At 64.0% G+C, this 57,366-nt stretch carries 51 protein-coding genes, 1 tRNA gene and 1 pseudogene (2 of these 53 running past the window's edge); 26 read left to right on the top strand and 27 right to left on the bottom strand.

What is annotated here, in order from left to right:
* Positions 1–147: the 5' portion of a LacI family DNA-binding transcriptional regulator gene (locus tag AC6CH3_RS03485; RefSeq protein ID WP_498131144.1), read on the bottom strand. Its footprint begins 849 nt before the window's first position; only the first 147 of its 996 coding nucleotides appear in the window; its start codon is at positions 145–147; its stop codon lies off the left edge, out of view.
* Positions 148–311: 164 nt separating this feature from the next.
* On the opposite strand from AC6CH3_RS03485, the gene AC6CH3_RS03480 reads away from it, so the two are divergent.
* The 4 genes from AC6CH3_RS03480 (at position 312) to AC6CH3_RS03465 (ending at position 4,396) form a co-directional block, all read left to right on the top strand.
* Entirely contained in the window at positions 312–1,427 is a 1,116-nt protein-coding gene (locus tag AC6CH3_RS03480) for a substrate-binding domain-containing protein (protein ID WP_498131126.1), read from the top strand.
* A gap of 88 nt (positions 1,428–1,515) precedes the next feature.
* The gene (locus AC6CH3_RS03475) at positions 1,516–2,562 is read left to right on the top strand and encodes an ABC transporter permease (RefSeq protein WP_400577452.1); all 1,047 of its coding nucleotides are present in this window, start codon (positions 1,516–1,518) and stop codon (positions 2,560–2,562) included.
* Positions 2,559–3,353, top strand: a complete 795-nt coding sequence (locus AC6CH3_RS03470; protein WP_498131125.1) for an ATP-binding cassette domain-containing protein — start codon at positions 2,559–2,561, stop codon at positions 3,351–3,353. The genes AC6CH3_RS03475 and AC6CH3_RS03470 overlap by 4 nt, the downstream gene beginning before the upstream one ends.
* A gap of 86 nt (positions 3,354–3,439) precedes the next feature.
* On the top strand, positions 3,440–4,396 hold the full coding sequence (locus AC6CH3_RS03465) for a carbohydrate kinase family protein (protein ID WP_498131124.1): 957 nt from the start codon (positions 3,440–3,442) through the stop codon (positions 4,394–4,396).
* A gap of 387 nt (positions 4,397–4,783) precedes the next feature.
* On the opposite strand, the gene AC6CH3_RS03460 is transcribed toward AC6CH3_RS03465, so the two are convergent.
* The 11 genes from AC6CH3_RS03460 to AC6CH3_RS03410 form a co-directional block, all read right to left on the bottom strand.
* Positions 4,784–5,368, bottom strand: a complete 585-nt coding sequence (locus tag AC6CH3_RS03460; RefSeq protein WP_498131123.1) for an HhH-GPD-type base excision DNA repair protein — start codon at positions 5,366–5,368, stop codon at positions 4,784–4,786.
* Between the two features lie 58 nt (positions 5,369–5,426).
* A complete protein-coding gene (locus AC6CH3_RS03455; RefSeq protein ID WP_498131122.1) occupies positions 5,427–6,491 on the bottom strand; it encodes a HoxN/HupN/NixA family nickel/cobalt transporter in 1,065 nt (354 codons plus the stop codon).
* Positions 6,491–7,321, bottom strand: a complete 831-nt coding sequence (locus AC6CH3_RS03450; protein ID WP_498131143.1) for an urease accessory protein UreD — start codon at positions 7,319–7,321, stop codon at positions 6,491–6,493. The genes AC6CH3_RS03455 and AC6CH3_RS03450 overlap by 1 nt, the downstream gene beginning before the upstream one ends.
* A 68-nt stretch (positions 7,322–7,389) precedes the next feature.
* Positions 7,390–8,007 (bottom strand): urease accessory protein UreG, encoded by a 618-nt coding sequence (gene ureG, locus AC6CH3_RS03445; RefSeq protein ID WP_498131121.1) that lies wholly within the window; start codon positions 8,005–8,007, stop codon positions 7,390–7,392.
* Between the two features lie 12 nt (positions 8,008–8,019).
* The gene (locus AC6CH3_RS03440; RefSeq protein ID WP_498131120.1) at positions 8,020–8,685 is read right to left on the bottom strand and encodes an urease accessory protein UreF; all 666 of its coding nucleotides are present in this window, start codon (positions 8,683–8,685) and stop codon (positions 8,020–8,022) included.
* Positions 8,686–8,814: 129 nt separating this feature from the next.
* Positions 8,815–9,300, bottom strand: a complete 486-nt coding sequence (gene ureE, locus AC6CH3_RS03435; protein ID WP_498131119.1) for an urease accessory protein UreE — start codon at positions 9,298–9,300, stop codon at positions 8,815–8,817.
* A 24-nt stretch (positions 9,301–9,324) separates the two neighbouring features.
* The gene (gene ureC, locus AC6CH3_RS03430) at positions 9,325–11,070 is read right to left on the bottom strand and encodes an urease subunit alpha (RefSeq protein WP_498131118.1); all 1,746 of its coding nucleotides are present in this window, start codon (positions 11,068–11,070) and stop codon (positions 9,325–9,327) included.
* Positions 11,067–11,414: an urease subunit beta gene (locus AC6CH3_RS03425; protein ID WP_498131117.1), complete on the bottom strand. Its 348-nt coding sequence runs from the start codon at positions 11,412–11,414 to the stop codon at positions 11,067–11,069. Before AC6CH3_RS03425 ends, ureC begins: the two co-directional genes overlap by 4 nt.
* Before the next feature lie 8 nt (positions 11,415–11,422).
* On the bottom strand, positions 11,423–11,725 hold the full coding sequence (locus tag AC6CH3_RS03420) for an urease subunit gamma (protein WP_494033414.1): 303 nt from the start codon (positions 11,723–11,725) through the stop codon (positions 11,423–11,425).
* A 104-nt stretch (positions 11,726–11,829) separates the two neighbouring features.
* Positions 11,830–12,384 (bottom strand): cysteine hydrolase family protein, encoded by a 555-nt coding sequence (locus tag AC6CH3_RS03415; protein ID WP_498131116.1) that lies wholly within the window; start codon positions 12,382–12,384, stop codon positions 11,830–11,832.
* A gap of 85 nt (positions 12,385–12,469) precedes the next feature.
* Complete coding sequence (locus AC6CH3_RS03410) at positions 12,470–13,474, bottom strand: LacI family DNA-binding transcriptional regulator (RefSeq protein WP_498131115.1); 1,005 nt, start codon at positions 13,472–13,474, stop codon at positions 12,470–12,472.
* A 271-nt stretch (positions 13,475–13,745) separates the two neighbouring features.
* On the opposite strand from AC6CH3_RS03410, the pseudogene AC6CH3_RS03405 reads away from it, so the two are divergent.
* Positions 13,746–15,047: pseudogene (locus AC6CH3_RS03405) on the top strand (glutamyl-tRNA reductase); the annotation flags it as partial.
* A gap of 42 nt (positions 15,048–15,089) precedes the next feature.
* Here AC6CH3_RS03405 and AC6CH3_RS03400 read toward each other — a convergent pair.
* Complete coding sequence (locus AC6CH3_RS03400) at positions 15,090–15,968, bottom strand: LysR substrate-binding domain-containing protein (protein ID WP_498131114.1); 879 nt, start codon at positions 15,966–15,968, stop codon at positions 15,090–15,092.
* A 93-nt stretch (positions 15,969–16,061) separates the two neighbouring features.
* Between AC6CH3_RS03400 and AC6CH3_RS03395 the strand changes: the two genes are divergently transcribed.
* The 12 genes from AC6CH3_RS03395 to AC6CH3_RS03340 all read left to right on the top strand — a co-directional run bounded on the left by AC6CH3_RS03395 (position 16,062) and on the right by AC6CH3_RS03340 (position 28,435).
* Positions 16,062–17,291, top strand: a complete 1,230-nt coding sequence (locus AC6CH3_RS03395) for a four-carbon acid sugar kinase family protein (RefSeq protein WP_498131113.1) — start codon at positions 16,062–16,064, stop codon at positions 17,289–17,291.
* Complete coding sequence (pdxA, locus tag AC6CH3_RS03390) at positions 17,288–18,262, top strand: 4-hydroxythreonine-4-phosphate dehydrogenase PdxA (RefSeq protein ID WP_498131112.1); 975 nt, start codon at positions 17,288–17,290, stop codon at positions 18,260–18,262. Before AC6CH3_RS03395 ends, pdxA begins: the two co-directional genes overlap by 4 nt.
* A gap of 73 nt (positions 18,263–18,335) precedes the next feature.
* Positions 18,336–19,028, top strand: a complete 693-nt coding sequence (locus tag AC6CH3_RS03385; protein WP_498131111.1) for a hypothetical protein — start codon at positions 18,336–18,338, stop codon at positions 19,026–19,028.
* A gap of 210 nt (positions 19,029–19,238) precedes the next feature.
* Positions 19,239–20,201, top strand: coding sequence for an amino acid ABC transporter permease (locus tag AC6CH3_RS03380; RefSeq protein ID WP_498131110.1), 963 nt, complete (start codon positions 19,239–19,241; stop codon positions 20,199–20,201).
* A complete protein-coding gene (locus AC6CH3_RS03375; protein ID WP_498131109.1) occupies positions 20,201–20,968 on the top strand; it encodes an amino acid ABC transporter ATP-binding protein in 768 nt (255 codons plus the stop codon). Before AC6CH3_RS03380 ends, AC6CH3_RS03375 begins: the two co-directional genes overlap by 1 nt.
* A 100-nt stretch (positions 20,969–21,068) precedes the next feature.
* Positions 21,069–22,085: an ABC transporter substrate-binding protein gene (locus AC6CH3_RS03370; RefSeq protein WP_498131108.1), complete on the top strand. Its 1,017-nt coding sequence runs from the start codon at positions 21,069–21,071 to the stop codon at positions 22,083–22,085.
* A gap of 249 nt (positions 22,086–22,334) precedes the next feature.
* Entirely contained in the window at positions 22,335–22,817 is a 483-nt protein-coding gene (locus tag AC6CH3_RS03365) for a RidA family protein (protein WP_498131107.1), read from the top strand.
* 126 nt (positions 22,818–22,943) lie between these two features.
* Positions 22,944–24,050, top strand: a complete 1,107-nt coding sequence (locus tag AC6CH3_RS03360; RefSeq protein ID WP_498131106.1) for an alanine racemase — start codon at positions 22,944–22,946, stop codon at positions 24,048–24,050.
* A gap of 67 nt (positions 24,051–24,117) precedes the next feature.
* The gene (locus tag AC6CH3_RS03355; protein WP_498131105.1) at positions 24,118–24,852 is read left to right on the top strand and encodes an SDR family NAD(P)-dependent oxidoreductase; all 735 of its coding nucleotides are present in this window, start codon (positions 24,118–24,120) and stop codon (positions 24,850–24,852) included.
* A gap of 88 nt (positions 24,853–24,940) precedes the next feature.
* A complete protein-coding gene (gene solA, locus AC6CH3_RS03350; protein WP_498131104.1) occupies positions 24,941–26,122 on the top strand; it encodes an N-methyl-L-tryptophan oxidase in 1,182 nt (393 codons plus the stop codon).
* Positions 26,123–26,486: 364 nt separating this feature from the next.
* Entirely contained in the window at positions 26,487–27,875 is a 1,389-nt protein-coding gene (locus AC6CH3_RS03345) for an aldehyde dehydrogenase family protein (RefSeq protein WP_498131103.1), read from the top strand.
* 215 nt (positions 27,876–28,090) lie between these two features.
* Positions 28,091–28,435, top strand: coding sequence for a cupin domain-containing protein (locus AC6CH3_RS03340; RefSeq protein ID WP_498131102.1), 345 nt, complete (start codon positions 28,091–28,093; stop codon positions 28,433–28,435).
* A gap of 238 nt (positions 28,436–28,673) precedes the next feature.
* Here AC6CH3_RS03340 and AC6CH3_RS03335 read toward each other — a convergent pair whose 3' ends face one another.
* On the bottom strand, positions 28,674–29,600 hold the full coding sequence (locus AC6CH3_RS03335) for an ABC transporter substrate-binding protein (RefSeq protein ID WP_498131101.1): 927 nt from the start codon (positions 29,598–29,600) through the stop codon (positions 28,674–28,676).
* 315 nt (positions 29,601–29,915) lie between these two features.
* On the opposite strand from AC6CH3_RS03335, the gene AC6CH3_RS03330 reads away from it, so the two are divergent.
* Positions 29,916–31,013 carry a S1C family serine protease gene (locus tag AC6CH3_RS03330; protein WP_498131100.1) on the top strand — a complete coding sequence of 366 codons (1,098 nt, stop codon included), beginning with the start codon at positions 29,916–29,918 and terminating at the stop codon, positions 31,011–31,013.
* Positions 31,014–31,072: 59 nt separating this feature from the next.
* On the opposite strand, the gene AC6CH3_RS03325 is transcribed toward AC6CH3_RS03330, so the two are convergent.
* The 6 genes from AC6CH3_RS03325 to AC6CH3_RS03300 form a co-directional block, all read right to left on the bottom strand.
* A complete protein-coding gene (locus AC6CH3_RS03325; RefSeq protein WP_498131099.1) occupies positions 31,073–31,990 on the bottom strand; it encodes an aldose 1-epimerase family protein in 918 nt (305 codons plus the stop codon).
* Positions 31,987–33,507 carry an L-arabinose isomerase gene (araA, locus tag AC6CH3_RS03320; RefSeq protein ID WP_498131098.1) on the bottom strand — a complete coding sequence of 507 codons (1,521 nt, stop codon included), beginning with the start codon at positions 33,505–33,507 and terminating at the stop codon, positions 31,987–31,989. Before araA ends, AC6CH3_RS03325 begins: the two co-directional genes overlap by 4 nt.
* Before the next feature lie 65 nt (positions 33,508–33,572).
* Positions 33,573–34,283 (bottom strand): L-ribulose-5-phosphate 4-epimerase, encoded by a 711-nt coding sequence (locus AC6CH3_RS03315; protein WP_498131097.1) that lies wholly within the window; start codon positions 34,281–34,283, stop codon positions 33,573–33,575.
* Positions 34,280–36,073: a ribulokinase gene (araB, locus tag AC6CH3_RS03310; protein ID WP_498131096.1), complete on the bottom strand. Its 1,794-nt coding sequence runs from the start codon at positions 36,071–36,073 to the stop codon at positions 34,280–34,282. Before araB ends, AC6CH3_RS03315 begins: the two co-directional genes overlap by 4 nt.
* Positions 36,074–36,323: 250 nt before the next feature.
* Positions 36,324–38,564 carry an immunoglobulin-like domain-containing protein gene (locus tag AC6CH3_RS03305; protein WP_498131095.1) on the bottom strand — a complete coding sequence of 747 codons (2,241 nt, stop codon included), beginning with the start codon at positions 38,562–38,564 and terminating at the stop codon, positions 36,324–36,326.
* A gap of 61 nt (positions 38,565–38,625) precedes the next feature.
* The gene (locus AC6CH3_RS03300; protein ID WP_498131094.1) at positions 38,626–41,169 is read right to left on the bottom strand and encodes an alpha-L-arabinofuranosidase family protein; all 2,544 of its coding nucleotides are present in this window, start codon (positions 41,167–41,169) and stop codon (positions 38,626–38,628) included.
* A 368-nt stretch (positions 41,170–41,537) separates the two neighbouring features.
* Between AC6CH3_RS03300 and AC6CH3_RS03295 the strand changes: the two genes are divergently transcribed.
* The 5 genes from AC6CH3_RS03295 to AC6CH3_RS03275 all read left to right on the top strand — a co-directional run bounded on the left by AC6CH3_RS03295 (position 41,538) and on the right by AC6CH3_RS03275 (position 47,708).
* Positions 41,538–42,512, top strand: a complete 975-nt coding sequence (locus AC6CH3_RS03295; protein WP_498131093.1) for an ABC transporter substrate-binding protein — start codon at positions 41,538–41,540, stop codon at positions 42,510–42,512.
* Between the two features lie 117 nt (positions 42,513–42,629).
* On the top strand, positions 42,630–44,156 hold the full coding sequence (locus AC6CH3_RS03290) for a sugar ABC transporter ATP-binding protein (protein ID WP_498131092.1): 1,527 nt from the start codon (positions 42,630–42,632) through the stop codon (positions 44,154–44,156).
* Complete coding sequence (locus tag AC6CH3_RS03285; protein ID WP_498131091.1) at positions 44,153–45,184, top strand: ABC transporter permease; 1,032 nt, start codon at positions 44,153–44,155, stop codon at positions 45,182–45,184. The genes AC6CH3_RS03290 and AC6CH3_RS03285 overlap by 4 nt, the downstream gene beginning before the upstream one ends.
* Positions 45,184–46,200 (top strand): galactofuranose ABC transporter, permease protein YjfF, encoded by a 1,017-nt coding sequence (gene yjfF / locus AC6CH3_RS03280; RefSeq protein WP_498131090.1) that lies wholly within the window; start codon positions 45,184–45,186, stop codon positions 46,198–46,200. Before AC6CH3_RS03285 ends, yjfF begins: the two co-directional genes overlap by 1 nt.
* A 158-nt stretch (positions 46,201–46,358) precedes the next feature.
* Positions 46,359–47,708: a family 43 glycosylhydrolase gene (locus tag AC6CH3_RS03275; protein ID WP_498131089.1), complete on the top strand. Its 1,350-nt coding sequence runs from the start codon at positions 46,359–46,361 to the stop codon at positions 47,706–47,708.
* Between the two features lie 90 nt (positions 47,709–47,798).
* Here the strand turns inward: AC6CH3_RS03275 and AC6CH3_RS03270 are convergent, their stop codons facing one another.
* From AC6CH3_RS03270 to AC6CH3_RS03260, 3 genes are all read right to left on the bottom strand, one after another.
* On the bottom strand, positions 47,799–48,821 hold the full coding sequence (locus AC6CH3_RS03270) for a LacI family DNA-binding transcriptional regulator (RefSeq protein WP_498131088.1): 1,023 nt from the start codon (positions 48,819–48,821) through the stop codon (positions 47,799–47,801).
* Positions 48,822–48,884: 63 nt separating this feature from the next.
* A complete protein-coding gene (locus AC6CH3_RS03265; RefSeq protein WP_498131087.1) occupies positions 48,885–49,892 on the bottom strand; it encodes a LacI family DNA-binding transcriptional regulator in 1,008 nt (335 codons plus the stop codon).
* Between the two features lie 436 nt (positions 49,893–50,328).
* Positions 50,329–50,401 (bottom strand) — tRNA-Lys (locus tag AC6CH3_RS03260).
* Positions 50,402–50,623: 222 nt separating this feature from the next.
* On the opposite strand from AC6CH3_RS03260, the gene AC6CH3_RS03255 reads away from it, so the two are divergent.
* The 3 genes from AC6CH3_RS03255 to AC6CH3_RS03245 all read left to right on the top strand — a co-directional run bounded on the left by AC6CH3_RS03255 (position 50,624) and on the right by AC6CH3_RS03245 (position 53,169).
* Complete coding sequence (locus tag AC6CH3_RS03255) at positions 50,624–51,283, top strand: hypothetical protein (RefSeq protein ID WP_494033433.1); 660 nt, start codon at positions 50,624–50,626, stop codon at positions 51,281–51,283.
* A gap of 250 nt (positions 51,284–51,533) precedes the next feature.
* A complete protein-coding gene (locus AC6CH3_RS03250) occupies positions 51,534–52,151 on the top strand; it encodes a DUF47 domain-containing protein (protein WP_498131086.1) in 618 nt (205 codons plus the stop codon).
* Position 52,152: 1 nt separating this feature from the next.
* On the top strand, positions 52,153–53,169 hold the full coding sequence (locus AC6CH3_RS03245; protein WP_498131085.1) for an inorganic phosphate transporter: 1,017 nt from the start codon (positions 52,153–52,155) through the stop codon (positions 53,167–53,169).
* A 98-nt stretch (positions 53,170–53,267) separates the two neighbouring features.
* Here AC6CH3_RS03245 and pstB read toward each other — a convergent pair whose 3' ends face one another.
* The 4 genes from pstB to pstS form a co-directional block, all read right to left on the bottom strand.
* The gene (gene pstB, locus AC6CH3_RS03240) at positions 53,268–54,047 is read right to left on the bottom strand and encodes a phosphate ABC transporter ATP-binding protein PstB (protein WP_498131084.1); all 780 of its coding nucleotides are present in this window, start codon (positions 54,045–54,047) and stop codon (positions 53,268–53,270) included.
* A gap of 97 nt (positions 54,048–54,144) precedes the next feature.
* Positions 54,145–55,254: a phosphate ABC transporter permease PstA gene (gene pstA, locus AC6CH3_RS03235; RefSeq protein ID WP_498131083.1), complete on the bottom strand. Its 1,110-nt coding sequence runs from the start codon at positions 55,252–55,254 to the stop codon at positions 54,145–54,147.
* Entirely contained in the window at positions 55,255–56,187 is a 933-nt protein-coding gene (gene pstC / locus AC6CH3_RS03230) for a phosphate ABC transporter permease subunit PstC (protein WP_494033437.1), read from the bottom strand.
* 120 nt (positions 56,188–56,307) lie between these two features.
* Positions 56,308–57,366 carry the 3' portion of a phosphate ABC transporter substrate-binding protein PstS gene (gene pstS, locus AC6CH3_RS03225; RefSeq protein ID WP_498131082.1) on the bottom strand. The gene runs 60 nt beyond the window's last position, so 1,059 of the gene's 1,119 nt are visible here — the last part of the coding sequence; its start codon lies off the right edge, out of view; it ends in the stop codon at positions 56,308–56,310.

Raw genomic sequence — 57,366 nt, 5'->3', positions numbered from 1 at the left:
GCCGGCCGCCATGTCCAGCTGGTAATTGAGCTGCTGGGAGGCGCTGAGGACCCGCTGGCGGGTAGCCTCCGAAACGCCGGCCTCATCGTTCATCACCCGCGAGACGGTCTTGATGCCAACTCCAGCGAGCGCCGCAACGTGGCGCATAGTGGGCCGATTCTTCGCTCCATCGGCCTGGTAACGATTGGACATCGTTGTCATGATTTCGTCCTTCATCATCGAATTTATGTTGACTCTACCCTGTGACGCTGGTTACATGACTAATGACATCGTTGTCAGGCACAGGAAGTGCCACGAAACCAGGAGATTCAATGTTGAGTTCCAAAGCCCCGCGGACAGTCACCACCCGCTTGCTTGCCGTCGGTGCAGTCCTGACCCTCGGCACGCTTAGCCTCACTGCCTGCGGCGGAAGTCCCGCAGCCTCCTCAACGGAAGGCTCGTCCTCTGAGAAGGTCGGCGTGTCCCTGATCGTGAAGACCACTGCAAACCCGTTCTTCGTTTCGATGCAGGACGGCGCGAAGAAGGCCGCCGAGACAGACGGCGTGGACCTCAAGCTCGCAGCCGGTAAGGCTGACGGCGATGAAGAAACCCAGATCCAGGCCATCGAGAACGCTATCTCCAAGGGCGACAAGGGCATCCTCATCACGCCTAACGGCCCCTCTGTCGTTGACGCCCTGAAGAAGGCGAAGGACGCCGGCCTGTTCGTCATCGCCCTGGACACTCCCCCGGACCCGGCAGACGCCGCCGACATCACGTTCGCGACCGATAACTTCGCCGCCGGTGAGCTGATCGGCAAGTGGACCGCCGCGCAGCTTGGCGGGAAGAAGGCCACCATTGCGCTGCTGGACCTGTTTGACGACAAGGTCGTCTCCGTGGACTACAACCGCGACCAGGGCTTCCTGACCGGGCTGGGCATCGACACCGCGGATGCGAAGAAGAACGGCGACGAAGCCAAGACCGGAAAGTACACCGGTGGCAAGGGCGGCGACTACGAAATCGTGGGCAGCCAGGCAACCCAGGGTGCTGAGGACGGCGGCCGGACCGCGATGGAAACCCTGCTCGCCAAGAACCCGAACGTCAACGTGGTCTACACAATCAACGAGCCTGCCGCGGCCGGCGCCTTCGAGGCGCTGAAGTCAGCCGGCAAGGAGAAGGACGTGCTGGTGGTCTCGGTCGACGGCGGCTGCTCGGGCGTGAACAACGTCAAGGCCGGCGTCATCGGTGCCACTGCCCAGCAGTACCCGGTGAAGATGGCGGAACTGGGCGTCAAGGCCATCGTTGAGCTGGCCAAGACCGGCAAGAAGCCGGCCAACTCACCGGGACTGGACTTCTACAACACCGGCGTGGAGCTCGTCACGGATAACGCCGCCGAGGGCGTCAAGAGCATCACCACCTCCGAGGCCGCCAAGATCTGCTGGGGCAAGTAACCAGCGTTGAACCCTACGCCGCGGGAAGTGCTGACGTTGCACTTCCCGCGGCACCACACCACCAGAACCTTGACGTTCAGGAGCAACCGTGACCCAGCAACAGACCGCAGGCCCGCCCGCCGCAGGGCATGCAGACCCGGCCGAGGAATTTCTCGACCGGCAGACCCCGCTCAGCCGTATCCGCAACATTCTCCACCGCTATCCCGCCCTCAGCCCCGCCATTGTCCTGCTCGTTGCAGTGGTGGTCTTCGGGCTCCTCAACGAGAGGTTCCTGCGGGTCGAGAACCTGTCCCTGATCACCCAGCAGGTCTCGGTGGTGGGAACCCTTGCCATCGCCCAGACGCTCATCATCCTCACCGCCGGCATCGATCTTTCGGTGGGCGCCGTGATGATCCTGTCCTCCATGGTGGTGGCGCAGCTGGCCACCGGCAACGGGGCGCCCGCGCCGCTGGCGCTGCTCCTCGGACTCGCCGTGGGGCTCGCGGCCGGGGCGCTGAACGGTTTCCTGGTCACCAGGTTCCGGCTCCCACCGTTCATCGTCACGCTCGGAACACTGAACATCTTCATCGCCCTGACCCTGCTCTACTCCGGCGGCTCGACCGTCCGCGGCTCGAGCATGCCGGATCTGCTCACCTGGACCGGAAGCACCTTCCCCGTCGGGCCGGTCCGCATCTCCACCGGCGTAGTCATGATGCTCCTGCTCTACATCGCGGTCGCGTTCATCCTCGGCAAGACCGCCTGGGGCCGGCACGTCTACGCGGTGGGCGATGACAAGGAAGCCGCCCGTCTGGCCGGTATCCCGGTGAACCGGGTCCTGATGAGCGTTTACCTCGCAGCCGGGGCCGTATTGGCCATCGGTGCATGGATCCAGATCGGCCGCACGAACGCAGCCAGCCCCAACGCCGGTGTGGACCTGAACCTCGACTCCATCACCGCCGTCGTCATCGGCGGAACCAGCCTCTTCGGCGGACGCGGCTCCATCTGGGGCTCCCTCCTCGGAGCGCTGATCGTCGGAGTGTTCCGCAACGGCCTCTCGCTGGCCGGCCTCGACGTGCTCTACCAGACCCTCGCAGTGGGCGTCCTCATCATCGTCGCTGTCTCCATCGACCAGTGGATCCGAAAGGTGAAATCATGACCGCCACAGAATTCCAGCCGGCCAAGACCGAGGTCCGCCAGCCGATCCTGCAGGCCAGGAACCTCGTGAAGACCTTCGGCCGCGTCGTGGGCCTGGACGGCGTCAGCCTCGACCTGTACCCGGGCGAAGTCCTGGCGATCATCGGCGATAACGGCGCCGGAAAATCCACCCTCATCAAGTGCCTCACCGGAGCCGAGATCCCGGACTCCGGCGAGCTGAAAGTCTCCGGCCAGCCGGTCCACTTCAAGCGCCCGCAGGACGCCCGCGTCCACGGCATCGAGACGGTGTACCAGAACCTTGCGGTATCGCCGGCACTGGACGTGGCATCAAACCTGTTCCTCGGCAGGGAGGAACGCCTTCCGGGACCCCTGGGGAAGATCTTCCGCGTCCTGGACACCAAGGGCATGCGCCGCAAAGCCAAGGAAGAGCTGACCCGGCTTGGAATCTCCACCCTCCAGGACGTGACCGTGGCAGTCGAAAACCTCTCCGGCGGCCAGCGCCAGGCCGTCGCCGTCGCCCGCGCCGCGGCGTTCGGCTCCAAAGTGGTCGTGCTGGACGAGCCGACGGCGGCCCTCGGCGTGCGGGAATCGAACCAGGTCCTGCAGCTGGTCCGGGACCTCCGCGACAGGGGCCTGCCGGTGATCCTGATCAGCCACAACATGCCCCACGTGTTCGACGTGGCCGACCGGATCCACATCCAACGCCTCGGCAAGTGCGCCGCCACCATCACCCCGCAGTCCCACTCCATGACCGACGCCGTGGCCATCATGACCGGTGCCGCCACCGCCTGACCCGGCGAAAAGCCGCCGCTTTCCCCAACACCCCGTCCGCGGGCCTGCAGCAGCGGGTCCGCGGACGGCCCCATGAAAGGCCCTCCATGCTCAAGAACCACTCCAGCACTCCCGCGGCCCAGCCCGACGTCATCGTCATCGGCGAAGCCCTGGTCGACGTCGTGACCTCACCCGAAGGCACAGTCGAGCATCCGGGGGGCTCGCCCGCGAACGTCGCCTACGGGCTGGGACGCCTCGGCATCAGCGCTGCCCTCCTGACCTCAATCGGCGACGACGACCGCGGCGCCGCAATCGCGGCGCACCTGGCCAGCGCCGGCGTCGAACTCCTGCCCGGCTCGACATCACAGGGCCGCACAGCCTCCGCAACGGCCACCCTGGCCACCGACGGCTCCGCACGGTACGACTTCGACATCACCTGGGAACTCCCGCCGGTGGCCCCTGCGTTCCTCCCCAAAGTGCTCCACACCGGCTCGATCGCCACGTTCCTGGCCCCCGGCGCCGCCGCGGTCAAGCAGCTTCTGGAACAGTCACACCGCGAGTGCATGGTCACCTACGACCCCAACATCCGGCCCGCGCTCCTGGGCAGCCAGGCCGAGGCACGATCAATCTTCGAGGACCTGGTCCCGCTGACCGACGTGGTCAAACTCAGCGATGAGGATGCCCGCTGGCTCTACCCGGGTCTTGAACTCGAGGCCACTGCGGCCCGGATCCTGGAGCTCGGCGCCGGGCTCGCGGTAGTCACCTGCGGCTCCGAGGGCTCCCTGCTGGCCACCCCGGCCACACAACTGCCGATCCCCGCCATCACCTCCGTGGTGGCCGACACCATCGGCGCCGGCGACTCCTACATGGCCGCACTGATTTACGGCCTGCTGGCCCGCGGAACGGACGGCCTCGCTCCCGCGGTGCTGGAGACGCTTGGGCGCACGGCCTCGAAGGCGGCAGCCATTACGGTCCGCCGGCCCGGCGCCAACCCGCCCACGGCTGACGAACTGCTCGCTGACCTGCCCGAACAGGCATCCGCTCCCGCAGCCGTCGTCGCCTGATTCCGTCGGCCGTTCGGCCGTGCAGGGGCCCGGCCGAACGGCCGGGCCCCTGCACTTGATGGGTCCAGCTGAAGGGGTTCGTGTTTAGGTGGCACCCTTACATGCGGTCCCGGATCCACTGCCGGATCACGGCCTCCAAAGCCGGCTTCTTCGCCTCGAAATCCGCAACGTCCAGGAAGCGGGCCACCCGGGAGACCTCGCCCTCGCCTTCCAGCAGCCCGAACTCCAGTCATCGACATCCGGATTCCTGTTGTCCATGGCAGCAACCCTACAAGGCAGACCCATCTCCACAATCGACAGCTTCGCCCTCGGAGCAGCCATGGACCTGGCGGCTCCGGACGTTGTCTGGGACCAGCCGGCGGAGGGATACCGGTTAAGGACCTGGCGTCAGCTCCCGGCCGCTTTCGCGGACTTGGCCGCGGCTTTCGCGGCCTGCTTGCTCGCGCGCACCTTGCTCAGCGACTCCTGGTCAACAATGTCGGCGACGGACAGGAAGGCGTCCTCCTGGCCGTAGTGGCCGGCGGCCTCGCGCCAGCCTTCTGCCTGGAGCCCGCGCTGCTTCCCGAGAAGCGCCAGGAAGATCTTCGCCTTTTGCTCGCCGAATCCGGGCAGGGCCTTGAGCCTGCGCAGCACTTCCTTGCCGTCGGGGTCACCCTGGGTCCAGATGGCGGTGGCGTCCCCGTTCCACTCGCTGTGCACGGTCTCGGCCAGGGCCTGTACACGTGCGGCCATGGAGCCCGGGAAACGGTGCACGGCCGGCCGCTCCTTGAACACGTCGACGAAGCCCTGGGGATCGTACCCGGCGATCGCCGCGGGTTCGATCGACCCGATGCGCGTGCGGATCTTTTCGGGGCCGGCAAAGGCCGACTCCATGGTCACCTGCTGGTCAAGCAGCATGCCGGTGAGCAGCGCAAACGCGTCATCGCTGAGCAGTTTGTCGGCAGCGGGATCCCCCGTGATGTGCAGTTCCATGCGTCCTATCCTGCCATTCGCTCCGGTCCGCGTCATAAGTTGTGCTTCTATGTCACGGCTAGGCGGCCTGCGAAGAGCCCTTCGACCGCGCCCGCAGCGCGGCAACACCCCACACGGCCAGCAGCACAGCGACCAGGAGCAGCCCGGCCTCGCCGAGGTCCACCCCGCCCAGCCAGGTTGTCAGGGGGTCTTCGAGCCCAAAGGCCGTATGGAAGAAGCCGCCCAGGGTAATGGCTGAAACGAACAGGGCGGACAGGGCGGAGATGCCCGTGATCAGGGCGTTGAAGCCCAGCTTCCGTTGCGGCTTGTGGAGTGCCGATCTGTACATGCGCATCATGGCGACGCCGTTCGTGGTGTCGAAGAGCGTCATGGCCGCAGTGAACGACAGAGGAAGCGCCAGGAGGGCCAGCGGGGAGACTCCGGCGAGGGACGCCGCCGTCGTCATCACCAGGAGCCCGATGGTGGTGGCCGTATCGAAACCCAGCCCAAACAGGAATCCGATCACGTAAATATTCCGCGGACGCTGCACCCTTGACAGCGGCCTGGCCAGCAGGCGGGCAACAAATCCCTTGGCCTCAAGGTCCCCGTCGCGCACCTCTCCGCCGCCCTGCACGTTCCGGTACGCCTGCGCAGCCTGCAGGAATGCCGATCCGTTGAACAGGCCCATGACCAGCAGGAACAGCCCGGAGACGCCGCTGCCGATCAGTCCCAGCACCAGATTTCCGGTGGTGCCGTCCTCCATGAACTGGCCCACCATGGCAGCGCCGCCCACCACCAGGACGCCGGCCAGGATCACGACGGAGCTGTGGCCCAGGCTGAAGGCGAATCCGACGCTCACGGGGTCCTTCCGCTGGGCCACGAACCTGCGCGTCGAATTATCGATCGCGGCGATGTGGTCCCAGTCGTAGCTGTGTTTGACGCCCGCGAGGTAGGCGGTGAGCACCAGCCCCAGGGCAACGGACTGGCCTGCACCGGCGGCACCGTCTCCAGTAGTTCCGGTGAAAAGAAATACGACGGCGGCAAGATGCAGCGCGGCCACGGCACCAAATGCAAACAGCATGCGGGTCCGCAGGGGCAGTTCCTCGCGCTGCCGGTACATTGCGGCCAATCCTGTCGGCGACATCAGTACTTCCTCAAATTCAGGGGCGCCTGCCCGTACCATTGTCCGCGCAGCACGGCAGTACAGACATCCAGCAGCCGGTTAAGTTCTTCCGTGGAGTCGGACAGGGACCGCAGCACCAGGCCGGTGGTTCCCCCGACCGACGCGGTGAGGGACACCCCGGTGTAGGCGTCGTGGCCGGCAGCGAGCGCATGGAGCTCATCGGCGAGCGCCTGGTCCACTCTCTGGTCCACCACAATGAGCGACCCCAGATGGCTGAAGCCCTCCATGAACGCCATGCCGGTGACGTCGCTGAGCGACGGCCGGATCAGCACGTTGTCCAGGGCCAGCAGTGCCGTGCGGCCGCCGGTCTCCACATGGATCTCGTTGCGGAGCCGCAGTTCTTCATACCGGAATGAGGCCCCGTCGGGAGACCACCCCGGCGTAATCACCTCAGCCATCATCAGGCTCGACGACGGCTGCACGGTGATGCGCGTGTTCTGCCGGTAGCTGGCCTCCCGGTAGGCGATCAGCTGGTCCGGAGCCAGTTCCAGCTGCGCCCCCTCCCCCAGCCGCAATGTCATCCGCTGCTCAGCAAACGAGCCCGGCGTCCGGTAAATCTTCGTCGCAGATTGAGTGGTCAGCAGCAGCCTCGCCCCATCCGCCACCTCCACGTCAATGACGTAAAGGTCAGCCCCAAGATAGGCCCCGCCAGGATTGACGAGGACATAACAAACCTGCCCGGAAGCATCCAAGAAATGCGGGCGCAATACCCGCAAGGCGCCCCGGTGGTACTGATGCGCGGCCACGGACCTGCCCCCGCGCACCTCGACCCGCAACTCAAGCTCCCCCATTGGCGCCGGGGTGCTCGGGTTGAGTCGAGCGGCTAGGTCGCCTTGAGGTACCGCCAACGGGGTTGTGCTCATTGGGCCAGGTCGAGCATCAGGACATCGCGCCGCACCCAGTCGATGACGGCGTCGAGCCCTTCGTCGGTTTTGAGGTTGGTGAAGCAGAAGGGCTTGTCGCCGCGGAAGTCCTTGGAGTCCCGCTCCATAACCGCGAGGTCGGCGCCGACGTGGGGTGCGAGGTCCGTTTTGTTGATGATGAACAGGTCGGACTTGATCATGCCCTGCCCTGCTTTTCGGGGGATCTTCTCGCCCTGGGCCACGTCGATGATGTAGATCGAGAAGTCAACGAGCTCGGGGCTGAAGGTGGCAGAGAGGTTGTCGCCGCCGGATTCCACGAAGATGACCTGCAGGTCAGGGTGGCGTTTCTTGAGCTCCTCGATGGCGGCCGTGTTCATCGACGTGTCTTCGCGGATGGCGGTGTGCGGGCAGCCGCCGGTTTCGACGCCGATGATCCTGTCCTCGGGGAGGATGCCGTTCGCTGCAAGGATTTTGGCGTCCTCGATGGTGTAGATGTCGTTGGTGATGGCGGCCATGGAGATTTCCCGGCTCATGTGGCGGGTGAGCCGCTCCACGAGCTGGGTCTTGCCGGCGCCAACCGGTCCGCCGATGCCGATCTTGATGGGTTCAGACATGCTGTCCTCCTGCTAGCTCATGAACATGCGGGCACGTTGGCGTTCGTGCCGCATCTGTGAGATTTCCAGTCCGGGGCTGACGGCCCCGAAGTCGTCCGGCGTAAGGTGGCCAACCCGTTCGACGGCGGCAGCAACGCCGTCGGACGCTGCCCGCAGCAGCCGCTGGCCGGCGTTCTGCCCCAGCGGAACGGCACGGACGGCGTTCTGCGTGAGCGAGGTGACCGTCGCAAAGAGGTAGGCCGCGAGCGCCTCCGGCAGGGGCACACCCAGGGAACGGGCGACGACGGCGAACGCCAGCGGCTGATGGCCGGCGGCGCGGCCCGCACCCACCAGCTCCCGGTACTCCGTCAGCTCCGGAGAAGGAAACACCTCGGATCCGATCTCCAGCAGCCGGGCACCCATCTTGGTGCTGGCTTCACGCAGCTGCCGCGGCAAAAGCTGGGCCGACAGTAGCGAATCCAGCTCCGTCACAGATACCCCTTCATAGAGGAACCGAATGGCCAGCCCGTCGGAGTAAGTGAGCTGCTGGGAAATAAATGCGCCCAGCCAAACGCCAAAAGAAGCCTCATCGACCACGACGCCACGATCGATATACGTCTCAAACCCGAGCGAGTGCGCGAAAGCCCCAGTAGGCAGCGCGGAGTCGGTGAGCTGCTGCAGCGCCAGCTGATAGCTCACCGAAGTGCCGCCCAAGGTGAGGAAGCAAAGCGACGCGAGGGATATGGGGCCGCGGCGTGGCGGGCACCGCGAAGCGGGCACGGCCCCATATCCCTCGCGGCGTCCCCAGCCGCACCCGCGGCGGGAATGTTAGTGGCTGTGTTCGGCATGGCGGAAAGGCACGGGCAGAACGCGTTCCTGGCGGTCGTAGGGCACTCCCACGTGGCGAAGGTAGTCCTCGACAGTATGGTCGTAGGCGCACACCATGACCTCGGCGCCGTACTCGGAGGAAGCGTCGAAGAACTGGGCCTGCAGATGGCGGTTGCCGAGGGAGTGGGCCACGAGGCCCATCTCGTGGATGGTCCGGGGCGCCACCACCAGGACGTCGGTGGGCAGCACGGACACCACGATCATGCTGGTTTCGGCCACGTGCAGGATGTCGCCGTCGCGGAGGTCCCCGGAGCCGGACGGCAGCCGGATGCCGATTTCCGTGCCGTGGTCCGTGGTGACGCGCTGGATACGCTTGACCAGCTCGGCGCTGGGAAGCACCACTTTTTCCGTGTGCAGCCCGGCGAAGACCGCGGTCTCCGCCTCAGGGAGGTCGCGCAGGTTGCCGAGGATTTTTTCGATGATCACATGGGGCTCCGGATGGTTGGGGACTCAGAAGAGGAAATAGCGCTGTGCCATGGGCAGCACGTCCGCCGGTTCGCAGGTGACGTCCTCGCCGTCCACGGAAACCTTGTACGTTTCCGGGTCCACCTGGATGTCCGGGGTGGCGTCGTTGTACTTGAGGTCGGCCTTGGACAGCGACCGGATCCCGGAGACGGGCCGGATGATCTTCTGCAGGCCCAGCTCCTCCGGCACCCCCGCATCGATGGCGGCCTGGGACAGGAACGTGATGGAGCACTGCTGCACGGCCTTGCCGAAAGCGGCGAACATCGGGCGCATGGTCCGCGGCTGGGGCGTGGGAATGGAGGCGTTGGCGTCGCCCATCAGTGCATAGGCGATCTGCCCTCCCTTGAGCACCAGCTCGGGCTTGACCCCGAAGAACGCCGGGTCCCAGAGGACGAGGTCCGCGAACTTGCCCTCTTCCACCGAGCCGATGGAATCCGCCATGCCCTGCGCGATGGCCGCGTTGATGGTGTACTTGGCCACATAGCGTTTGAGGCGGAAGTTGTCGCTTCCGGGTCCCAGACCAGCAGCGGAACCGTGCTCCTCACCCGAGGGGTCCTTCAGTACGCCCCGCTGTTTCTTCATCTTGTCCGCCACCTGCCAGGTCCGGGTGATCACCTCGCCCACCCGGCCCATGGCCTGGGAGTCGGAGGAGGTGATGGCGAAGATTCCCAGGTCCTGGAGTACGTCCTCGGCGGCGATGGTCTCCGCGCGGATGCGGGAGTCTGCGAAGGCCACATCCTCCGGGATGTCCGGGTTGAGGTGGTGGCACACCATGAGCATGTCCAGGTGCTCTTCGATGGTGTTCCGCGTGTACGGCAGCGTGGGGTTGGTGGAGGCTGGCAGGACGTTCGGCAGTCCGGCGATCCTGATGATGTCCGGGGCGTGCCCGCCGCCGGCGCCCTCCGTGTGGAACGTGTGGATGACCCGGCCCGCGATGGCCCGGATGGTGTCCTCCACGAAGCCGCACTCGTTAAGGGTGTCGGTATGGATGGCCACCTGGACGTCGTATTCGTCGGCCACTTTCAGGGAGTTGTCGATCGAGGAGGTGGTGGATCCCCAGTCCTCATGGATCTTGAGCCCGACGGCTCCGGCCCGGATCTGTTCGGCCAGCGGTTCGACGGCGGAGGCGTGCCCCTTGCCGAACAGCCCGATGTTGATGGGCATCCCTTCGGCGGCCTGCAGCATCCGCTGGATGTGCCACTTGCCGGGGGTAACAGTGGTGGCTTTCGTGCCTTCCGCCGGACCCGTGCCGCCGCCCACCATGGTGGTGACGCCGCTGGCGAGGGCCGTGGGCACCTGGTCCGGGGAAATGAAGTGGATATGGGTGTCCACGCCGCCGGCCGTGAGGATCTTCCGTTCCCCGGCGATGATTTCGGTGCTTGCGCCGATCACGATGTCCACACCGTCGGTGATCTGCGGGTTACCGGCCTTGCCGATCTTAAAGATGTGGCCGTCCTTGAGTGCGACATCCGCCTTGTAGATGCCGGTGTAGTCGAGGATGACCACGTTGGTAATCACGGTGTCCGGGACGTCTTCATCCCGCACCACCTGGCCGTTCTGGCCCATGCCGTCGCGGATCACCTTGCCGCCGCCGAACACCACTTCCTCGCCATAAGCGGTGAGATCCTTCTCGATCTCGAGGAACAGATCGGTGTCCGCGAGGCGGATGGCGTCGCCCGTCGTCGGGCCGTAAAGGTCCGCGTACTGCCTGCGTGAAAGCTCGAAACTCATTGCGTTCCCCCTGCCGTCGCCTGTGCTATCCCTGCCGCCCCAAGGCTGCCGTTGACCGCGTTGCTCAGCCCGAACACCTCGCGGCTGCCCGCGAGCTCGATGAGGCGCACCGTCCTGCTGTCTCCGGGCTCAAACCGCGCAGCGGTTCCCGCCGGGATGTCGAGCCGGCGCCCGTACGCGGCCTGGCGGTCGAATGTCAGCGCGCTGTTCGCCTCGGCGAAGTGGTAGTGCGAGCCCACCTGCACGGGGCGGTCGCCGGTATTGACGACGACGACGTCGATCGCCTCGCGTCCCGCATTGACCGTCAGCGGTTCGTTCCGCAGGACGTATTCTCCCGGAATCATGGTGCCCCCTATCGGATCGGATCGTGGACGGTGACGAGCTTGGTGCCGTCGGGGAAAGTCGCCTCGACCTGGACATCGTGGATCATCTCCGGGACGCCTTCCATGACGTCGTCGCGGCTCAGGAGGGTGGTGCCGTAGCTCATGAGCTCGGCAACCGTCCGCCCGTCCCGTGCCCCTTCGATCAGTTCGTAGCTGATGATGGCCACAGCCTCCGGAAAGTTCAGCTTAAGCCCGCGCGCTTGGCGGCGGCGTGCGAGGTCGGCTGCGACCACGATCATGAGCTTTTCCTGCTCGCGGGGCATCAGATGCATACCGGGATCCCTTCTAGGACGGACACCCCCGCAGCATGCGGGTGCACGCGCCCGGCGGTGTGTGACCAGCGTAATCCGCGGACGTTTCAGCAAGATTTCCTGGGCTAGCTGCCCTTCATCCGTGTTGCGATGTCGTCTGTGGACAGCACCGGCTGGCGGTATTCGTCGGACAGGATCCGCAGCATGTCTGCCGCGGCCCGCTCGTTCCCGGATGCCATGGCCTCCTCGGCGTAGACGACGCGGAAGTTGTGGGCGAAGGCGTCGGCCGCCGTCTGGGCAATGCAGTTGTGCGTGGCGACGCCCGCGAGCACCAGTTCCTCGACGCCCCAGTTCCGCAGCCGGGACAGCAGGTCGGTTCCGGCGAAGGCGCTGTCGCGCGTTTTAACCAGGCGGGGCAGTCCGTCGGTCTGAAGTCCGGGAACGTAGTCGGCCTGGCCGGAACCGCGGAAGATGAATCCCTGGTCGTCGTCCAGCATATTCAGGGACCAGGTGGACTTGTCCCGCTCGTGCTCGGTTCCGACCAGCAGAACCTTGGCGCCGCTTGCGGCCGACTCCCCGATGAGACGGTTACAGGCCTGAACCAGGGCGTCCTGCCGCGGAGCGAGGGCAGGATCCTCGAAGTAGGCGTTCTGCATATCGATGACCAGCAGGGCAATCATTGCGGTTCCTTTCCGTTGTTAGGGAGACGGAGGCCACAGGTTTCATGTACCCACGAAAGCGCCGGGATAACCCGAAGGGGCGGCTCTACGGTGCCGAGGCCCGGATCTTGAGCTCGAAACCCGCTTCGACGTGCACGCCGTCGTCGGACTTCTCCTTGCCTTCGATCCGGTCGATCAGGAGGCCGACAGAGCGCTCCGCGATTTCCTGCATGCCCGGCGCCACGGTGGTGAGCGCCGGGGAGGCGAAGCGGGCCTCATCAATATCGTCAAAGCCTGCCACGGCAACGTCCTGCGGAACCTTGACGCCGCGGATGAGGAGTTCATGCAGGGCTCCCAGTGCGAGGGCGTCGTTCAATCCGAAGACGGCGTCGAACGGCACTGCACTGTCCAACAGTGCAGCCACCGCGGAGGCTCCGGCATCCCGGCGCCACTCGGACGGGACGATGAGTGCCGGTTCAAAGTCCACCCCGGCGTCCTTGAGCGCCTGCCGGTAGCCGGTGAGCCGCAGCCCCGGACTTCCCGCGCTGTCCTCCGGTGATGCTCCGATCACTGCTATGCGGCGCCGTCCTCCGGCCAGCAGGTGGGCTGTCATCGCCTGGGCCGCCCGGACATTTTTCATGGTGACGGTATCGAACCGCGGGTCCTGGATATGCTCTCCCAGCATCACGAGCGGCTTGCCTCCGCGCCGGTCCGCCACGATGTCCGGATCCAGCCTCAGCGGGGTGAACAGGAGCCCGTCCGTCAGCTGGCGGAACGGACCATGCAACGCACTGAGCTCGTTCTCCTCGAGTGCGGCGGACTGCTCCACGAGCACACGGTAACCGCGGGCGGAGGCAACAGTCATGAGGCGCGAGGCCAGCTCTGCGTAATACGGGGCTGAAAGGTCGGCCAAAACCAGGCCGAGCATGCGCGACTTGCCGGAGCGGAGGCTCCGGGCCGTCAGGTTGGCCTCGTAGCCGAGCTCGTTAATGGCGTCCAGCACCTTCTGCTTTGTGGCCGGCCTGATGAACTCATAGTCGTTGAGGACATTGGACACGGTTTTCAGGGACACCCCTGCCACGCGGGCAACATCATTCATGGTCACAGCCATCCGAGGCTCCTTCTCACGGCAACATCTCGGTACATCGTTGCAGAATGCTAAACGCGCCGCCCCGGCCGCAAGAATTTTCCAAGGTGGCGAGCCCACGCTGTCTCCAGGTCCAAGCTCTGTGGCCAGGCAAAGGCGCCTGGCCACAGGGTGCCGGGGGGCCCCGTCGTCGTAAAGGAAGTTAGGGAACCAGGGGGTTGCAGTGCCAGAAGGTCTCGAGATACCGGTCGAATCGGAGGGCTATGCAGCCGGGCACCCGGCCCCGGATGCCCAGCTGTTTGCCGTGGTCGGCTCGCACCGCGGCACCGGCCTGGACTTCCTTGCGCGGCTGGGGGCAGGCCCGCGCCGGATCACACCCGCAGCCTTGGCCGCATCCCCAGGCATAGCCGGCACTGTGGTGCTGTCGACGTGCAACCGGTTCGAGGTCTACTTCGAGATTGCTGCCGGCACGGAGCCCTCCGCAGCCCGGAGCCGCGTGCTGTCGATTATCGGTGAGTGCTCCGGCGTTGGCGGCGAAGAACTCCGCGGGTCCTTGGACTTTCTGTCCGGTGAGGCGATGACGGCGCACCTCTTCTCCGTAGGTGCCGGCCTGGATTCGGCGGTGATCGGCGAACGCGAAATTGCGGGGCAGCTCCGACGGGCCCTGGCAGCAGCACAGGAATCGGGGGCGGCCAGCGGCGCTTTGATCCGCCTGTTCCAGGCAGCCTCACGCGCCGCACGCGACGTCGGATCCCTGACCGCGCTCGGCGACGCCGGGCGCTCCATGGTCTCTGTCGCCCTGGATCTGGCCGCCGCTAAGCTGGGGCGCGACGGGGTTGCCGCGTTGTCGGTGGTTGTCATCGGCACCGGAGCCTATGCAGGCTCCACCCTGGCGCTGCTGGCAGCCGGGCACTGTGACAACGTCTCCGTCTTTTCATGGTCCGGACGCGCCGAGGCCTTCGCCGCAGCCCGCGGCGCTGCTGCCCTGGTGCGCTCCGAGCTGCCCGCGGCAATCCAAGGCGCCGATGTGGTGATCGGCTGCAGCGGCCGCGGAACCCGGCTCGGGGCAGATGAATTCAGGCGGTTCCGGCAGGCCGCGCAGGAACGCCTCATTGTCGTCGACCTGGCCCTGAACCGCGACTTCGAGCCGGAGACCGGTGAGCTGCCCGGGGTCGAACTCATCACCCTGGACGACGTGCGGATGGCCTCACCCCGTGAGCACTCTGCCGTCGTCCAGGAGGCCGCCGAACTCGTCCGGCAGGCTGCGCTGCGGTTCGAAGAAGACCAGCGGGCCCGTCTCCTGGACCCAGCGATCGTGGCGCTGCGGAGCCACATGCAGCGGGTTCTGGTCAGCGAGGTGGCGCGGGTCAAGAACCAGCATGGCTGCACCGCCACCGCGGAAGCCGTGGAGTTCGCTTTGCGGCGTGTAGTCCGGCAACTCATGCATGTGCCCACCGCCCGGGCACGGGAACTGGCGGCGTCCGGCCGGCAGGGCGACTACACCGCAGCACTCGAAGCCCTGTACGGCCTGAATGTTGAGCCCGCCTCGGGATCAACCAGATCAGCGTCACCTGACCCCTTGGAAGAACTGACGTCCGCCACTACCTCGCCGCCCGGCCCGGCGCGTCCCATGGAGCGGCTAGGAGTGGCGCATTTCGTGTATAAACCACTCGCGAATGAGGGCAACCCTGGTGTCGCTCGGGTCTCTTGAGAGGAATACATACTTGCTGCCATCTTCAACGAACCCGAGGGGTGCTACGAGACGGCCGTCGCGGAGATCGTCCGCGACCAGTGCGTAGGGGCCTATGGCCACGCCAACTCCGGCGGCGGCAGCCTGCAGTGAGAGATAGAAATGCTCAAAGGTCGTCTCGCTTCGGGTTGGGAATTCGGGTGCTGAGGCGTTTTCTTGCCAGTTCGTCCAGGCTCCGGGTCGTGTAGCCGAATGGAGTAGTGGAAGTGATCCGAGATCCTCAACTGACGTGATCTTGCTTGCCATGTCAGGACTGCAGACCGGGCCAATTCTTTCGGACGACAGGATGGTGCTGTCCATTTGGCGCGGTATGGCGAAGTCGTTGCGGCGCACGGCGATGTCAACGCCTTGGCGCGCAAGGTCGATTCTGCCGCCTGCGCCGGAGAGGTGAAGATCAACGCCTGGGACGGCTTGATAAAGGGCCGGCAGCCGCGGAAGCAACCATCGCATCAGCAATGTGGGCTCACACGACAGGACCAGACTGTCACTATGCCGGAGATTCTGAACGCGCCTGGTTGCTGAGGACAAAAGGTTGAGGGCATCGGTTATTTGGGACGCGTAGTCCACCGCGTCCTGCGTTGGAACGATTGCACGGTTACGGCGCTCAAAAAGGGTCAGGCCCAGAGAACCTTCGAGGGCCTGGATCTGCCTGCTCACGGCGCCGTGGGTGAGGTGCAGTTCCGCGGCTGCCGCGGTGACGCTTCCCAATCTGACTGTACTTTCAAAGGCAACCAAGGTCCCCAAGGGCGGCAAATCTGGCCAAATCATGTGAGTAATTCTCACACATGAGTGCTAAAGAATCCATTTTTATTTGGTCTTCACGGTGGGACAGTTGAGTGAACCTAACGTGAAGGACGAAAAATGCTGGACAAGGCAGTACTCCCCAAGCGCACTACGACGCTTCGCGATGGTGGCAAGGACTTCAAGATCGGTGTTCTCGCTGACGATCTGACATCGGCGGGTGACGGTGCTGGCCCGTTCCGGGCCTTGGGGATCCCTGCGAGTATCTTCCTCGGCACGGTCGAGGGTGATCTCCGAGCGGGCGTCTCTGCCGTCGATGTGAACACACGTTCCCAGGATGCAGGGACAGCCGTTTCCGAAACCGTCCGTTGTACACGGCGGATTAAAGATGCCGACGTCCTGTTCAAGACCGTTGATTCCACCCTGCGGGGCCATGTAGCCGCTGAGATCGAGGCGGCACTTGCGGAGAGCGGGCGAATGACCGCTGTGATTGCGCCGGCATTTCCAGCTGAAGGACGAACCACCCATGGCGGCGTTCAGCTCCTTGACGGCGTTCCGGTGTCGGAAACGCATTTCGGGCTGGATGCTGCCAATCCCGCCAAGGAAAGCAACCTTAGAAGGCTCTTTCCTCATGCGAACCTGATCGATGCAGCCACTTCCTGGAACCACCGCGTGGGTAAAGAACGGATCCTGATTGCGGATGCCCAATCTGACGCTGACCTGGACCTTCTGGTTGAACACCCGGATTCGCTTGCGGATGTTCTATGGGTTGGTTCACCTGGGTTGGCAGCTGCGGTTGCCAAGAGGTGCGCCGCTTCGTCAGCTGCGATGCCGGTGCCGGCGACCACACGGTCCACACGTGTATTGATTGTTGTCGGGAGCCTGCATCCGTCGAGCAGGGAACAGCTTGATGTGGTCCTGGCTCTGCCTTCCTCGGAGGGGCAACGCTCAGCGTCTGCCGAGACCGCGAGCCCGGCAGACCTGGTTGAAAGAGTCGTCGAGGAGCTATCGGCTAACGGATATTCGGCCTTGCATGACCCTTTTGCCTCCCACTCCACGGGGGAGGCCGACAACTGGCTGGCCTCGACTGTCCAGGAGCTGTTCGACGCAAATGCATTCGACGCGCTCATTCTCACCGGTGGCCAGACTGCGCGAAGCGTGCTGGACAGGCTGGGTTCGCGCCAGATCGACGTCCTCTCTGAGCCCGAACCGGGCATAACTCTCGGAATCCTGGATCATCCCGCACACGTGCCGGTCCTGATCAAGGCCGGTGGCTTCGGAAATCCCCGGACGCTCATCCGGCTAAAAAACCTTCTGCTCGAACTCCAAGACACTGAGGAAGAATCATGAAACCAATTGCATTGACGATGGGAGACCCGTCTGGCGTCGGGCCGGAGATCGTCATGAAACTGATGGCCGAGCCAGGACTTAACGTTCCTGCACTTGTCATAGGCGACATCGGCGTACTGAACAGGGCTGCCACGCAGAGCAGCCTTGCGTTGGAAGCCCGGGCCATCACCATGTCCGAGTTCCGGCCGGACGCTCCTTACGTTCAGGTGCTCGCTGTAACGGAGTTGCCGGAAGACCTGCCATTGGGAAAGGTCCAGGCACAGTCAGGGCAAGCGGCCTTCGACTACGTCAAGGCGGGCATTGACGCTGCCCTCGCCGGTGAGGTTTCGGCGCTGGTCACGGCTCCCATCAACAAGGAGGCGATGCGGTTGGCAGGCCTTCCCTATCCTGGACATACCGAGATCCTGGCGGAGCTCAGCCAGTGCGATGACTACACGATGATGATGTCCAGCGACGATCTTCGCGTAGTCCTTGTGACCATCCACGAATCCTTGAAGAACGCCATAGAGCTGGTCACCACGGAAAGCATCTTGCGGTCGATCCGCCTCGCCCACACCGCCATGGTCAAAGCCGGAATCCCTGAACCACGGATCGGGGTGGCCGGCCTGAATCCGCACGCCGGCGAGAACGGCCTCATGGGAACCGAGGAATTGGAGATCATTCAGCCGGCGGTCGAGAAAGCCATCGCTGAAGGAATTTCTGCCTCCGGGCCGTGGCCACCAGACACAGTGTTCCTGCGTGCACGTCAAGGCCATTTCGACGTCGTGGTCGCCCAGTACCACGACCAGGGCCTCATTCCGTTCAAATACCTCGGTCTTGAACGTGGAGTCAACGTCACCATCGGGCTGCCGTTCGTGCGCACCAGTGTGGACCACGGAACAGCCTTCGACATCGTAGGCCGCGGTATCGCCGACCACCGAAGCCTGCTCGTAGCACTTCACCATGCAGTCCGGATGACAGGGGCACAGTGACCCCGCCCCCAACAAGGGATCGGGAATCCCGGCCCCCTATCCGCTATTTCTCCCCTGAAAGGAACCAACTCCTATGGAATTCATCTTCATGCTCACCCGCGATGATCAGACCGTGAAGGACTGCCTCGACGTTCTGACCGAAATCGAGGACGTCCCCCTGAAGCACATCGGCTTCAAAGACATCGGCGTCACGCCTGAGGTTCTCCGCGAGCTTCACACCCGAATCAAAGCCCGGGGAGCCGCAACCCACCTCGAAGTGGTCAGCACCGACCGCGACGCCGCACTGCAGTCAACCAAAATGGCAGTAGATCTGGGTGTGGATTATCTCCTTGGCGGCACCTTCGTCGACGAAACACTGGAGATACTCTCCGGTTCCAACGTGCAGTACCTCCCGTTCCCGGGACAACCGACAGGGCACCCCACGAAACTAGGTGGAACCGCGGAGGAAGTGGCCGCGCAATGCACCGCATTTGAACAGGCCGGAGCCGCGGGAGTTGACCTGCTCGCCTTCCGGGCAACCGACGCCGAGCCACTGGACTTGGTGAAGGCAGCGCGCAAAGCCACGCAAGGCACGCTCGTGGTCGCAGGAAGCATCTCGTCCATCTCCCAAATTGAAGCACTCGCGGCAGCGGGAGCAGACGCCTTTACCATCGGCCAGGCAGCCTTCACCGGAACCATCTCTCCCCGGTCTGGTTCCCTGCGTAGCCAACTCCAGGAAGCGCTCGCGGCCGCCGGAGCAACCGCCACATCCTCCGCGCTCAACTGAGCACAAGGATTAGCACCATGTGAAGCCGTCCGCGCTAGCCACTGCTCGGGGGAAGTGGCTAGCGCGGACATCGGACCTGCGACTGAGATATTTTCCAGGTCTTTTAAGTGCCTGATATAGGCACATAATTCAACAAAAAATTATCGGTAATTTTCAATTCATGGAGCCTATGCGCTCGATCGGCACCCAGGCAGGTAAGGCACGGCAACTATGCATAGCATTCAAAGCAAAGAGAACAATCGCGACCAAGAGTCGTTGCCTCGGACGGCGAATGTGGAAGAGGCATTCCCCATTGTTCGGCAGCGCCACATCGCGAAAAAGGTGGCATCGGTCATTGTGGCAGGCTTGGCCGTTGCAATGCTCATCTCCGTCCTGCTGAATGAGAATCTTCGCTGGGACATAGTCGCCGAGTACTTCACCGCCAAGACTATCCTTGAGGGCATATTTCTCACCCTTTGGCTGACAGTCGTCTGCATGGTGCTGGGAACAGTGCTCGGTGGTGTGATCGGCATTATGAGAATGTCCAGGAATAGGCTTCTCAATTCAATAGCTGGCTTTTACGTTTGGTTCTTCCGCGCCACCCCCGTTCTCGTTCAGCTCATTTTCTGGTTCAATTTGTCTGCACTGTATCCCACGCTGGGAATTGGTCTTCCGTTCGGGATGACGTTCCTGCAGGTGGAAACCAATGTGGTCATGACGCCCATTGTCGCTGCCATCCTCTGTTTGACCCTTAACGAGGCGGCCTACATGGCTGAGATCACCAGGGGTGGGTTCCTGGGCGTGGACCCCGGCCAAACCGAAGCGGCGAAGGCTCTCGGCATGGGGAGGTTCAATACGCTCAGAATCCTCATACCGCAGGCCATGAGAATGATCATTCCCCCCACAGGCAACCAGGTCATTTCGCTGCTCAAGGCCACCTCGCTTGTGAGTGTAGTTGGTATCGCGGATCTCCTGCACAGTGCACAGCTGATCTACGCCTCCAACTATCAAACGATTCCGCTGTTGACGGTGGCGGGACTCTGGTACCTGATGATCACGTCGGTGCTGAGCTATTTCCAGAGCCGCATTGAACGACGGCTCGCACGAGGATTTTCACCCCGGAACGGCGTATCAAAAAGGAAACTGAAAACCGGTCAGCCGATTGTGGCCCTACAAGAAAGCAACAACAACTGATGACTGACGATAAAGTTCTCGAAGTCAAGGATCTGCACAAACACTTTGGCGACAATACGGTATTATCGGGGATCGATTTCTCGATGAACCGCGGGGATGTTGTCTGCCTGTTGGGGCCCAGCGGTTCAGGTAAATCCACCATGCTGCGCTGTATGAATCTTCTGGAGAAGCCAGATGGTGGAAGTATCTATGTCAATGGCGAACGTATGGGTTACGAGTTCAAGCACAATAAATATCACGAGCTGAACGAAAGCGGCATCGCCCGGCAACGTGCCCGCATCGGGATGGTGTTTCAAAAGTTCAATCTCTTCCCGCACATGACTGCGCTTGAAAACGTGTGCGTCGCGCCTGGCTGGGTGAAAAGGGAGAACAAGAGCGAGATCGTCAAACGCGCCCACGCCCTGCTGAAACGGGTTGGCCTTGATAACAAGTCGTACCACTACCCCAGCCAGCTCTCCGGCGGACAACAGCAACGGGTTGCCATTGCCCGGGCCCTGGCCATGAACCCCGAAATGATGCTTTTCGACGAACCAACCTCCGCACTTGACCCCGAACTAGTCGGTGAAGTTCTGGAAGTCATGAAGGAACTCGCCACCGGAGGAACCAGCATGGTGGTCGTCACCCACGAAATCGGCTTCGCCCGGGAAGTGGGGGACGAAATCGTATTCCTCGACGGCGGAGTCATCGTCGAGAGAGGCAACCCTGCCGAAGTACTCCTCAACCCTAAAAACAGCCGGACCAAAGACTTCCTCAGCCAGGTCCTCTAAAACCTGCTAATTCCGCTGGGAAGTCACCGAAGACTTTCCCAGTAAGCGCTCTATCAATGTCCCCATCCCCATCCCCAATGACGTTAGGTGCAGTAACACCATGAAATTCAAAAATTCCAATAATCATCGGCTCGTCCTGAGTGCCGGATTCGCCGCCGTCGTGCTGGCACTGACAGCCTGCGGCGGAACCGCGGCCTCGACCGTGCCCGGAGAATCCAACAAGCCGATTGAAGTCCAGGGCGCGATGCCCGAACCGGCTGACCCGAAGTCCGTGAAAGAGTACACCAGCGTAGCCGGCATCAAGGCCAGCGAATCTGTGGCCTCCCTCGTGCCCAAGAACATCCGTGACAAAGGCGTCATCGTTTTCGGCGTCAGCCCAACGGCAGCCCCCACCACCTTCATCGGCTCGGACGGGCATACTTATGTCGGGATGAACGCGGACATTTCGCGCGCACTGGGAAAGATCCTGAACATCCAGATTTCCCATAAGAAAACAACCTTCGACGCACTTATCCCCGGGCTGCAGGCCAACCGCTTCGACGCTGCCATCGCCGACATGGGTGTGACCCTGGACCGTTTGAAAGTGATTGACCTGGTCGGCTACGCCCGCGGCGGGTTCGGCATTGCCACCAAGGTAGGAAATCCCCTCAACATCGGGGAAAAGACCATGTGCGGGCACAAGGTTGCAGTGACCCTGGGAAGCACCCAGGCAGTAACGAAGGGACCGGCCTACAGTGCAGAGTGCGAGGCCAATGGGAAACCCGCCATCAACCTTATCTCCGTCCCCAACCAGCAGGAGATGTACCTTCAGTTGCGCAGCGGCCAGGTGGACGCGGCATACACGGACGCGGTAAGTGCCGGCTGGGCAGAGAAACAGAACCCCAACGAGGTCGAATTGGGAGCCAGAATCCCCGGAACCGTACTCTCCATGGCGCTGCCGAAGGATTCTGAACTGACCCCGGCAATCGTCGCAGCCATCAAGCACCTGTCCAGCTTGCCTGAATACAAGGAGATCCTGACCAAATGGGGCATGGAATCCGCCATCCTCGACGCCCAGTACCTCGACTCCTACAAAGACATTCCGAGCCCTCCCCTCGCACCGCAGCCAGTCAAGTAGCCCAATGGGACAGGAGCAATACCTTCTCCGGTCCTGATGAGTAGGGGCATCCGGCGTGTCAGTCGACATGCCGGAATGCCCACTTCTCACGACTGAAAATGACTCAAGAATCGATAGCAGCTTCGTCGACAATCGACGAAGCGTGGATGAATTGGAGGATCCATTGGCATTCGAAATCAAGCCAAAGTGCTGCATCCCGCTGCATAAAAGGAGAACTGAGATCATGGACCACTGCAAGACGGTGATGGCATGAGTCTGCCACTGCCTCAAACCACAAAAGTGGGCTCGGCGGATCGGCTCCAGGCCCTCGGCCTGGATCTGCCCGTCCTCGCGGATAACCCGTACTACGTGCACCACCGGGCGGTGGACTCCAGCATCCACATCTCAGGCCAGCTGCCTTACAAGGACGGTGAGCTGCTGGGCCAGGGCATCGTCGGGCGGGATGTCGAGCTGGAGACGGCGCAGGAGCTCGCGCGCCATTGTGTGCTGAACTGCCTCGCTGCCGCTGCGCAGGCGGTGGGTGATCTGGACCGGGTGCGGATCGTGCAGATGCTGGTCTTCGTGGCCAGTGGGCCGGACTTCGGCCTGCAGTCACGGGTCGCGGACGCGGCCAGTGGCCTGCTCATCGAAGTGTTGGGTGAGAACGGGCGGCACGCCCGGACCGCGATCGGTGTCGTCGGGCTGCCGGCGAACACTCCGGTCGAGATCCAGATGATCTGCACGGCCGTTTAGCCACGTGCACGACGGCGGTACTGCCGCGGCAGTGGTGTGCGGGACCCGCTGATGGGGTCCGCACATCCCACCCTCGAGGAAGCCCCGCGGTCCTCGATTCATAGACAGAATTACAAGGAGTACAGCGTGAACCGCATTCAACGAGCCCTCGAGGCTCTCGTCGAGCGAATCGACACCCCCTCACCGATCGTGCTGGCCGATGTGATGCAGGAGAACATCGACCGCATGCAGGCCTTCGCCGCCCGGAACAACCTCGACGTCAGGCCACACGTCAAGACGCACAAGTGCGTGGAGATCGGCCGGCGCCAGATCAAGGCCGGCGCGGTCGGAATCACCGCAGGCAACGTCGGTGAGGCCGAGGTCTTCGCCGCGGCCGGGTTCGATGACATCTTCATCGCCTACCCGATCTGGCCCGCCGGAACGAAAGGTCCGCGGATCCGCAAACTGGCCGAAACCATCCGGCTGCGGGTCGGCGTCGATAACGTCGCGGCGATCAATGCCCTGGCCGACGCGATGGGGGACGAACCGGGGCTGCTGCAGGTCGTGATTGAGGTCGACTGCGGGGCACGCCGTTCCGGGGCGGCTCCCGAGGCCGCAGGTGACCTGGCCCTTGCTGCGCGCAACCGGGGCTTGGTCCCGGCCGGCGTCTTCACCTACCCGGGCCACGGCAGCGCCGGACCGGACGCCCGCAAGGGTGCCGCGGATGACCAGGATGCCGCGCTCGTCACGGCGGTACGCAGCCTCACGGCAGTGGGGATCACTCCAGAGGTGGTCAGTGCCGGTTCCACACCCACCGTGGAGTTCGCCACCAACAGCGTCATCACCGAGATCCGGCCCGGGGAGTACGTGTTCAATGACCTCGGCAACGCCCGGCTCGGTGCCTGCACGGAGGATCAGATCGCGCTGTTCGTCGCCGGCACGGTGGTCAGCGACTGGGTTCCCGATCAGGTCATGCTCGATATCGGCACCAAAGCCCTCGGCCGCGAAGGCAACCCCGAGATCGGCTACGGCGGAATTGCCGGCACCACGGCCGTGCTGTCAAGGCTGAACGAGTACCACGGGTTCCTCCCGCTTCCCGGCGGGGACTTCCGTCCGGGCGTCGGGACAGTGGTTCCGGTGGTCCCCAACCATGTCTGCCCGGTGGTGGTCAATTTCGAGGAGTACATCGTTACCGACAGCACCGGGACAATGCTGGAACGGTGGCCTGTCGATGCCCGCGGATTCCTCAACTGACCCACGCCCCGGAATTTCATTTCCCAACCCGAAAACCACGAACTAACACCACGAAGGAAAGTCTGACATGAGACTTGATAAGACCACTGCCCTGGTCACCGGGGCCAACAGCGGCATCGGGCAGGCCGTATGTTCGCACTTCCGGAACGAAGGCGCCCGTCTGCTGCTCACCGGCCGCAGGGAGCAACTCGACAGCGCCCAGCCTGATGACCTGTATGTCCCGGGAGACCTTAATGACGAGGCGTTCGTCGAAAGCCTGGCCCGGCAGGCGGCCGAGTCCTTCGGCACCGTCGACGTCGTCGTCCTTAACCACGGCCTGCAGGTCAGCGGCCCGCTGACGGAGATGGCTTACGAGGATGCGAAGAACGTGCTGCACAGCAACCTGCTCAGCTCCTTCCTGGTGATGAAGCACTTCGCGCCGCTGATGCCCGCAGCCGGCGGCTCATTTGTCCTCGTCAGCTCACGCCTCGGCATGGTCGGCATCACCGATCAAGTCCTGTACTCCGCAGCTAAAGGAGGGCTCATCATGCTCGCCAAAGGTGCCGCGATCGAATGGGCATCGCGCAACATCCGCGTCAACGTCGTTGCACCAGGGCTGACCGCGACCCCGATCATCGAAGCATCGATCCAGCGCAGGGACGACCCCGAGGCCTACCGCGCCCAGCGCGAAGGCCAGATCCCGCTCCAGCGCCTCGCCACCCCCGAAGAGATCGCCGACGCCATCCTCTTCATGGCGTCCCCGGAATCGTCCTACATCACCGGAGCAACCCTCCCCGTCGACGGCGGATACACCGCCGCCTGACACCTGGCAAAGGCAACCATTCAGCGAGCTGGGCGCCTCCAGTCGTCTGCAAAAACCAAAACCTCATCACGGAAAGCAAGGTAAAACCATGACAACGCTCGAAACGGACGTCGTAATCGTCGGAGTGGGCTCTGTAGGGAGCATGGCCAGTTGGCAGCTTGCCTCCCGAGGTCAACGGGTTATCGGGGTAGACCGTTTTTCGATCCCGGGTCCCTTTTCTGGCTACGCCGGCGAATCACGCGTTTTCCGCAAGATCTACGCGGAAGGCGGGCACTACACACCCCTGCTACAGAGGGCACAGGATCTCTGGCGTGGGCTGGAGAAAATCAGCGGAACGCGGCTGCTTAAGACCACGGGTGCTGTCAGTATTCTCAACGAGGATAATCCCAGGTTCGCGGTGCTCATGGCAGCCGGGAAAGAGCATGGCCTCGACTACGAAATTCTCCGGGGCGATGAGGCCAGGACAAAGTACCCCGACCATGTGATCCAGGACACTGACGTCACGATCTTTGATCCGGAAGGCGGCTACCTGAAGTCAGAGAGGGCCGTGACAGCCGCCCTGACCGAGGCCACACGGCTTGGTGCCAAATTCCTGGGAAACCGGAAAGCGCACAGCGTTGAGGCGTACGGTGACCGGTACATCGTCCGGACCGATCAAGAAGAAATCATTGCCTCCCGGGTGATCGTCTCGCAGGGCACCGGTGCGGGAGCAGTCTGCAAGGAACTCGGTGTTCACCTTTCCGTTCGTCCGCAGGTCCTGACATGGTTCCCCGCTGTGGACCCGTCAATGTGCAGGGAAGACCTGCCGGTCTTCCTCCGGAGGGCGGAGGACGCGGGAAGGTCAGACCGGGCCCTCTTCTACGGGTTCCCGAGCGCTGACGGCTGGACGGTGAAAGTCGCAGGGAGCGTCTATATGGACGAGGTCGAGTCGATGGAGAAGCCTCTTAGTTGGGATCCTCACTATTTGGACCCGATCCGGGCATGGGTCCGGGAATTCATTCCGGGACTGAATCCGGAGCCCGTGCGGGTGGCTTTGTGTGCCGACGGTTATACGCCAGACGACACCGGGCTGTTGGGGACGGTTCCCGGAATGGAAGGCGTTGTTGTGGCGGCCGGCTTCTCCGGCCACGGCTTCAAGATGGCCTCTGCCCTGGGGGCCGTTGCAGCCGACCTCGTGCTGGACGGAACAACGGCCACAGACGTCAGCTTCATGGACGCTGCCAGGTTCCTCGGACCGGACACGCAACTCACGTCACTGGCTCTAGGCTGAGATCCAATCAGACCGGCCTGTCTACAGATGGCTAACGGGAGGCTGGGTCCATATGGACTCAGCCTCCCGTTTCAACTGACACAACCCATTGGGCTGCGCTCTGCCTTTTTCGATGCCCATGCCCATGCCGGGACGGATTACACCTGGTCAGTTTGGCAGATCGCTTCGTGGATCAAATGCGTAAACCAGAAGAAGTCACCGACCGTTTCAGCCTCGACTCATGAAGGACCCCATGCTTGAATCCAACAGCACGCTCGCCCCATGTCAGGAAACGGGAGAAAACACCGCAACGCCCGGGGCAAGGCCAGAGTTTGCGAACCTTCCCGGGGGTACCTTCTTCGAAGGGCGGTGGCAGAATGCCGCGATGACTCTGGATGTCCGCGACCCCCAAGACGGTTCCGTAGTGGGCCGGGTCGCCACCTCCACGCCGGGGGACGTGAAGCAAGCTATTGCGCACATCCGCCGCCACCTGCAGGTTCAAGACTGGCCGCTGCGGGACCGGCGGGAGGCGCTGGAGAAGGCGGCCCTGTTACTGGGGGAGCAGTTCACACGGTTTGCCACAATTATCGCGACGGAAAGCAGCAAAACCATCAGCGAGGCTGAGTGTGAGGTGCGCCGCTGCGTGGAAACGCTGCGGCTTTCGGCTGCAGCGTCTGAGGAACTCGTTGGGGCGACCCTGGGGTTTGAGGACAGTCTCGCGGAGGGGGGCAAGGTCGGCTGGTACAGCCGGAAGGCGGTTGGCATTGTTGCGGCGATCACGCCGTTCAATGATCCGCTGAACTCGGTTGCGCACAAGCTGGGCCCCGCGCTGATCGGGGGTAACGGTGTTGTGCTGAAACCGTCGGGGCGGACGCCTCTGAGCGGGCTGGCGCTGGTGGAGCTGTTGCTGGAAGCCGGTGTGCCGTCAGGGCGGATTGCTGCGATCGTTTCCGGCCCGGGCGTGTCCGACGCCTTGGTCACGGACGAGCGGGTTGACCTGATTTCCTTCACCGGCGGGCCAGCCACGGCGGATCGTATCGCTCCCGCGGCTGGGGCGAAGAAGATCCTCTCCGAACTCGGCGGAAACAGCGCCACTATTGTCTGCGCCGATGCCGACCCGGTGGCTGCCGCGGCTGCGATTGTCGCCGGTGCTTTCGGTGTGGCGGGGCAGAACTGCCTCTCCGTACAGAGGGTCTACGCGCACATCTCCGTTTTCGAGCGGGTTCTGGAGCATGTCATCACCGGCACCAAGGCACTCAGGACGGGACCGAAACTTGACCGTGCCACAGATATTGGGCCCCTAATTTCGGAGGACGAGGCCCGGCGGGTCGAGGAATGGGTGGAAGAAGCCAGGAGCGCGGGTGCGACGCTTCATACCGGCGGAATGCGCCGGGGAGCGTTCTACGAACCGACTGTGCTGACGGATGTGCTCTCCCGGTGCCGGGTCATCCGGGATGAGGTCTTCGGGCCGGTGGTGAGCATCCTGCCGTTCATCGAGGTTCAGGACGCGATCTACGAGGCGAACAACTCTGAATACGGGCTGCAGGCCGGTCTCTTCACCCAGTCCATCGACGTCGCTCTTGCCATGGCGGACAAACTGCACGTTGGCACCGTGGTGATAAACGGCACCAGCGACCTGCGCTTGGATTCCATGCCCTTCGGCGGGTTCAAGAAATCCGGCGTCGGCCGGGAAGGCGTCCGGCACGCAGTCCACGAAATGACCCAACCCAAAAACACCATCATCAACCTCGCCAAGGCAGGATCACACCGGTAGTGCATGGGCGGGCACTGGAATCATGTGAGTACTTCTCACACATGCGTGCTAAAAATTCCATTTTTATCTGAGCTTTTCCATGGAACAGTTGAGTCAACCTGACGTGACTACAGCAGTAGTCCAAGGTTTTACATTCCAGGCCAACGAGGGTTGGCGCACTTCTTGCGGGCAAATGTGCCCGGAAACGGAATGATTTTATGGTCAAGGCGACAGTATTGAACGGGACCCAGACAGCGAACCTGGGCGAGCATGTCCTAAAGGCGACCAGCTCGACACCTGGGCAGACCGAGGTGTCCTTTACAGTCTGGGAAGGCGATGGTGCCCGCACAGGAGTGTGGGAGGCTACACCCGGAACGTTCACGAGCACCCGTGAGGGTTTCAATGAGGTCTGCGTGATCCTCAGTGGGACGGCCACCATATCGGACGATAGTGGCAGCTTCGACATTGGGCCGGGCTCGCTCTTTGTCACTCCGGCCGGATGGCGGGGCAGCTGGACCGTGCATGAAACCCTTCGCAAAGTCGGGTTTGTTCAGAACCTCCCTGCCCAGTCGACGGTCTAACGCCCCCTCCGAGAGAAGCGTTTCGGCATTCGTTTCCGGGGACCAAGGGCTCCGGCGGGGGAGCCGGACATTTATGGGCCGGCCTCCCCCGCTCTACGTGCTGGGACGGATTCATGTAAATACGAATAATTCTCGGTTATCACCAGCCCCCTGAAGTCACGCGCCCCCTGGCTCTTGTTATCTCTGTCAGGGGCCATAGCGGCAGCATTCGTCCGAGCCTGAACCTTAGAACCCGCCGCTAGCGGATCGCGGCTTCTGTGATGGCTGATTCTTCCAGGCCCCAGTACTCCAGGGACTCCTTGTATTCCGGGGATTCCAGAACGGACTGGATGGCCTGCTGCAGGGCCGGTGTCAACGGTGAGCCCTTCTTCAGTGCCATGGCGACGGTGGTGTTCGTGCGGGTATCCATCCTCGGCTCCAGGATGGTGAAGTGGTCCGGCTGCTGCTCGTCAGCCCAGGCCAGGGCACTGGCGTCGTAGAAGACGCCGTCGATCCGCTTGGAGTCCAGCTGCGTCAGGGCCTCCTGGATGTTGGGCAATGTCACGCCATTGATGGCCGGCTGGCCCTTTTCCTCGCAGGTCCATTTCGAGACGTTCGGCAGGTGGTTCAGTTGCTGGGTGGAGCCCTTGGCCACGCCAATGTTCTTGCCGCAGAGCGTGTCGTTGGTCAGATTGTTCGGGTTGCCATGGGGCACCGCCACGGCCGAGCCGCCCTTAAGGTAGTTGATCATGTCCAGAACCTTCAGCCGCTGTTCTGTCGCGGCCATGGTGGTGGCGGTGAAGTCGTAGCGGCCGCCATCGAGGCCGGGAATGATCGTGTCGAACGCCGTGTTCTCGAACTTCAACTTCACCCCCAGCTTCTTGGCCACCAGGCGGGCCAAATCCGGGTTCACGCCAATGGGGGTTGTGTTGTCCTCGGCGAGGAACGTCATCGGCGGGGAGCTCAGATCCATCGCCACGGTCAGTTCGCCCTTGGCCTTGTAGGACTCCGGCAGCAGCGCCACGGCGGCCGCATCCGGTTGAACGCCCTCGGAGATGTCACGGGTGTTCTGCGTCTTGGGAATGTCCGTGGATTGGGTGTCCGTTGCCGTACCCCCACAGGCCGTGAGGGCGAGCAGGACGGCGAGTCCCGCAGCGGCAGTCTGGATCTTGTTTCTGGTGTTCATGGAGCATCCCTTTGAGGGGTTCAGGTGAGAGTTTTGGTTAAGGGATTATTCGTGCGGAGGGCTTCAGGTTCACACTTGCGTTAATACTAGCTTTATGCTACCGACACTAAGGAGCATCGGTTTACCCTGTCAAGAGTTTAAAACTGAACTGTTCAACACTTGAGCCGCGCACCTGCGCGGAATTCGGCTCTGGCCGTCGCTGCCGGCCGGGATTAGCGTTAAATCAGCGTCCGCCCACGCGCGCAAGGAGGAACGTCGATGCACTCCCGGCAGTCAACAACCAGGCGAATGGCCCGTGTGTGTCGGGCCTTGGCCGTGGCCGCAGTTCTCACGGCCGCCGCCTCCGGCTGCACCGGCCCGGGACAGGGTCCGGGACAGACTTCAGGGCAAACTTCGGACCAGACGGCAGGGCAAACGCCCACCTCGCAGGCTCCAGGCCGAACGGCGGAAGGCGGTGCCGGCCAGACTCCCGGGCAAGGGCAGCAACAGCCCGCCCAGCGAATCCCGGCAGGTACTGCGGACATTCCCACGATCGTCAGCAACGTCCAGCCGTCCGTGGTGACAATTTTCACGGGCCGCGGTGGACTGGGAAGCGGCGTGGTGTATTCGGAGGACGGACTGATCCTGACGAACGAGCATGTGGTGCGCGGCAGCCGCGAGGTCGAAGTGGGCTTCGCCGACGGCCAACGTGTGTCGGGAACGGTGCGGGCAACCGATGCCATCTCGGACCTGGCGCTTGTGGAGGCGCAACGAAAGGGCCTGCCGGCCGCTAAGTTCCAGCCCGACCTGCCCCGCATCGGAGAACTGGCCATCGTCATCGGTTCCCCGCTGGGATTCGAAAACACCGCGACGGCGGGCATCATCTCGGGCCTCCACCGGGAGATCCCCGGGTCGGCCTCCAGCAGCCAGTCCCTCGTTGACCTGATCCAGACTGACGCGGCGATCAGCCCCGGCAACTCCGGAGGCGCCGTCGTGAACAGCCGCGGCGAAGTGATCGGCATCAGCGAGGCTTACATCCCGCCCCAGTCCGGCGCCGTTGCCCTGGGTTTCGCCATCCCCGCCGCCACCGCCGTGAAGGTCGCTGACCAGCTCCGCGAGGACGGCACGGCCGATCACGCATTCATCGGCCTGGGGCTGGGGGAAATCACGCAGCCCATAGCCAGTGAGCTCGGCCTCCCGGACACCCTCGGGGCGCTGGCACTCTCCGTCCCCGAGGGCGGCCCGGCGGCGAAAGCCGGAATCCGGGCGGGTGACGTGCTTATCAGGCTCGACGGCGACCAACTCACCTCGCCGGAGGACCTGCTGGCAGCACTGCGAAGCCGGAGCCCCGGGCAGACCGTGACCGTGGAATTCCGCAGGGGAACCGAAACCCAGGAAGTCAAGGTCGAACTGGTCGCGCGCCCGGCCCCCTAAGACTGGCCACGCGCCGCCAGCCGAGACGGACGCCGGCTGGAGCCGGAGCCGGGGTGCTGTCACGTGGCGAAGATGCTCCAGGACGCCTCGTGGGTGGCGCCGGGCTCCAGTTGTATCAGGTCCGCGCCGCTGTTGAACGCGTCCGGAGGGCAGGTCATGGGCTCCACCGCGAGGCCCAGCCTGTTCGGTGCGGGGGGCAGCTTGTCGGCTGTGTGGATCTGGAGCCACTGGCAGGTCCGGTCCCAGGCCATGCCGACTCCGGTCCCGCCCGGGTCCCTGGCCACGAGTTGCGCGTGGCCGGCGTCGGTAAACGAGATGTCGGTGAAGGCGTGGTCGATCTTGGTGGCACCGATGCTGCGCGGCGCACGGAAATCGAACTCATGCCCGTCCACTCCCCGCATGGCCACAGGCAGCAGCCGGTCCGGGGTCACATCCAGAAACCCGCCGGCCGGAACCTCCAACGTCCATTCATCCAGCGGAGCCGGCCCCGCGAGCAGGTACGGGTGCGGGCACACTCCGTAGGGCGCGCTGTCGGCGCTGAAGTTGGTCGCCGTTACTCCTGTGTGCAGGCCGTCGGCGTCCAGGCGGTAGTGGGCGGTGACTTTGAGCAGGAACGGATACCCGGGAGCCGGGCCCACAGTGCAGGCGAGGACCACGGCGGACTCAGAATGCTCCTTCAGCGTCCAGTCGAGGGGAAACGCCAGACCGTGCAGGGCACAGTCCCGCTCGGCTTCGTTGATGGGCAGGCGGTAGTCGGCTCCCCGGAACGTGTATTTGCCGTCGGCGATGCGGTTGGGCCAGGGGACCGCGATGATGCCCCGGTAGTCGGGGATGGGCCCGCCCTCCGGGAACGGGACAACCAGGTCCCGTCCCCGGTGGCGCAGTTCCCGAAGGGCAGCTCCCCGTGCCGTGACGGTCGCCTGGTAGTCCCCCGCATGGATGCTGTACTCCCCCGCTTGGATTTCGTATTCGCTCACAGCCCACCGGCGAGCTTGTAATACGCCGCGTTCCAGGCCAGTTCCTTCTTGAACTGCCTGATGGTGGTGCCGTCGTCAATGGTGAGGAGCTCGGTCCGGGCGATCTCGGCGAAGTCCTCGAACACGTCCATCCCCACCTGGGTGGAAAGGACGGTGTGGTGCGCTGCCCCTGCGGTCAGCCAAGCCGTGGCGGACGTGGCGAAGTCGGGCTTCGGGGACCACAGCGCGCGGGCAACCGGGAGGTTGGGCAGCGGTTCGTCGAGATCGACGACGTCGACGGCGTTCGCCACGAGGCGGAAACGGTCCCGCATGTCGGACAGGGCGACGACGACGCCGGGTCCGGCGTCGGTGTCGAAGACCATGCGGACCGGATCTTCCTTGCCGCCAATGCCCAGCGGGTGGATTTCAACCCGCGGCTTCGTGGCCGTCAGGGAGGGGCAGACCTCGAGCATGTGCGCGCCGAGGATCTTTTCCTGGCCAGGAGTGAGGTGATAGGTGTAGTCCTCCATGAGCGAGGCGCCGCCCGCCAGGCCGGCGCCCATGACCTTGGCGGCCCGGACCAGGATTGCCGTCTTCCAGTCACCCTCCGCGCCGAAGCCGTAGCCGTCGGCCATCAGCCGCTGCACGGCCATGCCGGGCAGCTGCCGCAGTTCGCCCAGGTCTTCGAAGGACGTGGTGAAAGCGGCGGATCCGTTGGCTTCGAGGAAACTGCGCAGTCCCAGCTCAATCCTGGCGCTGTAGCGGAGGGATTCATGGCGGGCTCCGTCGGAGCGAAGCTCCGGCGCCACCTCGTAGAGCCGCTCGTACTCGGTGACCAGGGCGTCGACGTCGGACTCTGCGGCGCCGTGCACGGCGTCGGCGAGCTCGTTGACGGACCATGTGTTCACCGAGACGCCGAAGCGCAGCTCGGCCTCGGTCTTGTCACCTTCGGTGACGGCGACGTTGCGCATGTTGTCCCCGAAACGGGTCAGCTTCAGAGTGCGGACGGCGGCCCAGCCGGCGGCGGCCCGCTGCCAGACGCCGACCTGCCGGGCGACCTCGGGGTTGGAGACATGCCCGACGACGGTCTTGCGCGGAACGCCGAGGCGGGACTGGATATAGCCGAACTCGCGGTCGCCGTGCGCGGCCTGGTTCAGGTTCATGAAGTCGAAATCGATGTCCGCCCACGGCAGCTCAACGTTGGCCTGGGTGTGCAGGTGCAGCAGGGGCTTGCGGAGCAGGTCCAGGCCCTGGATCCACATCTTGGCCGGAGAGAACGTGTGCATCCACGCGGTCACGCCGATCACCGCGTCGTCCGAGTTGGCTTCCAGGGCGGTGCGGCGGATCGCGTCGGAGTCGGTCAGCACGGGCTTCCAGACCAGCTTGACCGGGACCTCGGAGGATTCGTTGAGGGCGGCGGCGATCTCCTGGGACTGGGCGGCGACCTGCTTCAGGACGTCCTCCCCGTAGAGGTGCTGGCTGCCGGTGAGGAACCAGACCTCGTAGTGCTCGAGGGAGGTGTTGTTGGCGTTGGACATGTAGTTCTCCTGGAAAGCTTCGGGGCCTGGCGGCCGTGTGACTGGCCTGGTGACCGGTTTTGGGCCTAGCGGCCGTAGACGTTCTGGTAGCGGGCGTAGAGGGATTCGATCTGGACCGGATCGATGGGCAGCGGTTCGCCGAGCTGCCGGGCAATGTGGACGGTGCGGGCCACTTCCTCGCACATCACCGCAGCCTTGACGGCGGAGCGGGCGTCCTTGCCGATGGTGAACGGGCCGTGGTTCTGCATCAGGACCGCCGGGGAGTTTGATCCCTGCAGGGTTTCCACGATGCCGCGGCCGATCGAGTCGTCCCCGATCAGGGCAAATGGCCCCACCGGAATGGTGCCGCCGAACTCATCGCCCATCATGGTCAGCACGCACGGGATGGCTTCACCGCGGGCGGCCCATGCCGTGGCGTAGGTGGAGTGCGTGTGCACCACTCCCCCGACGTCGGGCATGTGCCGGTACACGTAGGCGTGGGCGGCCGTGTCCGAGGACGGCGTGAGGTCCGGGTTTTCCCATTCGGCCGGGACACCGTCGGCGTCGGCGCTCAGGCTGCTCACGGGCGTGCCGTAGAGGTCCGTGACCACCATGGCCTCGGGGATCAGGTCGTCGTAGGACACGCCCGAGGGCTTGATGACCATCAGGTCATAGCCCGGGATCCGGCCGGACACGTTCCCGGCCGTCCAGACGACCAGTCCGTAGCGCGTCAGCTCCGCATGCAGTGCGCAGACATCCCGGCGGACCCGGGCGATGGTTTCCAGCAGGGCGCTCATGCCGAGACCTCCTGGGCGAGCTGGGCGGGCAGGGACGGGGCTGGCAGGGACTGGGCTGGCAGGGACTGGGCTGGCAGGGACTGGGCGGCGTTGCGCTGGATGGCCTTGAGCCGGTGCATGACGTCGTTGGTACCCCTGCCGAAGTAGTCATGCAGGGTCCGGTACTCGCGGAACAGTTCCTCGTACGCGGCGACGTTGTCCGGGATCGGTGTGTACACGGCACCGGGGGCGGAGCCCATTGCCGCAGCGGCGGCACGGATGTCCGGGTACTGGCCTGCTGCGACGGCGGCGTGGATGGCCGAACCGAGTGCGGGTCCCTGGGCCGAACCGATGGTGGAGAGCTGCAGGCCGGTGACGTCGGCGTAGATCTGCATCAGCAGTCGGTTCTTCAGCAGCCCGCCGGCAACAATGAATTCCTTCACCGGCACACCGGCGTCGCGGAAGGCGTCAACGATGGTGCGCGTGCCGAAGGCCGTGGCCTCCAGCAGCGCCCGGTAGATGTCCTCGGGGCGCGTGGCCAGGGTCTGGCCCACCACCGCTCCGGAGAGCTCATGGTCCACCAGGACCGAGCGGTTGCCCGAGTGCCAGTCCAGGGCGATCAGGCCGTGCCCGCCGATGGACTGGGCCGCGGCGAGTTCGGTCAGGTATTCGTGGATGCCGAGTCCTGCCTCGGCGGCGGCCGCGTGGTATTCGGGCGGAACCCCGTACTTCGTGAACCAGCCGAAGATGTCGCCCACCCCGGACTGGCCGGCCTCATAGCCCCAGAGCCCGTCGACTATGCCGCCGTCCACCACACCGCACATGCCGGGCACCTCGCGCAGCACATCCCCGTTCATCACATGGCAGGTGGAGGTGCCCATGATGGCCACCAGCTGGCCGGGCTCAACGGCTTTGGCCGCGGGGGCGGTGACGTGGGCGTCCACGTTGCCGACGGCGACGGCGATACCCTCAGGCAGTCCGGTCCACGCTGCGGCCTCGGCCGTCAGGTACCCTGCGGCGTCACCCAGGCGGCCAATTGCGTGGTCGAGTTTAGCGCTAACAAAATTGCTGAAGTGCGGATTCAGAGCGGCCAGGAAGTCCTCGGACGGGTAACGGCCGTCCTGGTAGATGCCTTTGTATCCGGCGGTGCAGGCGTTGCGGACGTAGCTGCCGCAAAGCTGCCAGACAATCCAGTCGGCAGCTTCCACCCAGTGGTCCATCTCCGCGTACGCCTCGGGATCCTCCTCCAGGAGCTGGAGCCCCTTGGCAAACTCCCACTCGGAGGAGATCAGGCCGCCGTACCGCGGCACCCACGTTTCACCCCGTTCGGCGGCAAGGGCATTGATGCGGTCCGCCTGCCCCTGGGCCGCATGATGGCGCCAAAGCTTGACGTAGGCATGGGGCCGGTTGGCGAAACCCGGCACTTCATTCAGGGGCGTTCCGTCGGCCTTTACCGGCACCATCGTGCACGCGGTGAAGTCCGTCGCGAGCCCAACCACCGCCGACGGGTCAATGCCCGCATCCGCGATCGCCGCCGGCACCGCATTCCGGAGTACGTCCCGGTAGTCGTTCGGCACCTGAAGCGCCCAATCACCCGGAAGCCGGGCGGTTCTTCCATCCGCCGCGTCCGCCACATCCGCAGGAAGCGCCTCTGTGACCACTGCATGCGGGTAATCAAACACGCCGCTGCCGAGCTCCCTGCCATCCCGGACCCGCACCACGACGGCCCGGCCAGACAGGGTGCCGTAATCCACCCCGATCACGTAATTGTCATTGCCGGTCTTGAACCCGATGTCCCCACTGGCTTGCATGCTGAAACCTCCATCCGGGAGGTACTGGCCCCTATGCCCGGTGTCGAAATGTAAAAGGTGGAAATGTAAAAGATTCTCTTCGATTGTGAACGCTAACATATCTCGGCGTCAAGCATTGCTGACGCCCAATGTTGGGCCGCGCTTGCCCTGCCAGACCCGACCGCCGCCATCGCATCACGGCAAGGAGACGAGGGCCCCGCCAGGGTCGGCGGAGCCCCCGTCCTTCCGGTGCCAGTGGTGCGGCGGCCCGCTACCCCAGCTGGCCGCGGAGACGCTCCAGCTCCGTTTTGGTAACGGGCAGGACGGTGCCGTGGCGCGGCGCGCGCGGAAGCTCGTAATTGCTCGAGAGCTTCCAGTTGGGGTTCTCCAGGCTGGTGCTCTCCAGCGGGATATAGCCGCGGCCGCCAAACTCGTCCACGAAGAGGTAGTACTTCTCTTCGGTGTTGGACTTGAAGACGGTGGGCCCTTCAACACCGCCGGTCCCTGCGTTCTTGCCGATGCAGTTGGCCATCAGGGACCAGGCGCGCGGGTTTGCCGCAGGCAGATCGACGGCCAGCAGGTCCGTGGACTTCTCCTGCATGATGTCGAGGCATCCGGAGACGCGGGCTTCGTCCTTCGTGAAGCGGTAGTAGGTGTCGCCTTCCTTGATGACAGTGGAGTCGATGACAGAGTCACCCGGGTCGTTCCAGACTTTGGCCTCACTGAAGGTCCGGAAGTCGCGGGTGGTGGAGTACATCATCTTGTTGTGGGTGCCGCCCGCGTGGTTAGGGTCGCTGTCGGCATAGATCTTGGAGGCCCAGTAGACCACGTAGGCGCCGATTTTCTCGTCATAGTGGGCTTCCGGCGCCCAGGTGTTTCCGGCAGTGTCCGGAGAGACCTTGACGTGGCGTTGCTCGGACCAGTTCACAAGGTCCGTTGACTCCCAGACCTCGATGTGCTGACTGCCTTGGCGCTGGGAGGAATCCCACGAGGTTCCGCCGCCGATGGAGAGGTCGGTGGCGATCATGTAGAACTTGTCGCCTTCCGGGGATCTGATGATGAAGGGGTCGCGCAGGCCTTTGGTGCCCAGCTTGGAGTTGAGGACGGGCTTCCCGCCGTTCAGCTCATCCCATTTGAGCGCGTCGTTGCCGCGGCTGGCGGCCATGAAAATGTTCTCTCCGGCGAGATCGTTGCCGGTGAAGTAGGCAAAGGCGTACCCCTCCCTGGCTTCTGCCTTGGGCAGCGGCAGAACAGTCACGAAGAACCTCGTCCTGGCCTTAACCGTTCCGAGGGTGACGGTTGCGTGCAGGTTAAGCTTTACCGGTTCGCTGCCGTACGCCGGCCGAGTGACCTCGCCGGTGGCGGTGATGACGGAGCTGTTGCTCGACTTCCAGTCCACTGTGGTTCCGTGAAGTCCAGTGGTCGGCAGGGTTATGTTGCCGCGGATTCCTCCTGCGTCCCACACGTTCAGCGCGGCCGATGCCTCACTGACTTTCCGGTCGTCACTGATGTCTTCGAGGACCGTCACAGTGAACGTCTTGGAAGCTGAGGCCCCACCTGAGGTGGCGGTGGCCGTCAGCGTCACGTTGGCGTTTCCGGTTCCGTGGGCGGGGCGTGTCACCACGCCTTTGGACGAAACGACGGCTTCGTTGGAAGACGACCACGCGTAAACCGATCCATTGGGTCCTGTGAGAGGCAGTTTTACGTCGGCGGTGACGGCACTGGTGTCGCCGAGTGACAGTTCCTTCAGATCGAGGGCTACCCGCTCTTCCGGAGAGACGTAGCCGAGCTCCCGCACTTCGGCCGCAGAGAGCGCCCGATTGTAGATGCGGAAGTCCCGGACCTGCCCTTTCAGGTACTTGTCACCGGCGTAGACAGACCGCCCAAGGTAGTTCGCCGTCGTCGCTCCTCCTCCGATGCTCCCGGGGGTGATGGTGACGCCGCTCTTGCGGGCGACCTCGGTGCCGTCCTCGTAGAGGACGGCCGTACCGCCGCTGAGGGTGTAGGTGATCGTTTTCCAGGCACCGCGTGCCAGGTCCCGTCCGGCGCTGGCGGTCTGCTCGGTTGACCAGTTGCCGCTGGCGATGGAGGTCCGGTACGAGTTGCCGGTGGTGAAGAGGTAGCCGTTGCCGGTGCCGTTGGTTGTGTTGCCCATTCCCCAAATGAAGTAGGGGGCGCCTTGGTCCGGCGCGATTTTTACGTCGGTTGAGACGGTAATGGCGTCCAGCCCGCGCATGACGTCGTTGGGGAGGCGGACGTGGGCGTTGGTACCGCCGAGTTGCAGGCCTTCGGTTCCCAGCAACGCGGCATCACCACTGATCACGCCGTCCCGGCGGTTGCCGGAACTGTCTTCTGCGACGGAACCGGCGGATTCCGTGAGGTTGTACTTGAGGACGAGGCCGTCGTCGACGGCGGCCTGGGCCGGCGCCCCGGCGGCAAGCCCGCCGACTGCCAGGACGGCAGCGGTGATCAGTGCCGGGCCCGTGCGGGCCTTTGAGGGTGTGGTGAGCATAGAGCCACTTTCGTTAGGGCGGCCAAAGGGCCGCGGCGGGATGCTAAGTCAGGTGTGCTGCCTACTTGCGGGCCCGCGCGTCAGCGAGCCGGATGAAGGTCACCGACTTGGGCTCGAACTCATAGGTGAACGCCGTCCCGGCTCCGTTGAAGGTGCCGGCGGCCGGGGCGAGGTTCTGCCCGTCCGCGGTCTGGGCGAGGGTGGTCACTGCCGCGATGGTGCTGATGTTGGCGGCGCCCGCCACCTTGATATCCACCGGGGTCCGTTCGGGCGAGGTGTTGACCACCTTCACGATCGTGTGGCCCGACTCGGCGTCCTTGGTGACAACGGAGTAGACCGGGTCAGCCTGAGTGTCGTCCACAGTGCCCCACAGGACGTTATCCAGGTAGAGCTTCGCGATGCGCCCGGAGACCTCGATCCGGATGTCGTATTCACGCCCGGTCTCGATCACGGTGTTCTTTTCGATGACGTTCGTCTTGCCGCCGTTGACGGCCTTCTCCACGACCGACTTCGAGTTGTTCCAGCCGCCGAGGTTCCACCAGAAGTAGTTGCCGGTGTCCTTCACTCCGAAGGAGACGAGGAACCCTTCCGAGCCCGCCAGTTTTGTTGCCTTGGTGCTGAGCGTGTAGTTGCTCCAGTCGGCGTTTCCGGCGGTCACCATCGTGTTCTGCGCTGTGGTGCTGGACTGGACGTACGCGCCGTCCTGGATCGACCAGGACCCGGTGCCGTTGCCGGTCCACGCTGCTGCCGTTCCCGAGAAGTCGTCGCTGAACAGGGGTGTGCCGTCGTTGCCTGTCACCGTCACGTCGTCATAGCGGGCGGCAGTGGCCCAGGTGGACAGTCCGATTTTTCCTGCGATCGGCACCGCGGTTGAGGCCGGGTTCTCCTGCGTGCTCGGCACCACCTGGGTGCCGACATTGTTCATGAACAGCTTCTGGACCTCATAGTTGGGGGTGGTTCGGACGGACGTTCCATTGAAGAACATCATGTCCGGGCTCCACTGCGTGTTCGCCTCGTTCGCAATGAGCGGCGCGTAGGACGCCATCTTGACCACGTCCGCGTTCCGCTCGAGGCCGGTCATGTAGGAGGCCTCTGCCAGGGCGTTGTCAGGCTTGTTCCCACGGGATGCGTATTCCCCGAGGAAGACCTTGTAGCTGTTCCGGTCGTAGGAGTCGTAGCGGTGGTTGTTATTCAGGAACCAGGACGGGTCGTTGTAGTAGTGCTCGTCGACGAAGTCCACCCCCGTGTCCGCGTTGAATTTGGAGAGGTCATCGAATTCCGGACCCTGGCTGAACGGACCGGTGTTTCCGATGATCCTGATCTCAGGGTGGGCCTTGCGGACAGCGTTGTAGAACTGGGTGAAGTACTGCTTGAACTCCGGCTTGTACTCCTCGTTGCCCAGTCCGATGCGGTCCAGGTTGTAGGGCTCCGGATGCCCGTAGGCAATGCGCTTGGCGCCCCACTCCGTGCTGGCGTCACCGTTGGCGAACTCGATCAAGTCCAGGGTGTCCTGGATGTAGCGGTCAAGCGTTGTTTGATCCGGGGCCTGCCTGTTGTCTCCGCAGCCAGTCACGCCAACCGGAACCACGGGTACGGGGATGGCTCCCATATCCTCGGCCCACTGGAAGTACTCCATGTATCCCAGCCCGTAGGTCTGGTTGTAGCCCCAGAAGTTGCGGTTCGCCGGGCGCTGCTCCACGGGACCGATGGTGTCCTTCCACTGGTATGTGCGGGCGCGGGTGTAGCTGGGGGCCGAATACGTGTCGTAGCTTCCGGTGTTGACGATGCAGCCGCCGGGGAAGCGGAGGAATCCGGGCTTCAGGTCGGCGATCTTCTCGGCGAGGTCCTTGCGGAGGCCGTTTTCCCTGCCGTTCCAGGTGTCCTGCGGAAAGAGGGAGACCATGTCGAGCCGAACCGTGCCGGTTCCCTGGACAACTGTCACAAGCCGGCCCGCTCCCGTGGAGGACTTGGGCGAGAGCGTCACCTGGTACTTCGCCCAGCGGTCGCCCCTGATCTTGATCGTGGCGATGTCGAGGCGCCCGCCTTCGGGCGTCTCCAGCGTGACAGCAAGGCTCGTTCCACGGGGATTGGACGTGCGCGCCCAGACTAAGTAGTTGTACTTCTTGTGCGCCTCGAGCTTCTGCCCGGCGTTCCAGCCGCTGTTGCGGACCCCTACGCCCGCGCCGCTTCCCGCGCCGGCGGCGGTGGCGTCGATCTGCAGGTAGTTCCGGTTGTTTTCATTCAAGCGGTTGCTGTCGTTGACGACGGCGGCTGTTCCGTCGCCGCCCCGCCGCAGGACGTCCCAGGCGGTCATGGGAGTGTAGGTCCTGTTGTCCCCTGAGTTGAATTCAAAAGACCTGTTCTGGACAAGTTCCGCGTAGATGCCGCCGTCGGCGCCTTGGTTGATGTCCTCGTAGAAGGCCCCGTACATGGTGCGATCGATAGAAGGCCCGGTCCCGGCGGCGTTGATGCTGATTGTCCGATTCGTGGCGGGCTCCGCCGAGGCACCCAGCGCCGGACCCAGGGACAGCACCGCTGCTGCCAGTGATCCGGCAAGCACCATGGTGCAGGCCCGCTGTGCGGGACGTGGTGATTTTGATGGCATGGAAGACGTGGCCTTTCTCCGTTGAGCAGACTGCCGGCCCCCAGGCGCAGCTCTGCGGGGCGGCCGCCGACGGCTGCAGTGCGCAGCACCGTCCTGGGGCGTGGCCGCCGAATGAATGGTGGCAAAGTTCTGTTAACGCTAACAATAAGGCGCGTCGGGATTGAGTATTGAACATGTTTACAGAGTTGTAAAGGGCATTGGCCGAGCCGGAAGGGCAAATTCCCCTGCCAACAAATTCTGACGCGAAGCACTTGACGGCCTTGTTTGTTAGCGTTCACAATGAGTCGCAGAGCGCTTCAGCTCACTTGCAGCAACGGCGGTGTTCCGAGTCTCCCGCCTGCATGTAACTACGCCTCCGGGAGGATGTTGTGTTTAAGAAATCCCTAATTGCGGTAGCCGCCGCTTCGATGCTCACCCTGACGGCCTGCGGCGGAACCGGCAGTGCTGCCGGCACCGCGGGCACTGACAAGATCACCATGGGCTTCGCACAGGTGGGCGCCGAAAGCGGCTGGCGCACCGCCAACACCAAGTCGGTACAGGAGTCCGCCAAGAAGGCCGGTATTGACCTGAAGTTCTCAGATGCCCAGCAGAAGCAAGAGAACCAAATCAAAGCGATCCGTTCCTACATCCAGCAGAAAGTTGACGTCATCGCCTTCTCGCCGGTGGTGGAGTCAGGCTGGGACACCGTCCTGAAGGAAGCCAAGACCGCGAAGATTCCCGTCATCCTCACTGACCGGGCAGTGGATTCCACGGACAAGACCCTCTATAAGACGTTCCTGGGTTCCGATTTTGTTGAAGAGGGCAAAAAGGCAGGCGCCTGGCTTGTCGATGAATCCAAGTCCGCCACGGACACCGTGAACATCGTCGAAATCCAGGGCACCACCGGATCGGCACCTGCGAACGACAGGAAGGAAGGGTTCGAGGAGGCCATCAAGGAAAACCCGAAGCTGAAGATCATCGCCTCGCAGAGTGGTGACTTCACCCGCAGCGGCGGCAAGCAGGTCATGGAGGCCTTCCTCAAGAACAACCCGGATATCGACGTCGTCTTCGCGCACAATGACGACGAGGGGCTGGGTGCAATCGAGGCCATAGAGGCCGCCGGCAAAGTTCCCGGCAAGGATATCAAGATCATCACCATCGATGCGGTGAAGGACGGCATGACTGCCCTGAGCAACGGAAAGATCAACTACATCGTCGAATGCAGCCCGATGCTCGGCGACCAGCTCATGGACCTTGCCAAGAAGGTCCTCGCAGGCGAGACAGTCCCGGAACGGGTTGTCACCGAGGAAACCACGTTCACCCAGGAGCAGTCAAAGCAGGTTCTTGCCAGCCGCCCGTACTAACCCGTACTAAACCGGGGCGTGCTCCTGAACGCCTGTGCGGCGGCGGATCACCGCCGCCGCACATCCGCCACATGGCAAGACAGCGTACGGCAGACCCAGCACAGAAAAGATACGAGGATGAACGAAATCGCTCCCGTCGTCGAGATGACCGGCATAGCTATTGGATTTCCAGGAGTTAAGGCGCTCGACGGAGTCAACTTCCGCCTCTTCCCGGGTGAAGTGCATGCCCTCATGGGAGAGAACGGGGCGGGCAAGTCCACGCTGATCAAGGCGCTGACCGGCGTGTACACCATTGATTCCGGCACGGTAACCGTGCTGGGCGAGTACAAGCAGTTCACGACGCCGGCCGCGTCGCAGGCGGCAGGCATCAGCACCGTCTACCAGGAGGTCAATCTCTGCCCCAACCTGACCGTTGAAGAAAATGTCCTGCTGGGGCGGGAACCGCGCCGCCGCGGCTCGATTGACTGGAAGGGCGTTCGGTCCCGGACCCGGAAGGTGCTCGCCGAGCTGCACCTGGACCAGGTTGATCCGGGATCCCTCCTGTCCTCGCACTCCATCGCGGTCCAGCAGCTCATCGCCATTGCCAGGTCGGTGGAGATCAACGCCAAGGTCCTGATCCTGGACGAACCCACATCCAGCCTCGATGCCGATGAGGTCAACCAGCTGTTCCGTGTCATCCGTGATCTCCGCGACCGCGGAGTGGCCATCCTGTTCGTGTCCCATTTCCTCGAGCAGGTCTACGAAATTTCCGACCGCATGACCGTGCTCCGCAACGGAAAGCTTGTGGGTGAATACATGACCCGCGAGCTTTCCCGCATGGGCCTCATTTCCAAGATGATCGGCCGGGAAATGGAAGCACTGGCCGAGCTCGACCAGGCGCCTGCACGGGCACGCGCCAGGACTGACTCCGAGGCGACGCCCTTCCTTGAGACCCACGGACTCGGGAGGAAGGGATCGGTTTCCCACGTGGACCTGTCCGTCTACCCGGGCGAGGTCGTTGGCCTCGCGGGTCTGTTGGGAGCGGGCCGCACCGAGATTGCGCGGCTAATTTTCGGCGCCGACAAGGCGGATGAAGGCTCCATCGCGATCAAGGGCGCAGGCCAGAAAATCCGTTCCCCCCGCTCAGCCATCGACATGCGCATCGGTTTCTGTTCGGAGGACCGCAAAGAGGAAGGCCTGATCGGAGACCTCACAGTCCGCGACAACCTGGTGTTGGCCATGCAGGCCAGCAAGGGCTGGGCACGGCGCATTCCGCGCCGCGTCCAGGACGAGCTGGTGGCTGAGTATATCCAGGCCCTCGACATCCGCCCGGCCAACCCCGACGCACTCATCCGGAACCTCAGCGGCGGCAACCAGCAGAAGGTGCTTCTCGCCCGCTGGCTGGTCACCCATCCCGAACTCCTGATCCTCGATGAGCCCACGCGCGGAATCGACATCGGAGCCAAGACCCAGATCCAGAAACTCGTCAGCCAGCTCGCGGCCGACGGGATGTCCATCCTCTTCATCTCCTCCGAGCTCGAGGAAGTCCTGCGCGTGAGCGACCGCATCGCCGTCATCAAGGACCGGGCAATGGTCGCGGACATCAATAACGACGGCCTCTCCGTAGAAGACGTCATGACGGTCATCGCCGGAGGCACCCAATGACATCACTTTTGAAACACCGCCTTGCGTGGCCGGTGATCGCCCTCGCGGCACTGTTGCTGCTGAACCAGATTTTCCGGCCGGACTTCCTGAGCCTCAGAATGCAGGACGGGCACCTGTACGGCAGCCTCATCGACATCATGCGCAATGGCGCCCCCACAATCCTCATCGCACTCGGTATGACCCTTGTGATCGCCACCCGGGGCATCGACCTCTCGGTCGGCGCGGTGGTGGCCATCGCCGGGGCGGCCTCCTGCGCTTACATCGCTGCTTCGCCGGACCCCGGCTCCCCCGTGACGGCCGCGACGGCGGTTCTCATTGCCGTGATCGCCGGCCTTGCCCTGGGCGTCTGGAACGGATTCCTGGTCTCCACCATCGGGGTGCAGCCGATCATTGCCACCCTGGTGCTCATGACAGCCGGGCGGGGCATCGCCCAGCTCATCACCGGCGGCCAGATCATCTCCGTCTCCAACGACCACTACAAGTCAATCGGCGCCGGGTACCTGTTCACCCTTCCGATCTCCATCCTGATCACAGCCGCCGTCTTCGCCGTCGCGGCCGTCCTCACCCGGCGTACTGCACTGGGCACCCTGATCGAAGCCGTCGGCATTAATCCCGTCGCCAGCCGGCTGGCCGGGCTCCGCTCACGGAACATCATCTGGATCGTCTACGTCTTCAGCGCCGTCTGCGCCGCCCTGGCCGGCCTCATGATCAGCTCCAACGTCACGGCGGCCGATGCGAACAACGCCGGGCTCTACATCGAAATGGATGCCATCCTTGCCGTCGTCATCGGCGGAACATCACTGGCCGGCGGCCGGTACACGCTGGTCGGGACCGTCGTCGGGGCCTTCATCATCCAGACGCTGACCACCACCGTCTACACCCTCGGGATCCCGCCGGAGGTGACCCTGGTCTTCAAGGCCCTCGTGGTCCTCACCGTCTGCCTCCTGCAGGCGCCGAAAGCACGGAACCTGCTCAAAGGCCTCAAGGCAGCCCCCAAGCCCGCCGCAAAGGAAAAGGTCGCCATCTAATGTCCCCCCTGACCACGCTGACGCCCCTGACCGCCAAGAAGCCGTCCCCGGCGCGCAGCCGCCTGCGCGGAGGTGCCCGCTACGCGCCGACCCTTGCGACCGTCGGTCTCTTCATCGCCATGTTTGCCGTGGGGTCGGGCATGTACCCGAGCTTCCTTTCCGGCCAGGTTTTCCTGAACCTCTTCATCGACAACACCTTCCTGATCGTGCTCGCCGTCGGCATGACGTTTGTGATCCTGACCGGCGGCATCGACCTTTCGGTCGGAGCCGTCGTCGCCCTGTCCATGATGGTCAGCGCCACGCTCCTGCAGCAGGGCTGGAACCCCGGGGCCGTCATTGTCCTGGTGCTGCTGATCGGCGGCGGACTGGGCCTGTTCATGGGGCTGATCATCCAGTACTTCGACATCCAGCCGTTCATCGTCACGCTGGCCGGAATGTTCCTCGCCCGCGGCCTCTGCTACGTCATCAGCCTCGACTCGATCCCTGTCACCGAGGGGTTCTTCACGGGCATGGCACAGGCGCAGATCCCACTGCCCGGGGACCACTTCGTCTCGCCCGGCGTCCTCCTGGCCCTCGGAATTGTGGCCGTGGCCTTCTTCATCCTCCACCACACGCGATTCGGCCGCACCGTCTATGCCATCGGCGGCAACGAACACTCCGCCATGCTGATGGGCCTGCCGGTGACGAGCACCAAAATCCTTGTCTACGCGCTGAGCGGCCTCTGCTCCGCGATCGCGGGAGTTCTGTTCTCCTTCTACAGCCTCTCCGGCTACAGCCTCGCCGCCCAGGGCATGGAGCTCGACGCCATCGCAGCGGTCGTCATCGGCGGGACACTGCTCACAGGCGGTACCGGCTACGTCCTGGGGTCAGTCGTCGGTGTGCTGGTGCTGGGCATCGTCCAGACGTTCATCGCCTATGACGGCACCCTGAGCTCCTGGTGGACAAAGATCGTCATCGGCGGCCTCCTGCTGGTCTTCATCCTGCTGCAGCGGCTTTTCGCCCGGAAAACACGCTGACTCCCTGCTTCACCTGCCCTCTGTCTCCCGCACGTCGAAAGGACGTTTTTCAGCATGAGTGTTCCCCCCAACCCGCAGTTTTCGCGCCGCTCGTTCCTCGGTACCGGAAGCGCCGCAGCCGCCACAGCGATTCTGGCTGCTGCGGGCGCAGGACCTTGGTGGCGGCACAGCCCGCCGCCGCGGCCCCCGGATCACCCCCGGTCATTAATCCCATCGTTCCGCAGCGTGCCGACCCGTGGCTGATGAAGCACACCGACGGCAAGTACTACTTCACCGGCTCCGTACCCGAATACGACCGGATCGTCGTGCGCTCCTCCGCCACGATCTCCGGGCTGGGCAGTTCCCCGGAAGCAGTGGTCTGGACGCGCCCTGCCTCCGGAACCATGGGCGGCCACATCTGGGCACCTGAGCTGCACCACTTTGACGGCAAATGGCACATCTACTTCGCCGCCGGCGACAGCAGCGATGTCTTCCGGGTGCGGATCTATGTGATTTCCACGGCCGCGGCCGACCCGACCACAGCTGTGTGGGAGCCACCGGTAAGGGTGCACACGCACGCCGACACCTTCTCCCTGGACGCCACCACCTTCGAGCATGCCGGGATCCGTTACCTGCTGTGGGCTCAAAGCGACACCGGCGTGAACTCCAGCCTGTTCATCGCCTCCATGTCCTCTCCCTCCACGCTCTCCAGCGCACCTGTCCGTATCGCCGTCCCGACGATGGACTGGGAGACCCGCGGGTTCAAAGTCAACGAAGGTGCCGCGGTGATCAAGCGGAACGGCCGGATCTTCGTGACCTTCTCTGCCAGCGCCACAGACGCCAACTACTGCATGGGACTCCTCACGGCGGATGCAGGCGCCGATCTGCTCAACCCTGCCTCTTGGACCAAGGCACCCACCCCGGTGTTTGCCACCTCCGAGGGGTCGAAGCAGTACGGCCCTGGCCACAACTCCTTCACCGTGGACGAAGCGGGCAATGACGTCCTCGTCTACCACGCCCGGTCCTACCGTGCCATTGTCGGCGACCCCCTCTACGACCCCAACCGGCACGCCCGCGTTCAGCGGCTGCACTGGAACGCGGACGGCACCCCCAACTTCGGGGTTCCCGTGGGGGACGGCGAGCTGCCGGTGCGGCTGGAATCCGCAGCCACCCCGGGCACCTACCTTGCCCACGACGGCACCGCGATCTCGGCCGCCTCCGCCCCTTCGCTGGGAGCATCCCAGTTCCGCATCGCCCCTGGCTACGCCAAGAAAAACTCGGTAGTCATCGAACCGGTTCTGGCCAAGGGCCGCTATCTCCGGGTGCAGGGCTCAACAGTCACCATCGCGTCCACGGAAGGATCGTCGTCGGCCTTCATCCAGCGGGGCGGCCTTTCAGCTACGGCGGGAGCGTCCTTCGAGTCGGTCGATCTTCCTGGCTGCTATCTGCTGCTCAAGCAGGGCAACCTGACCCTGGCCAGAGTGGGCAAAAGGGACAGGGCCGCGGCCACGTTCTTCCTGAGCTCGTAACCGCCCTCACCTCAGAACCGCGGCACGGCCGCGTCGGCATTCCCCTACAGGGCCCGGTCAGCTTCCCGCTGCCGGGCCCTGGCTGTGCGGTCAACGCGCGGTATTCGGCGGCGCTGTTGACGAGCGGACCACAAGCCTGGGGTTGACCACCGAAGACGCGCCTGAATGGCCGTTGGCCATGTCGAAAAGGAGCATCTGCATGCAACGGGCACCGAGTTCCTTGAATCCCTGGTTGACGGTGGTCAGGGGCGGCACAAGATAGGCGGCCTCGGGCTGGTCGTCGTAACCAACAAGGCTGATGTCGTGCGGGACCCGCAGGCCGGCCTCGCTGAAGGCGCGCAGGGCCCCGAGCGCCATCTGGTCGTTGGCCGCGAAAAGGGCCGTGACCTTGCCGGCCGCCGCGAGTTCCAGCCCGGCACGGTATCCGCTTTCGGCGCTCCAGTCACCCTGGACCAGCACGGAATCATCCAGTCCGGCCTGGGCGAGAGTACGGCGCCAGCCGTCAACACGGGCGGCAGCATCGATCCAGTCCGGCGGGCCGGCCACATGTGCGATGGCCTTGTGGCCAAGATCCATCAGATGCTGCACAGCGAGGCTTGCACCCATCCGCTGGTTCACGGCGGCGACACTAAGCCGCTCATCGACGCCGAAGCCCACCGCAACCAGCGGAACGGCCATGCTGATGGTGCTCAGGGATTCGAACATGGCCTCGTGCGGCACAATCACGACGATGCCGTCCACTGACTGCATCATGAAGTATTCGAGGCCGTCTTTGATCGCCGCCGGGGTGACCTCACCGAGGCTGGCCACGCTGACGAAATAGCCCTTGTCACGCGCCGCCTGCTGCACCCCGAGGAGCGTGTTGGCCGGACCGTAATGGGACATGTCGCTTCCCAGAACGCCGATCGTCTGGGACTGCCGGGTCACAAGGCTCCGCGCCGCAGTGTTCCTGCGGTAGCCCAGTTCCGCGATGGCCTTTTCGACACGCTCGCGGGTCAGGGGGCTGACGTTCGGGTGGGCGTTGAGCACCCGTGAGACAGTCTGGTGTGAAACGCCGGCGAGCTTCGCCACGTCCTCCATCACGGGAGGGCGCCTGATCTCTGATACGGGCATTCCCCTCCTTACGTTAGCGCTAACAATCAGCTTACCAGCTAGCTGCCGGATGGGGCACTGGAATCAGCGGGCCGAGGTGCTGCTCCGCACCACCAGCACCGGCTCGACGACGGTGGAGCGGGCGCCCTCGCCGTCCCCGACCGCGGACAGCATGAGATCCATGCAGCGCCGGCCGAGTTCCTCGAAATCCTGCCGGACCGTCGTGAGGGGCGGGCTGAAGTACCCCGATTCTGGCTGGTCGTCGAATCCCACGACGGAGACGTCGTCGGGCACGCGGACCCCGGCTTCATTGAAGGCGCGCAGCAGGCCGAGCGCCATCTGGTCGTTGCCCACAAAGATGGCCGTGGCGGACCGTTCCGCGGCGAGCTTCCTGCCGATGTCGTAACCGCTGCCGGCGCTCCAATCGCCCTCCATGAGGAGGTCATTGTCCAGTCCGGCGGCCCGCAATGTTTGACTCCAGCCTTCGGCCCTCGCAATGGCGTCGATCCAGTCCTGGGGCCCGGCGACGTGCGCGATCCTGCGATGCCCCTGATCTATCAGATGCTGAACGGCGAGCTCCGCCCCGCGCTGCTGGTCCACCATCGCGCCGCTTATGGCATCATTCCCGCGCGAACCCACGGCCACCAGCGGAACACCCGGCTTCATTTCCGTCAGGGCAAGCAGCGTTTCCGAGTGCGGCACGCTGACCACGATCCCGTCGACGGACTGATCCAGAAAGTGCCCGAGGGCATCGAAAATGGCTTCGCGGTTCACCGATTTCAGGGCAGCGATACTGACGAAGTAGCCGGCGTCCCGCGCCGCCTGCTCCACGCCCAGCAGCGTATTGGCCGGGCCGAACTGGGAGATCTCGCTGGCAAGCACGCCGATGGTCTGGGAGCGCCGCGTGACCAGGCTCCGCGCCATCGTATTGCGGCGGTACCCGAGCTCCGCGATCGCGGCCTCGACCCTCTCCCGCGTGGCTTTGCTGACGTTGGGGTGTTTGTTGATCACACGGGACACGGTCTGGTGCGATACCCCGGCGCGTCCCGCCACGTCCTCAAGCCGCGGCAACCGCGCATTGCTTCTTGTCATGGGGTTATTCTCCGTGACGAGGCGCGGAACCACGAACAGCCCACGCGTCCATGGCACCACACCGGCAAATAATCCGCACCAGCAACAGAACCCCGGGCCAAACCGGCCGAGGTTGCCATCTAACAAGGATACTGACTGTCATTCAACTTCATAAGCTTTGGCAGGTTACAAGCCGCTTACTTGCATACCGTATGCTGCTTTTACCGTTGCCCTGGCGGCCCGTTGGGGGTCCACGGCGGCGGTAGACGGCCCGCTCCGCGCTTGGGGGGCAGAGCGGGCCAGCGTCCTTTAGCCAGGCCACTAAACTGCGGGGCTGGGAGGCTACAAGATCCGGGAGGCGACGACGCAGCGCCTGGATGGCGGGCCTTGGATGCAAAAAACCCCCAATCCCCTGTGTTTGCAAGGAATTGGGGGTTTCCACTCTTCGCTAAAAGAGTGGGCCCTGTGGGGCTCGAACCCACGACCCACGGATTAAAAGTCCGATGCTCTACCAACTGAGCTAAAGGCCCAAACTGACTGCGCACCGCACACGTAATAACGTGAAAGACGCACGCCAGTTCCAGTCCATTTCTGGACGTTAATACTGTACCCCAGTCCGGGGCGTGTGGCTTACGGGACGCGCGGCCGCCGTCGTGCTTATTTTATTGCCCCGAAAAAGGGGCCGGCAGGCCCGTCCGGGCACCGAAACCCCATGCTCGATTACCGCACGTCACAGGAGTAGCGTGGACAGCATGAGCGACAGAGCAGGAACCCACGGTCCGGGCGGGGCGGAACGGCACCACAAACCGAAGCCTTTTGCGCCCATAGATTTTGAACCTTTCGCGGGCGGCGCGGATCCGGCACGGGTCTCCGAAGCGGCACACCTGGCCGCCCAGGCATTGGTGCGTCACGGACGCGACAGCGACGATCCCGTTGTCACAAGGCGCCTGGTCAAGCTCGCTGACGAGCAGGGCCTGGACGCCATTGCGGAGATGTGGGCCGAAAGCCCCGCACGCTCCCTGCCGGGAGCCCTGTGGCGGCTCTATGCCCTCCGCGCTGCAACCGTCCAGGACCCCGAGCGCATCTCGGTCTACTTCAAGGCCGGCAAGGACACCGCCCAGGTTTCCAATGTCGTGGCCGGGGCCGCCGAGCCGCCCGGTGCCGACGAAATGAAGACCATGGCGGACGCCATTTTGTCCGGAGCGTTCGACGGCGACTTCGACGTCGCCCTCGAACGTTCGGCCGCCTTCTGCCGTGTTGTGGCGCTCGGACAAGCCACGCTCGCCGACGGCGCCGACCACAGCAACGAGGTCCATGCGCGCAAACTGACACGCAACTCGCACCTGCTCGTGAAGACCGCCGAGGACCTCGAGCACGCCGCCAATGCCTGGCGCCTGGGCGAGCTGGACTGACCCATCGGGCCGGATCTGTCAATGTTGACTTGGTCCAGCCAAAGTAGAACACTGAAACTGGTGCCGAACCGCGAAACCCCCGGGCTTCAACATTTAGCCGCCTAGAGCGGCCTACCGCCGAGAGGCGTATCCGGTTCGGCACCATTTTCATGCCCGAACACGAGGGCCGGTAAAGTACTACTAGTTGCGGACCGGACGTCAAGTTACAGGACCGCACTTAAGAGTCCTGACGATCTCCGGAGACCGGTAAATGAAGCTGCGCCTTTTTCCCCAGGAGCCCGCAGGGCTGAACCTGCTGTCGCAGCTGGCCCGCCAGATTGTTCTCGCCAGCGCCACCATGGCGGAAATCCTGGGTGCGCCCGCCGCCGAACATGACCGGCTCGTGGAGGACATGCATAACCACGAGGCCAAGTCCGGCGAACTGCACTTCGCCCTGCTGACCCACATGCGGACGAGCTTCGTCAATCCCCTCCCCCGCGAAGACATGTACGGGCTGTCGCTCTGCCTCAATCAGGCCATCGAGAAGCTGGACGCCGCCGCCGAGCTGGTGGCGCTGTACAAGCTGGACAGGCTGCCAAAACGGGCCGCGGACCAGCTGGAGATCATCAGCCGCCAGGCTGAGCTGACGGCGGACGCCATGCGGCGGCTGAACAACCTCGATGACCTCGAGGATTACTGGATCGAGACCGTACGCCTGGCCAAGAGGGCGGAACGGACACACCGGATCTGGGTCGCAGACATGCTGAAGGAAATGAAGGCCACGCAGTACGCCCGCAACCGCGACGTTGCCAACCAGCTCGTGGACGTCACCAAGGACATGCGCCGCATCGCAACCCAGGTAGGCAGCATCATCGTCAAGGAATCATGAGGTGACGCCGCTCATTTTCGCCCTGGTGGTGGTTCTGGCCGCAGCGTTTGCATTCCTCAACGGGTTCCGGGACGTTTCCAACTCTGTGGCCCTCGCTGTCCGGACCCGTGCCCTGACACCCACCGTGGCGGTGCTGCTGGCGGCCGTCTTTAACTTCGTCGGCGCGCTCCTCAGCTCGGGCTTTGCCGTGGCCGTCAGCCAGAACTGGGTTACCCTGCCGCGGGGAGACAGCGGGCTCAGTATCCTCGTGGCGGGCCTGGCCAGTGCCTGTATCTGGGGTCTCCTCCTGTGGTGGAGGGGTGTCCCCTCATCCTCCACACACGCGCTGGTGGGCGGTCTCTTCGGAGCCGGAACGGCCAGCGTTGTTGTGGGAGGCAATGCCGTGGGCGGAGTGGACCAATCACTCCTGTTCCAGGTGGCCCTTCCCCTGCTGATCTCCCCCGTCATCGCCTTCCTCGGCGCGTATCTGCTCGTTTACCCCGTGACGTGGGCCGCCCGCTATGCCCAGCCGAACGAGATCAACCGGCGCTTCCGCACCGCGCAGTCCGTTGCGGCGGGCGCCGTCGCCTTCGGCCACGGGCTCCAGGACGGCCAGCGCGTCGGTGCCGTACTCCTGCTGGCTATCCTGGCGGCGGGATATGCCGACGGCGGCTCCATCCCGATGTGGGTGGCGATGCTTTCGGCCGTCATGATCACGGTGGGAACCCTGTGTGGAGGTTGGCGCATTTCACACACCATGGCATACCGCCTTATCCGGGTTGACCCCCTCCGCGGCGTGGTGGCACAGGCCTTCAGTGCGGCCCTGCTGTTCGTCGGTGCGATCGGCCTGCACTGGCCAATGTCCACCACGCACACCGTCACATCCGGAGTGCTCGGCGCCGGCGAAAACCAGCACCTGTCCGGAACCCACCGAAAGCTGGTGGCCCGGATCCTGGCGCTGTGGGTTCTGACGCCTGCCGTCACCGCCGGGGGTGCCTTCGTGCTGGAGCTGGCGCTCTCTCCGCTGACCGGCACCTGAATCCGGGGTTATACCAGCATCGGTTGCTCCGCAGCCGCCCTTTTGAGCGTTCATAGGGGCAGTTACGGAGCAACCGATGAGTTGGGCGGCGGTGGGGATTATCCGAAGCGGCCGGAGACGTAGTCCTCCGTGGCCTTCTGACCCGGGTTGTTGAAGATGGTGCTGGTCTCGGCAAACTCGATGAGCTTGCCCGGCTTGCCGGTACCGGCGATGTTGAAGAACGCCGTCCTGTCCGAAACACGCGCCGCCTGCTGCATGTTGTGGGTCACGATAACCACGGTGTACTGGTCCTTGAGCTCATTAATGAGGTCTTCGACGGCCAGGGTGGAGATCGGGTCCAGGGCGGAGCATGGCTCGTCCATCAGGATCACCTGGGGTTCCACGGCGATGGCCCGGGCGATGCAGAGGCGCTGCTGCTGGCCGCCGGACAGGCCGGAGCCTGGCTTCTCCAGCCGGTCCTTGACCTCGTTCCAGAGGTTGGCACCCTGCAGGGAGCGTTCCACCAGGGCATCGGCTTCGCCCTTTGAGATTTTCTGGTTGTTCAGCTTCACGCCGGCCAGCACGTTATCCCGGATGGACATGGTGGGGAACGGGTTGGGCCGCTGGAACACCATGCCGATCTGGGACCGCACGGTGACGGGGTCCACGCCGGGGCCATAGAGGTTGTCGCCGTCGAGCAGCACTTCGCCCTCGACCCGGGCACCCGGCAGCACCTCATGCATGCGGTTGAGGGTCCGCAGGAAGGTGGATTTGCCACAGCCGGAGGGGCCGATGAACGCCGTGACGGACTTGGCTTCGATGTTGATGCTGACGTCCTCGACGGCCAGGAAGTTGCCGTAGTAGACGTTCAGGTCTTTGACGTCGATGCGCTTGGACATGATGTTCCTTAACTTGCTGGGTATGAATTGAAGTCTAGATCCCGGCGGTTCAAACCGAAACGTTCCGGGAATCGGTGCGGCCACAAGGTGCCGCGATCTAGCGCCCCGTCTTGGGCGCGAAAACCTTGGCGATCAGGCGGGCACCGAGGTTCAGCAGCATCACCAGGAGGATGAGCACCAACGCGGCGCCCCAGGCCCGCTGCGAGGACGGGTCCGGATTGGACGGCGACGTGGGGTTCAGGATCTGCGTGTAGATGAAGGTAGGCAGTGATGCCATCCAGCCGCTGAACACGTTGTTGTTGATGCTGGTGGCAAAACCGGCGGTGACCAGAATGGGCGCGGTCTCGCCGATCACGCGGGCGATCGCGAGGGTGACGCCGGACGCGATGCCCGAAATCGCCGTCGGAATAACCACCTTGAGGATGGTCCGCCACTTGCGGACGCCCAGGGCGTAGGAGGCCTCGCGGAGTTCGTTGGGAACGATTTTCAGCATTTCCTCGCTGGAGCGGACCACCACCGGGATCATCAGCACGGAAAGCGCGACGGCGGCCACGGCGCCGGTTTTGGTGCCGGGACCCACAACCGCGAAGAAGAAGGCGGCGGCAAACAGGCCGGCGACGATGGAGGGGATGCCGGTCATGACGTCCACGAAGAAGGTGATGGCGCGGGCCAGGGAACGGTCGTTGCCGTATTCCACGAGGTAGATGGCCGTCAGCAGGCCCACGGGCACCGAGATGACCGTGGCCAGCAGGGTGATCTCGACCGTCCCGAGCAGCGCATGGTAGATACCGCCCAAAACGGGCCCCTCCCCTTCGGCGGCCCTGTTGTCGAAGACGCCCGTGACGCCGTTCATGGACCTGCCGAGGAACCCCGGCGTGATGAGGCCCGGAATGCCATTGACCATCACGGTCCAGATGACGGAGATCAGGGGCAGCAGCGCGATGAGGAAGGATCCCACCACGAGGCACGTGGTGAGTCTGTCCTTGGCCTTCCGCGCGCCTTCAACGGCAGCGCTCCAGCCCACGAGGCCGGCGGCGAAGAGAATGGCGGAGACAACTCCCCAGCCAAAGGCGTTAAAGCCGATCAGCGCCAGTATGGCAGCGCCGAGGATCAACGCAACGGCGAGCACGACGTACGGGGCGTACTTGGGCAACTGGCCCTTGGTGAGTGCGGACCGCTTGCGGACCGGTGTCAGAGTGGAGGTCATTTAGTTTGCTCCCGAGAATTCTTTGTGCCGGCTGATGATCCACCGGGCAACCATGTTGACGGCGAGTGTGATCACGAACAGGATCAGGCCTGCGGCGATCAGCGTGCTCACCTTCAGGCCGCTCGCTTCAGGGAAGTTGAGCGCGATTTCGGCGGCGATGGTCTGGTTGCCGGACTGGATCAGGCTTGCGGTGAGGGCGCCGGAGGAGAGCACCAGGGCAACGGCCATGGTCTCGCCGAGGGCGCGGCCAAGGCCCAGCATGATGGCGCTGATGATGCCGGGGCGGGCGAATGGCAGGACCGCCATCTTGATCATTTCCCACCGCGTAGCGCCCAGCGCAAGGGCGGCTTCCTCGTGCAGTTTGGGGGTCTGCAGGAAGATCTCGCGGGACAGGGACGTGATGATGGGGAGAACCATGACGGACAGGACGATGCCTGCGGTCAGGATGGTCTTGCCGGTGGCGGAGGCCGGTCCCTGAAAGATGGGCAGCCAGCCCATGTTCTCTGCCAACCAGCCGTACGCGGGCGAAATCTGGGGGGCCAGGAATGCAGCGCCCCACGCACCGTAGATGACCGACGGGATGGCGGCAAGGAGGTCGATCACGTAGCCAAGGCCGGAGGCAAGCCGCCGCGGCGCGTAGTGGGAGATGAACAGGGCGACGCCGATGGCCACCGGCGTGGCGATCACCAGGGCGATGATGGCGGCGATCAGGGTGCCGATGACGATCGGCCAGATGTAGGCGAAGAAGCCCTCGCCGCCTTGGATGTCCTCTGCCGGGGCAGTGAATGCCGGAATGGCCTGGATGACGAGGAAGAGTGCAACGCCGAACAGCACGGCCAGGATCAGGCACCCTGCTGCCAGGGTAGCTCCAGAAAAGACTTTATCCCCGGCGCGTCCGGCGCCTTGGGAACTGGTCAGGGAGGTGGCGGTCATACCCGGCCCTTCGGTGTTGATGGTGCGGTTGTGCGCAACGTGGAGAGTTTGCGGATTACACGCCTAAGTTCCCCGCCCTGCCTTGCGGCGGAACGGGGAACTTCGGCGCTCAATAAAACTTTACGACTTGACCTTGATGGCCTCGATGGCCTTGGTAGCCTTTTCGGTCAGGGCGGCGGACAGCGGAGCCGACTTTGCGGACTCAGCGGCAGCCTTCTGGCCTTCTTCAGAGACGACGTACTTCTCGAAAGCCTTGACCAGGTCAACCGTTTCCTGCTTGTCGTAGGTGGCGCAGACGACGTGGTAGGAGACGAGGACGATCGGGTAGGCGCCGGACTCAGTGGTGGTGCGGTCCAGGTCGATGGCGGTGTCGATTTCTGCGCGGCCTGCAACAGGCTTGCCGGCGTCCACGGCCTTGGAGGCGGCTTCCGGGGAGATCTTGACGAACTCGGAGCCGACCTTGATCTGGGCGGTGCCCAGCTTGCCGCCGACAGCGGAGTCATCTGCGTAGGTCACGGCACCCGGGGTGTCGGTGACGGTCTTGACCACACCGGAAGTGCCCTTGGCGTTCTCGCCCTTGAGGGAGGCAGGCCAAACGCCGTCGGCCTTGTCCTTCCAGACCTCGGGGGCCGCAGCAGCGAGGTACTCCGTGAAGTTCTTGGTGGTGCCGGAGTCGTCAGAGCGGCTGACCGGCGTCACCTTGAGGTCCGGGAGCTTGGCGTCCGGGTTCAGGGCGGCGATGGCGGGGTCGTTCCACTTGGCGATCTCGCCGCGGAAGATCTTGGCGGCGGTGGTGGCGTCCAGGTTGAGTTCGGTTACCTCCGGCACGTTGAACGCGATTGCGATCGGCGAGATGTAGACCGGGATGTCGATGGCACCCTCGGGACCGCACACCTTCTTGGACGCGGTGAGTTCCTCGTCCTTCAGGTAAGCGTCGGAACCGGCGAACTGGGCCGAACCGTCGAGGATGGCCTTGCGCCCCGCGCCGGAACCGTCCGGGGAGTACTGCACGGTGGCGCCCTGGTTTGCGGCGGCGAAGTTCGTCTTCCATACGTCCATGGCTGCGCCCTGCGCGGAGGAGCCGATGCCCGTAAGGGTTCCGGTGACCTTGGTTCCGGCGGCGGTCTGGGTGCCTGCCGGGGTGTTCGTGGCGTTATCGGAACCACAGGCGGTGAGCGC

This window comes from Arthrobacter sp. GQ119, from assembly GCF_059759125.1.
Note: the sequence above shows the minus strand (reverse complement) of the source record. Positions and strands in the feature narration are given on the sequence as shown.

Excerpts from the sequence above, each read along its gene's own strand:
- ureG (WP_498131121.1), bottom strand. The coding sequence starts at position 8,007 with ATGTCTGAACCCATCAAGATCGGCATCGGCGGACCGGTTGGCGCCGGC.
- AC6CH3_RS03315 (WP_498131097.1), bottom strand. The coding sequence starts at position 34,283 with ATGAGCGCCCTGCTGGAAACCATCGCCCGGGTCCGCCGGGATGTCTGC.
- AC6CH3_RS03480 (WP_498131126.1), top strand. The coding sequence starts at position 312 with ATGTTGAGTTCCAAAGCCCCGCGGACAGTCACCACCCGCTTGCTTGCC.
- AC6CH3_RS03365 (WP_498131107.1), top strand. The coding sequence starts at position 22,335 with ATGAGTCTGCCACTGCCTCAAACCACAAAAGTGGGCTCGGCGGATCGG.
- yjfF (WP_498131090.1), top strand. The coding sequence starts at position 45,184 with ATGTCCCCCCTGACCACGCTGACGCCCCTGACCGCCAAGAAGCCGTCC.
- pstB (WP_498131084.1), bottom strand. The coding sequence starts at position 54,047 with ATGTCCAAGCGCATCGACGTCAAAGACCTGAACGTCTACTACGGCAAC.
- araB (WP_498131096.1), bottom strand. The coding sequence starts at position 36,073 with ATGCAAGCCAGTGGGGACATCGGGTTCAAGACCGGCAATGACAATTAC.
- AC6CH3_RS03380 (WP_498131110.1), top strand. The coding sequence starts at position 19,239 with ATGCATAGCATTCAAAGCAAAGAGAACAATCGCGACCAAGAGTCGTTG.
- AC6CH3_RS03345 (WP_498131103.1), top strand. The coding sequence starts at position 26,487 with ATGACTCTGGATGTCCGCGACCCCCAAGACGGTTCCGTAGTGGGCCGG.
- araA (WP_498131098.1), bottom strand. The coding sequence starts at position 33,507 with ATGTCCAACGCCAACAACACCTCCCTCGAGCACTACGAGGTCTGGTTC.
- ureC (WP_498131118.1), bottom strand. The coding sequence starts at position 11,070 with ATGAGTTTCGAGCTTTCACGCAGGCAGTACGCGGACCTTTACGGCCCG.
- AC6CH3_RS03375 (WP_498131109.1), top strand. The coding sequence starts at position 20,201 with ATGACTGACGATAAAGTTCTCGAAGTCAAGGATCTGCACAAACACTTT.
- AC6CH3_RS03355 (WP_498131105.1), top strand. The coding sequence starts at position 24,118 with ATGAGACTTGATAAGACCACTGCCCTGGTCACCGGGGCCAACAGCGGC.
- AC6CH3_RS03300 (WP_498131094.1), bottom strand. The coding sequence starts at position 41,169 with ATGCCATCAAAATCACCACGTCCCGCACAGCGGGCCTGCACCATGGTG.
- AC6CH3_RS03270 (WP_498131088.1), bottom strand. The coding sequence starts at position 48,821 with ATGCCCGTATCAGAGATCAGGCGCCCTCCCGTGATGGAGGACGTGGCG.
- AC6CH3_RS03250 (WP_498131086.1), top strand. The coding sequence starts at position 51,534 with ATGAAGCTGCGCCTTTTTCCCCAGGAGCCCGCAGGGCTGAACCTGCTG.
- AC6CH3_RS03285 (WP_498131091.1), top strand. The coding sequence starts at position 44,153 with ATGACATCACTTTTGAAACACCGCCTTGCGTGGCCGGTGATCGCCCTC.
- AC6CH3_RS03265 (WP_498131087.1), bottom strand. The coding sequence starts at position 49,892 with ATGACAAGAAGCAATGCGCGGTTGCCGCGGCTTGAGGACGTGGCGGGA.
- AC6CH3_RS03385 (WP_498131111.1), top strand. The coding sequence starts at position 18,336 with ATGGAATTCATCTTCATGCTCACCCGCGATGATCAGACCGTGAAGGAC.
- AC6CH3_RS03465 (WP_498131124.1), top strand. The coding sequence starts at position 3,440 with ATGCTCAAGAACCACTCCAGCACTCCCGCGGCCCAGCCCGACGTCATC.
- AC6CH3_RS03420 (WP_494033414.1), bottom strand. The coding sequence starts at position 11,725 with ATGCATCTGATGCCCCGCGAGCAGGAAAAGCTCATGATCGTGGTCGCA.
- AC6CH3_RS03335 (WP_498131101.1), bottom strand. The coding sequence starts at position 29,600 with ATGAACACCAGAAACAAGATCCAGACTGCCGCTGCGGGACTCGCCGTC.
- AC6CH3_RS03450 (WP_498131143.1), bottom strand. The coding sequence starts at position 7,321 with ATGGGGGAGCTTGAGTTGCGGGTCGAGGTGCGCGGGGGCAGGTCCGTG.
- AC6CH3_RS03455 (WP_498131122.1), bottom strand. The coding sequence starts at position 6,491 with ATGTCGCCGACAGGATTGGCCGCAATGTACCGGCAGCGCGAGGAACTG.
- solA (WP_498131104.1), top strand. The coding sequence starts at position 24,941 with ATGACAACGCTCGAAACGGACGTCGTAATCGTCGGAGTGGGCTCTGTA.
- pdxA (WP_498131112.1), top strand. The coding sequence starts at position 17,288 with ATGAAACCAATTGCATTGACGATGGGAGACCCGTCTGGCGTCGGGCCG.
- AC6CH3_RS03410 (WP_498131115.1), bottom strand. The coding sequence starts at position 13,474 with ATGGCTGTGACCATGAATGATGTTGCCCGCGTGGCAGGGGTGTCCCTG.
- AC6CH3_RS03370 (WP_498131108.1), top strand. The coding sequence starts at position 21,069 with ATGAAATTCAAAAATTCCAATAATCATCGGCTCGTCCTGAGTGCCGGA.
- AC6CH3_RS03470 (WP_498131125.1), top strand. The coding sequence starts at position 2,559 with ATGACCGCCACAGAATTCCAGCCGGCCAAGACCGAGGTCCGCCAGCCG.
- AC6CH3_RS03290 (WP_498131092.1), top strand. The coding sequence starts at position 42,630 with ATGAACGAAATCGCTCCCGTCGTCGAGATGACCGGCATAGCTATTGGA.
- AC6CH3_RS03395 (WP_498131113.1), top strand. The coding sequence starts at position 16,062 with ATGCTGGACAAGGCAGTACTCCCCAAGCGCACTACGACGCTTCGCGAT.
- pstA (WP_498131083.1), bottom strand. The coding sequence starts at position 55,254 with ATGACCTCCACTCTGACACCGGTCCGCAAGCGGTCCGCACTCACCAAG.
- pstC (WP_494033437.1), bottom strand. The coding sequence starts at position 56,187 with ATGACCGCCACCTCCCTGACCAGTTCCCAAGGCGCCGGACGCGCCGGG.
- AC6CH3_RS03255 (WP_494033433.1), top strand. The coding sequence starts at position 50,624 with ATGAGCGACAGAGCAGGAACCCACGGTCCGGGCGGGGCGGAACGGCAC.
- AC6CH3_RS03460 (WP_498131123.1), bottom strand. The coding sequence starts at position 5,368 with ATGGAACTGCACATCACGGGGGATCCCGCTGCCGACAAACTGCTCAGC.
- AC6CH3_RS03305 (WP_498131095.1), bottom strand. The coding sequence starts at position 38,564 with ATGCTCACCACACCCTCAAAGGCCCGCACGGGCCCGGCACTGATCACC.
- AC6CH3_RS03425 (WP_498131117.1), bottom strand. The coding sequence starts at position 11,414 with ATGATTCCGGGAGAATACGTCCTGCGGAACGAACCGCTGACGGTCAAT.
- AC6CH3_RS03400 (WP_498131114.1), bottom strand. The coding sequence starts at position 15,968 with ATGATTTGGCCAGATTTGCCGCCCTTGGGGACCTTGGTTGCCTTTGAA.
- AC6CH3_RS03415 (WP_498131116.1), bottom strand. The coding sequence starts at position 12,384 with ATGATTGCCCTGCTGGTCATCGATATGCAGAACGCCTACTTCGAGGAT.